This window comes from Streptomyces sp. NPDC039736, assembly GCF_055596485.1.
The window spans coordinates 285968-343638 of sequence record NZ_JBVIUQ010000002.1 but is presented as its reverse complement, the minus strand read 5'-3'; the positions used below and the strand labels follow the sequence as shown (position 1 = coordinate 343638).

Here is a 57671-nt window from a genome sequence, read left to right as displayed (position 1 = left end):
CACGCAGGGTGACCCCCATGAAGATCACCCGCGCCGCTGGCGCCGCAGTCCTGGCCGCCGTCATCGCCCTGACCGTCTCCGCGTGCGGCGACGACAAGAAGTCCGCGTCGGACGCCGTCTCCAACGCCACCCAGAAGGCCGGGGAGGCCGCCGCCTCCGCCACCCAGAAGGCGGGCGAGGCCGCCACCTCCGCCACCGAGAAGGCCGGGGAGGCCGCCGACAAGGCCAAGGAGTCGTACGCGTCGGCCTCCGCGTCGGCCGACGAGAAGTTCAAGGAGGTCAAGGACGGCACCGACGCCAAGGGCGACGTGAAGGTGGGTGCGGTCAAGGCGGAGGGCGACCGCAGCACGGCCGAGGTGACGGTCGCCAACAAGGAGTCCAAGGAGCAGACCTACCTGGTCCAGGTGAACTTCCGCGACGCGGGCGGAAACCTGCTGGACGCGGTCGTCGTGAACGTCAAGGACGTGGCGGCGGGCAAGGACGGCACGGCCGTCGCCAAGAGCAACCGGTCCCTGGAGGGCGACGTCAAGGCCGAGGTGGGCAAGGCCGTGCGCCACTGAGCCGCTTCGGGGGCGGCGGGAGCACGAGTCGCGCTCCCGCCGCCCCGCCGCCAGGCTTGGTCTCAGCAGCCCCGACCCGACGGAGGAGCGAGCCCGTGAACACCCCCGCAGATTCCGGCGTCCCCGAGATCCTCGGCAGCATCGACCGCCTGGTCGCCGAGGAACAGGAGCTGCGCCGGCGTGCCACCGCCCGGGACGGGCGCCCCGGCGGCCTCTCCGACGCCGACCGCACCCGGCTCGCCGCCCTCGAAGTGCAGCTCGACCAGTGCTGGGACCTGCTGCGCCGCCGCCGCGCCCGCGCCGAGTTCGGCCAGGACCCCGGCGCGGAACAGCCCCGCCCCGCCAGCGAGGTCGAGGGCTACCTCGGCTGAACCGCCCGCCCCGGGCCCCTTTCCCGCCCCCGGTGACCAGCGCCGGACGCCCGGCCCGCGCCGCCGGGCCGGTTCACGAACCGGTCACGGTGCACGCACCTGGTTCTCACTCGTTCACCCGTTCGTGGCACCATTTGCTGCGTTCCGGGCGCTGACGGCCCCCGCCCGTACGGCCCGGCCCCGGACGCGGCCCGCACGCTCACTCCCACGCCGGCCGAGACCGCGGAGTACGGCAGCGAAGGGACCGGGTGCGCAGTGCGACAACGACCAGAGGCAGCCGCGGCGGACCGTGCCCGCACCGGAACACGCGGAACACGCAGGCGGGCCGGGACGCGTGGGCGCGCCCGCGCCGCCGTCCTCGCCCTCGCCGCCGCCCTCGCGCTCACCTCCTGCGGCGGGCCCGAGACCCCGCAGGACTCCCGTACCAGGAACCTCGCCCGGCCCGACGTGCCCGCGCCCGAGGCCCGGTGGAGCGACTGCCCGGTCACCGGCCAGCCCACCCGCGAGTGCACCACCCTCAAGGTCCCGGTCGACGCGGCCGAGCCCGGCGGCGACAAGATCGACCTCGCCGTCTCGCGCATCCCGGCCACCGACCGCAAGCGCCGCATCGGCGTGCTCGTCATGGACTCCGGCGGTCTCGGCCTCCAGGGGCTCTACACCGCGGCCAACACCCTCCCGCCGCAACTGCGCGCCCTGTTCGACGTCGTCGGCTTCGACCGGCGCGGCACCGGCCGCAGCACCCCCGTCGACTGCGGCCCCGCGCCCGGGCCGATCGCCTCACTGGGCGCCGCCGAGAAGCTCCCCACGGGCGCGGACACGGCCGCGGTCGCCGAGGCCGCGAAGAAGTACATCGCCGACTGCCGGGCCACGTACGGCGAGTTGCTCTCCCACCTCGGCACCGCCGACGTCACCGCCGACCTGGAGTCCATCCGCCTCGCCCTGCGCGAGGACAAGCTGAACCTCCTCCTCCACTCATACGGTTCCCTGCTCGGCCAGGACTACCTGGCCGCCCACCCCACCCGGGTGCGCGCCGCCGTGCTGGACTCGGCGTACGACCCGGCCCGCAGCGGCACCGAGCACGCCGTCGACGCGGCGAACAGCCCGGCGGCGGTCGGCAGCACCCAGAACCTCGCCAGGAGCACCCCGTACGCCGCCCGGCTGCGCGCCTACACGGCGGGCTTCCGCTCCTGGTGCAGCGCGGCCGGTCCCGCGGAGTGCGCGCTCTCGCCCGACCCGCAGAAGTACCTCGACCAGGTCGCCCGCAAGGCCCCCAACCTCCAGCAGGCCGCGTACGCCGTGATGGCCGACCCGGCGGACTGGCCGGGCTTCAGCCGCGCCGTGGACCTGGCGCTGGACGGCACCGAGGACCCCGAGCACCCGGCCTACTCGGAGCTGCGGGCGTACGCCGAGCAGGGCTTCCCGCAGGACGTCGCGGCGGCCGACCGGCCCGCCCCCGCCTCCTACGCCCTCACCCTGGCCAACCACTGCACCGACTTCGCCTGGCCCCGCGACACCGCGGCCCTGCTGGAGGGGCTGACGCGGACCGCGCGGGCCAAGGGCACCCCCAAGGACGCCCCGGCGCTCGGCGCCGCCTACGCACCGTGCGCCCAGTGGCCGCAGAGCCCCGGCGGCACGCTCGGCCCGCTGACCCTCAAGAAGCTCCCGCCCGCCAAGCTGAAGGCCGCCCCGCGCCCGCTGCTCGTCAACACCAACGGCGACCCCCGCACCCCGATGCAGGGCGCCTGGAAGGTCGGCACCCGCTACCCGGCGGCCCTGCTGCGCGTCGGCGGTGCGATCCACAACATGAGCCTCAAGGGCAACCCCTGTGTCACCGCGCACCTCCTGAACACGCTGGTCTCGGGGCTGCCCCCGAAGAACGCGAAGTGCCCGGCGGTGTGAACCGCCCCCGCCGGGCACGTCACTCGCGAGAGGGTCACACGCCGATGTCGCGGCCGTCCTTGCGCCAGACCGAGACGACCGCCGGGCGGACCATCCTGCCCGGGCCGTCGGGCCAGGCCGACAGGGGCTTCTCGACGGTCGCGCCGTCGAGCTCGCCCGGGTGCTGCACCGCGACCAGGACGCGGCTGTCCTGGATGAGCGGGCCGCAGGTCTCCGCGCCCCTGGGGACGGTGAGGAACTGCTTCAGTTCGCCGCGCCGCTCGCCGGCCGTCGCGACGCCGAACAGGCCGTCGTGGGAGCCGAGCTGGTTGCCGTCGGTGGAGATCCACAGGTTGCCGTGGGCGTCGAAGGCGACGTTGTCCGGGCAGGAGATCGGCGAGACCTTGTCCTTCGGGAAGCCCGCGAAGTAGGTCGCCGGGTCCTTCGGGTCGCCCGCGACCAGGAACAGCCGCCAGGCGAAGGTGGTGGCCGTCGGGTCGTTGCGGCGCTCGGCGAGTTCGAGGATCTGGCCGTGCTTGTTGAGGTTGCGCGGGTTGGCCTCGTCCGCGCCCGGCTTGCCGGGCTTGCCGCGGTCGGTGTTGTTGGTGAGCGCGACGTAGACGCGGCCCGTGCGCGGGGACGGCTCGACGTCCTCGGGGCGGTCCATCTTGGTCGCGCCGACCTTGTCGCCGGCGAGGCGCGTGAAGACGTACACCTCTTCGGCCGTCATGCCCGGGACGTGCGACTTCTTGCCCGTGGCGAGCGGGATCCAGGTGCCGGAACCGTCGAACTCGCCGTCGTTCGGCAGCTTGCCGGTGCCGTCGATCTCGGCGGCCGGGCTGTCGCCGGTGAGCTTGGCGACGTACAGCGTGCCCTCGTCGAGGAGGGTGAGGTTGTGCTCGCGGGCGGCCCGCGAGTTGCCCCTGCGCATCCGCTTGGACGACACGAACTTGTAGAGGTAGTCGAAGCGCTCGTCGTCGCCCATGTAGACGACCGGGCGGCCGTCGTCGGTCAGGCGCGGCTGCGCGGCCTCGTGCTTGAAACGGCCGAGCGCGGTGCGCTTGCGCGGCGTGGAGTCCGGGTCGTACGGGTCCAGCTCGACGACCCAGCCGTGCCGGTGGGACTCCTGGGGCTCCTGCGCGACGTCGAAGCGCTTGTCGAACCGCTCCCACTTGCGCTCGGAGGCGCCCTTCTGGATGCCGTACCGCTTGTCGGTGGGGCTCTTCGCGTGGTCGGCGTTGGCGAAGTAGCCGTTGAAGTTCTCCTCGCCGTGGAGCGTGGTGCCCCACGGGGTGGTGCCGCCCGCGCAGTTGGCGAAGGTGCCGAAGACCTTGGTGCCGGTCGGGTCGGCGGACGTACGGAGGAGCTTGGAGCCGGCGGCCGGGCCGGTGAGGCGCATCGGGGTGGTGACGGTGATCCGGCGGTTGAGGTGGTGGCGGGGGACGGCGGTGAGGCCCGCGTTCCGGCGGTTCTCCTCCACCACGACGACGCCGAGCCCGTGCGCGGCCCAGGCGATCTCGACCTGCTCGCGGGTGGGGTTCTCCGGGTCGTACCCGCGGAACATCAGGTTCTCGTCGGTGTACTCGTGGTTGGCGACCAGGATCTGGCGCTCGCGGGAGCCGAACTCGCCGCGCAACGGGAGCAGCGACAGGAAGTCGTTGTTGTACCCGAACTGGCCGGCCTGGGCCTTCGCCGTCTGGTTCTCCGGGTCGAAGGCGGGGGCGCCGCGGAGGATCGGGTCGCCCCACTTGATGACGATGTTCTGCTCGTAGCCGTCCGGGATGGTGACCTTGTCGTCCTTGTTGGGGGCGACGGGCGTGAAACGGAGGCCCTTGGCGCCCTGGGCCTTGCCGCGTCCGTTGCCGTGGCCGTTCCCGTGACCGTTGCCGTGGCTCGCCGCCTGGGCGGCCACCGCCTCCGGGGCGCCGCCGACCGCGAGGGCGCCGCCCGCCGTCGCGGCGACGGTGACGACCGCCGCGGCGCGCATCATCGACCGGCGGGACAGGGCGCCCGCGATGATGTCGCCGACGTACTCGTTGTCGCTCGTGTTCGGGACTTCCTGGAAACAGGCGTCACCGCAGCGGTAGCGGCACGTCAGGGCGGAACGTCCGCCCGCGTGCGGCGACGGGTTGAGCAGCGGCAGCAGGTTGCGCACGGGTCGGGTCCCCTCCGAGGTCATGATGGCGTACGTCTCCGGGGGTCTGGGCACGCCCGGGTCACGGCGGTGACATTAGGTGGGTTGGGGGGTGCGGGCGGTGCCCCCACGATGAACACCAGGTGAAGTCCCCCCAACCGGTCCCCTCCACCCCCGCCCCCTTCGACACCGCAGCCTCCCTGCCGCCCCCGCCCCTTCGGCGTTGCAGTCGCCCTCCCCCCGTCCCCTTCGGCGTCGCAGCCTCCGTCCATCCCCGCTCCCTTGGGCGACGGGGCCGCCCTTCCCGCTTCCCACCGCCATCGGGATGAACGCCGAACCCGCCTCCGTCGGCGAGTAGCCGAGCACGAACTGCACGTACTGGGTGACCACCGGCAGCATCCCGCCGTTGCCGACCTGCACCAGGGTCAGCGAAAGACTGCCGCCGGCGAAGTCGCGGTCCCGGAAGAGCCGCAGCGGGACCATCGGCTCGTCGACCTTCAGCTCCCAGGCGACGAAGCCCGCCAGCCCCAGCACCGCCGCCACCAGCGCGACCACGGTCGAGGTGTGCGAAAGCCCGCCCTTGGGCTGCTCGTTGATCGTCCAGACCAGCGCCACCATGCCGGCCACCGACAGCACCGCCCCGACCGGGTCCGGCTTCTTCCACGCCTCCTTCGACTCCGGCATCAGGAACAACGCGGCGAGAATCGCGACGACCGCCACCGGCACGTTGATCAGGAAGACCGCGCCCCACGAGAAGTGCGTGACCAGCAAGCCACCCAGCACCGGGCCGCCGATCAGGCCCAGCATCGAGACCGAGCCCCACACCGCCATCGCCTTGCGCAGCTCGTCTCAGCCGGGAGCAGATCGTCGCGGAGGCGGTACGGCTGCTGGACGCCGACGGCATCGAGTCCTTGAGCATGCGGAAGCTCGGCACCCGTCTGGGCGCCGGCGCGACATCCCTCTACCGGCATGTCGCCAACAAGGACGAGCTCATCGAGCTGGTCGTGGACGAGATCTACGGGGAACTCGAAGTCCCGGCGGTGACCGGGGAGCTGGGCTGGCGCGAGGCCGCGGTCCGCAGCGCGTACAGCGTGCGGGCGATGGCGATCCGCCTCCCGTGGATGGCTTCGGTACTGGGCCAGGTGGGCCTTGTCCACCTGGGGCCGAACGTGCTGCGCATGACGGAACGACTGGCCGACATCATCGCGTCGGCGGGGTTCACCGCCGAGGAGGCCGATCTCGCCCTGAGCGCGGTCTTCTCGTACGTCATCGGGTACGCGACCAGCGAGGCCGCGCAGTTGTCGTTGATCGCACGCAGTGGAATGACGGAACAGGAGTGGATGGCGAGCCTGACCGGTGTGGCCGCTGCCGCCACGGAGGAACTGCCGCGACTGCGGGAGGGACACGACAACTACCGGGGGAGGACGGCCGAGCAGATCCGGGGGGAGAAGTTCGACTACGGGCTCCAACGCGTCCTGGACGGACTGGAGTTCCGGCTCGGCACTCTCTCGACCAGCGGCGCGGAGTAGTCCGGTCCGGGCGGGCGGGGACCGTGCCGCCCCTCACACCGCGGCGAGGTGCGCCCGGGCGGCGCTGTCGGCCGCACCGCGCGTGGCGGCCTTCGCCGCGGCCTCGCCCGGGAGAGCGTCGGTCAGCGCGCCCAGGCCGTCGAGCACGTCCAGGGCCGGCACCGTGCGGACCGACGGGGAGCCGCCGTGCGCCTCCGCGCTGATCCGCTGCTTCATCGTGGGCGGCACGGAGCGCGTCGGCACCTCCGTCTGCAACCGGGACGCCGTCGGCGCCACGGCTGTCCACCCGGCCCGCCCGGCGGGGGAGTCGGCGCGCTCCGCGGCGGCGGGGGCCGGCTGCGGGGCGTCGGAGGAACGGTCGGCGGGGGCGGCGGAGGCGGACGCCGGGGCGGCGATGCCCAGCATCGCGAGGAACGCGACAATCGCGCTGATCAGTGCGGTCCACATCGTCTTCATGGCACGGCTCCTTGAAGCTGCTTCGGGTGGGTGGCGGGCGTACGGCAGGGCGGGTACGAGTTCCGGGATGTCCGGTTTTCGTACTTTCCTCATGATGTGGAGGACGCACGAGAACGCAGGGACCGCCACTCCGATTCGCAGTTCTTCGGACAAACACCACCCGTGCGGAGCAATCGGTGCCCGGCATTCCTCGCCCCGGCCGTTGCTCCACCCGTGCGGAAGCGGCCGCTAACCTTACGTGTCACCCCTGGTCAGGGATCGGTCCCGCCAGTACGGACATACAACGCACTCAACTCACGCGAAAGGCCTCGCCCATGGGCATTCGGAGCTTGCTGCGCAAGGTGTTTGGCGGTCGGACGGAACAGGTCGAGGAGCCCTCGGCGACGACTCCCTCCGTCCCGGCCCAGACCGAGCGCACGGAGCCGGCCGATGCCGGGGCGAACACCCCGTCCGGCGGCCGGAGTTCGACCCCCGCCCCCGAGCCGGACCCGGCCGATGCGCCCTCGGGCCCCTCCTCCTCCCTGGCCGCGGAGCTGGTCGCCGAAGCCTTCGACAACCCCAAGCGGACCACCCCCGCGAAGCCGGCCACCGAGCCCGTACGGGAGGAGCCTCCGACCCCGGAGGCCGGGCCCGTACCGGAGGAGTCCCCGGCCCCGGAGGCCGCGCCCGTACCGGAGGAGAAGTCCGTACGGGAGGAGAAGCCCGTACCGGAGCAGGACCAGGAGCCGGTGGCCGCCTCCGCGCCGGAACCAGTGACGCGGCCCGAGCCGGAGGAGGACCCCTCCCCGGCCGTCCCGGCCCAGTCCGCCCCGAAGGACACCCCGGCCCCCGCCGCCGAGGTCCGCCTCCCCACCCAGACCGCCCGCACCACCGCCCCCGAAGCGACCTCGGCCCAGCCCGAACCTGCCGCCGAGCCCGAGCCCGCCGCTCAGCCCGAACCTGCCGCCCAGGCCGAACCGGAACCCACCACCGAGCCGGAGCCCGAGCCCGCCGCCGAGCCCGAGCCCGCCGCCCAGGCCGAACCGGAACCCACCACCGAACCGGAGCCCGAGCCCGCCGCCCAGGCCGAACCGGAGCCCGCCGCCGAACCGGAGCCCAAGCCCGAACCCGCGCCCGAGCCCGACGCGCCCCGCGAGGCCCTCACCCCCGCCCAGCTCAAGAAGCTGAAGGTCCCCCACCGCGCCGCCGGCACCGCGCTCCGCAAGGCCGAGGTGCCGGAGGCCGCCCGCGCCAAGGTGTACCTCGTCCTCGACCGTTCCGGCTCCATGCGCCCGTACTACAAGGACGGCAGCGCCCAGAAGCTCGGCGAGCAGGCCCTCGCCCTGGCGGTCCACCTCGACCCCGGGGCGGCCCCCGCCGTCCCCGTCGTCTTCTTCTCCACCGACGTCGACGGCACCGGCGAACTCACCCCCGCCGACATCGAGGGCAAGGTCGACTCCCTCCACGCCGAGCTCGGCCACATGGGCCGCACCAGCTACCACCGCGCGATCGAAGCGGTCGTCGACCACTACGAGAAGCACTCCGCCGCCCACGACGGCCCCGCCCTGGTGATCTTCCAGACGGACGGCGCCCCCGAGGCGAGGGGCGCCGCCACCGCCGCCCTCGCCGAAGCCGCCCGGCTGCCCCTCTTCTGGCAGTTCGTGGCCTTCGGCGACACCGATGCCAAGGGCTTCGACTACCTCCGCAAGCTGGACGCCGAGAACGCCGCGTTCTTCCACGCGGGCCCGGCCCCCGCCGACCTCACCGACGCCGCCCTCTTCAAGGGCCTGCTCGCGGGCTCCGCGGAGTGGCTGAGGGGCTGACCGGCACACCCCGGCGCCCTCACCGGAATACACAGGTGAGGGCGCCTCTCCGTACCACTTAAGATTTCCGCATGGCGGCCACTGGAATCGAGAAGCAGGAGTCGGCGGCGTACTACGTCACGACCCCCATTTACTACGTCAACGACGCTCCTCACCTGGGCCACGCCTACACGACCGTCGCAGGTGACGTGCTCACGCGCTGGCACCGTCAGCGCGGCGAGAAGGTGTGGTACCTCACCGGCACGGACGAGCACGGTCAGAAGATCATGCGCACGGCCGAGGCGAACGGCGTCTCCCCCCAGGAGTGGTGCGACAAGCTCGTCACCGAAGCCTGGAAGCCCCTCTGGGAGCACCTGAACATCGCCAACGACGACTTCATCCGCACCACGGAGAAGCGTCACACGGACCGTGTGCAGGAGTTCGTGCAGGACCTCTTCGACAAGGACGAGATCTACAAGGGCGGCTACGAGGGCCCGTACTGCGTGGGCTGCGAGGAGTACAAGCTCCCCGGCGACCTCATCGAGGCGGAGGACGGGACGAAGCTCTGTCCCATCCACAAGAAGCCGGTGGAGATCCTCAAGGAGGAGAACTACTTCTTCAAGCTGAGCGAGTACGGCCCGAAGCTGCTGGAGTTCTACGAGGCCAACCCGGGCTTCATCCAGCCGGAGTCCGCCCGCAACGAGGTCGTGAACTTCGTCAGGCAGGGCCTCCAGGACCTCTCCATCTCCCGCTCGACCTTCGACTGGGGCGTCCCCGTGCCGTGGGACGACAAGCACGTCATCTACGTCTGGGTCGACGCGCTGCTGAACTACGCGACGGCGGCGGGCTACGGCTCCGACCAGGAGCGGTTCGACGCGACCTTCCCCGCGGACATCCACCTCGTCGGCAAGGACATCCTGCGCTTCCACGCGGTGATCTGGCCCGCGATGCTGATGGCGCAGGGCCTCCCGCTGCCCGGCAAGGTCGTCGCGAACGGCTGGCTGATGGTCGGCGGCGAGAAGATGTCGAAGTCCAACCTGACCGGCATCAAGCCGCAGGACCTCACCTCGCACTTCGGCGTGGACGCCTACCGCTGGTACTTCCTGCGCGCGATCTCCTTCGGCAGCGACGGGTCCTTCTCCTGGGAGGACTTCACCGCCCGCTACACCTCCGAGCTGGCCAACGACTACGGCAACCTCGCCTCCCGCGTGGCCGCCATGGTCGGCAAGTACTTCGAGGGCACGCTGCCCGCGGCGACCGCTTCCGGCGACGCCGAGGAGGCCGTGCGGGAGGGGCTGGCGAAGGCCGTCGCCGAGGCGGACCGGCTGATCGGCGAGGAGCAGGACTTCCAGGGCGGCATCCTGGCGATCTTCGACTTCGTGAAGCAGGTCAACGGCTACATCACGGAGCAGGAGCCGTGGAAGGTCGCCAAGGACACGTCGGACGAGGGCCGGGCGCGCCTCGCGACCATCCTCTACACCTCCGCCGAGTCCCTGCGCGCGATGGCCGTCCTGCTGAACGCCGTCATGCCGGAGACCTCCCAGAAGCTGTGGGACTCCCTCGGCGCGGAGGCCGCCGGGCTGGGCGCGCTCGCCGACCAGCGGGTCCAGGACGCGGGCGCCTGGGGCCTGCTGCCGGCCGGTGCGACGGTGAAGAAGGGCGCGGTGCTGTTCCCGCGCCTGGAGGAGAAGCCCGCCGCGTGATTCCCTGACGTACGAGAGGGCCCGGGGTCGTGCCGATCCCGGGCCCTTCGTCGTACGTACGGACATGTCGGGTGGCGCCAATCGGCCCTCGGCCCAAGGAACTTGGCGCGTCTGGCAGACTTCCTCGGGCCGAGCGAACCGGCGCTTCGGGCGAACACCGTGGGGGAAGCACGCATGTGGGGTCGGGGGACCGTGCTCGGCGGCCGGTACACGCTGGCCGAGCGCGTCGGCGGCGGCGCGATGGGCGAGGTCTGGCGGGCCGAGGACGGTGTGCTGGAGCGTTTCGTCGCGGTGAAGATCCTGCTGCCGAAGCTGCTGGAGGACCCCCAGTTCGCGGCCCGTTTCCGGCGCGAGGCGAAGCTGCTGGCCTCGCTCGCGCACCCCGGGATCGTCGACGTCCACGACTACGGCGAGCAGGAAGCCGCAGGTGAGGACGGTGACCGGATCGCGTACATCGTCATGGAGCTCATCGACGGACGGCCGCTGGACGAGGTCCGCGAGGACGACGGGCCGATGCCCGCCGGCCGCGCGCTCGGGCTGGTCGCGCAGGCCCTGGACGCGCTGCACACCGCGCACCGGGGCGGCATCGTGCACCGCGACCTGAAGCCGTCGAACCTGATGCTGAGCGGCGACGGCCGCATCACCGTCACCGACTTCGGCATCGCGCACAGCAAGGCCGCCTCCCGGCTGACCGCCTCGCACTCGGTGCTGGGCACGGCCCTGTACATCGCGCCGGAACAGGCGGAGGGGCTCGCGGTCCTCCCGGCGTCCGACCTGTACTCGCTGGGCGTCGTCACGTACGAACTGCTCACCGGGGAGGTGCCGTTCAACGGCGACACGGTCCTGGAGGTCGTCCTCAAGCACATCCGGGAGCCCGCACCCGCGCTGCCGGACTCCTTCCCTCCCGCCGTGCGGGACTTCGTCGCGCGGGCGCTCGCGAAGGCGCCGGAGGAGCGGTACGCGGACGCGGCGGTGATGGCGGCGGCGGCGCGGGCCGCCGGGGCGGGGGAGGGGGGTGCGGGCGCCGGGTTGTCCGGGGCTGCTGTGCCTCCTGCTGTGGTCCCTGTGCCTCCTGTCGTGCTCCCTGCGACTCCTGCCGTGGCTCCTGCGGCTCCTGAGGCCCCGGTGCCTTCTGCGGTCCGGCCCGGCCCTCCCCGGATTCCGGTTCCGGTCCCGGCGGCCGATCCCGTGCTCGTGTCCGGCCCGACCGGCGTCGTCCCCGTTCCGCGGCCGTGGTGGCAGCGGCTGCCGAAGCCGGTGCTCGTCGTCGTGCCCGTGGTGGTGTCGACGGCCACCGTGCTCACCGTCGCCCTGACCCCGCACGTCCGTGACGCGCCCCGGGACGCCGCCCGCCCGTCCACCTCCGTGTCCGCGGGCGGGACGCCCGTGGCGCAGATCCCGGCCGCGCCCCGGGGAACCCCGTCCGCCACCGGCAGACCCGCTGCCGGCAAGCCCGCCAAGGGCGACGACAAGGCCAGGGGCGGGGCCGCGACCGACGGGTCCGACGGCGACAAGGGCAAGCCGGGCACCGGGGGCGACGGCAAGGACACGGACCCCGGCAAGGGGAGCGGCGGCGGCCCGGACAGCGGCAAGGGCTCCGGTGCGGGTTCCGGAAGCGGCGGCGGTGCCAAGCCCCCGCCCGCGGGCCCCGGCAAGCCCGACAACTGCGGCGGCGACGGCTGGGGCGCGATCACCAACGTCGGCAGCGGGCGCAGGATGGGCCTTGCCGGAACGGACCCGTCCGGCAGCGGCGGCAAGGTCGTCTCCGGTGGGAACTCCCAGTTCGGCTGGGTGCTCGGCGGCAACCAGTTCACCGAGTTCCACGCCTGCACCCTGGCGGGCGGCGCGCTCGGGCTCAAGCAGGCCCCCGCGTACGACGAGAAGACGGGCACCGTGCTCGCGCAGGGCAGCGGCTACTCCGGGTACGTCACCGCGTGGAAGACCACCCCGGCGGCCGGCGGCGCGGTCCAGATCAACTACTACGTCGGCGACGGCTGCGTCACCGACGTCGGCGCGGGCCGCCAACTGGCCGTCGACCCGTGCACCCCGGGCAACAAGCACCAGTTGTGGCGGCTGCCCGGCTAGCGCTCACTTCGCCAGATCCGCCTTCGGCCCCATCACCACCACCGGCTTCTTCGCCGGGTCCAGCGCGCGCAGCAGCTCCCGCATCACCTCGCGCTTGAGGGCGACGCAGCCCTGCGTGGGAGTCGTGTGCTCGACATGCAGCCAGATGCCGCCGCCCCGGCCGTCGCCCAACGGGCGGCCCCAGTCGAGGGGGCTGCGGCCCGCGTGGCGGTTGTAGTTGATCGCGACGACGTAGTCGAAGGAGCCGCGCAGGGACTGGCCGGAGTCGTCGGTGCGGTCGATCGTGTAACCGCGCCCCTGGTCGTACGGGAGCTTCGTGCCGGGGTCCTTCAGCAGCCCGCCGGCGTCGGTCAGCCCGTACACGCCGATCGGGGACCGCAGGTCGCCCCGGACGTGGTGCCCGGTCCAGCCGCGTCTCGCGTTCTGCGCCGGCCAGACCGGCCCGGCCTTCCAGCCGTCGTCCGTCTTCTCGTACAGGACCGCCTCGGCGTCGGAGGAGTTCCGGTCCCGGCCGGTGACGACGAGCGCCTGCCGGGTCTCCGGGCCGACCTCGCCGCGTGTACGGGGGCCCAGGCCCGGCAGCTCGGGCGTGGGCGCGGCGTCGGTGCGCGCGCTCTGCGGGGCCGGGGCCGACTTCCCGCCGGCACTGGAGTCGTGCAGGGGGGCCGCCTTGCGACCGGACTGCGGGCGTGCGTCCTGCCCGCAGGCGGTGAGCACCGGGAACAGCACCAGGGCGGTCGCCGCGCACACTCCGGTCCGTACGCGTGTCTTCACGTCGTCGTGCCCTTCTTCAGTCGCCTGATTCCGGTGCCGGACGGGGCCTGAGGGATGCGGGTGACGTCCGGGTCGTACTCCGGGGTGCCCGTTCTTCCGCGAATGATCCCCCGGTGGGCCCTGCGCGCGTGCGGGACGGGGCGGGGTCAGCCGGTCCGGCCGGTCCCGTTCTCCTCGGAAGGGTCCCGCGGGAGCGCTCCGGGCCTCTGTTCGGCAACACTCACGCCGGTCTCCTCCGGGATCGGTGGCACCTTTCCACGGTACGGGGCCCGCGCCGCGTACCGGCTCGCTCCTCCTCCGCCTGCGCCCCGCCGGGACCCCGGCGTACGCCGAAGGCCCGGAATCCGAGGATTCCGGGCCTTCGTACGAACGGGTGAGCCGTCGGCCCGCCGCTTGACCTACTTCTCGACCGGCTTCCGGAGCTGGATGTTCAGCTCGCGCAGGCGGGCCTCCTCCAGGACGGTCGGGGCGCCCATCATGAGGTCCTGGGCGTTGCCGTTCAGCGGGAAGGCGATGGTCTCGCGGATGTTCGGCTCGTCGGCCAGCAGCATCACGATGCGGTCGACGCCCGGGGCGATGCCGCCGTGCGGCGGGGCGCCCAGGCGGAAGGCGCGCAGCATGCCCGCGAACTCGCGCTCGACGGTCTCGGCCTCGTAACCCGCGATCTCGAAGGCCTTGAGCATCAGCTCGGGCTCGTGGTTGCGGATCGCGCCGGACGACAGCTCGATGCCGTTGCAGACGATGTCGTACTGGAAGGCCAGGATGTCCAGCGGGTCCTTCTCCTCCAGGTCCTTCATGCCGCCCTGGGGCATCGAGAAGGGGTTGTGCGAGAAGTCGATCCTGCCGGTCTCCTCGTCCTTCTCGTACATCGGGAAGTCGACGATCCAGCAGAACCGGAAGACGTTCTCCTCGAAGTGGCCCGCGCGCTTGGCGGCCTCGACGCGCACCGCCGACATGATCTTGGAGACCTCGTCGAACTCGCCCGCGCCGAAGAAGACCGCGTGGCCGGGGACGAGGGAGAGGCGGTCGGTGAGCGCCTTGACGTCGTCCTCGGTGAGGAACTTCGCGATCGGACCGGCCAACTGGCCGTCCTCGCCGACGCGGACCCAGGCCAGGCCCTTCGCGCCCTGCTCGACCGCGTAGTCGCCCAGGCCGTCGAAGAACTTGCGGGACTGACCGGCCGTGTCCGGCACCGGCAGGGCGCGGACGTGCTTGCCGGCGAAGGCCTTGAAGCCGGACTCCGCGAAGACGTCCGTGACGTCCACGAGCTCCAGCTTGGCGCGCAGGTCCGGCTTGTCGTTGCCGTACTTCAGCATCGACTCGCGGAAGGGGATGCGCGGGAAGGGCGAGGTGACCTCGCGGCCGCCGCCGAACTCGGTGAAGAGCTCGGTCATCAGCTTCTCGATGGGCTGGAAGACGTCTTCCTGCTCCACGAAGCTCATCTCGACGTCGAGCTGGTAGAACTCGCCCGGCGAACGGTCGGCGCGGGCGTCCTCGTCGCGGAAGCACGGCGCGATCTGGAAGTACCGGTCGAAGCCCGAGATCATCAGCAGTTGCTTGAACTGCTGCGGGGCCTGGGGGAGGGCGTAGAACTTGCCCGGGTTCAGGCGGGACGGAACGACGAAGTCACGGGCGCCCTCGGGGGAGGTCGCGGTGAGGATCGGGGTGGCCATCTCGTTGAAGCCCAGCGCGACCATCTTGGAGCGGATGGCGGCGATGACCGACGAGCGCAGCATGATGTTGCGGTGCATGCGCTCGCGGCGCAGGTCGAGGAAGCGGTACTCCAGGCGGCGCTCCTCGTTCACCCCGTCCTCGGCGTTGATCGTGAAGGGCAGCGGGGCGGCGGCGCCGAGCACCTCGACCTCGCCGACCTCGATCTCGATCTCGCCGGTGGGCAGCTCCGGGTTCACGTTGTCCGCGCCACGGGCGGAGACCTTGCCGTCGATGCGGACGACGGTCTCCTTGGTCAGCTTCGCGAGGGCCTCGTTGGCGGCGGTGCCGGGACGGGCGACGAGCTGGACCAGACCGTAGTGGTCGCGCAGATCGATGAAGAGGATGCCGCCCAGGTCGCGACGATTGTGCAGCCAGCCGCTCAGCCGGACGTCGGCGCCGACGTCGGAGGCGCGGAGCTCGCCGCACGTGTGGGACCTGTACCGATGCTGCATCGTTCATCCAATTCTTCGCGAGATTCTTCGCGAGACAGGCGGGAATCAACTCGCCTCAAGGTTACCGGCCCCTCCCACCGCCGTCTCACGAGAAAACAGGGGCGGATGTTTCACGTGAAACAGGGGCCGGTGCACGCGGGGAACGTGGCGGTGTTTCACGTGGAACATGAGCCGGGGCCCGCGGGGACGGGCCGGTGTTTCACGTGAAACACGGGCCGGGCGGCCGGGTTCCGTACGACCTGGAAGGATGGCCCCATGCGCACCGAGGACGTGCTGGCCGCGATCGACACGGGCCTGTGGCGATGGAACAACGCGTCGGGAACTGTCACCTTCGACGCGGAAGCGGCACGTCTGATGGGTCTGCCCGCCGAGGAGGTGCAGCTCACCGAGGCCGCCGCCCGCGCCCGTTTCCACCCCGTGGACTGGAACGAGATACAGGGAATCGTCCAGCTCGCCGTCGCCGAGGGCACGGTCGCGGAGGCCCGGCTGCGGGTGATGTCCGAGGACGGCCGTCAGGTGCTGCGCACGGTGCGGAGCCGTTCCAAGCCCTTCGGCGAAGGCGCGTCCTACCAGCTCATCGGCACCATCCAGGAAGTCGCCGAGTCCGCGCCGGGCACCGCCGCCCGCACCCCGGTGACCGGCGACTGGCGGCGCTCCCGGGAGGCGTTCCTGCTGGACGCGGGCCGGGCGCTGGCCGAGGCGCGGTCCACGGCCGAGGTGCTGCGGGTCGCGGCCTCCCTGTCCATGCCGGGGTTCTCGCCGGACGGGCTCGCGGTGTTCGGCGTCGCGGGCGACCGGCTGACGACGATCGGGCACCACGGGCACAAGCCGGGCGACGAGGACCCGTTCCGGGACATGCCGCTGGAGACGGACTACCCGGCCGCCGAGGTCGTACGGACGGGGCGGGCCATCTACCTCCCCACCCCGGAGGACTACCGGACCCGCTTCCCGCTGACCTGGCCGCTCGCGGAGGGCTTCGGGCGGCGGTCCTGGGCTTTCGTGCCGCTGGTGGTGGCGGGCCGGACGATGGGCGCGTGGATGGCCGGGTTCGCGCACCCGGTGGCGTTCACGCCGGACGAGCGGTCGGTGCTGACGACGGTCGCGCGGATGCTGGCGCAGGCGCTGGCGCGGGCCGGGGTGGAGGAGTCGGAGCGGGAGCTGTCCGAGGGGCTCCAGCGCTCGATGATGCCGACGATCGGGCCGGAGATCCCGGGCATGAAGGTGGCGGCGCGCTATGTGCCCACCGGCGGCGGACTCCAGGTCGGCGGCGACTGGTACGACATGATCCCGCTGCCCAGCGGCCGGTTCGCGCTGGTCATCGGCGACGTCCAGGGGCACGACGTGCGGGCGGCCGGGCTGATGGGCCAACTGCGGATCGCCCTGCGCGCGTACGCCTCCGAGGGCCACCGCCCCGACGCGGTTCTCTCGCGGGCCTCCCGGTTCCTGCACGGCATCACCGACACCTACGCCCCCGACGACCACGCCTCGCCGCGCTTCGCGACCTGTCTCTACCTGGAGGTCGACCCGGTGGACGGCACGGTGGAACTGGCCCGGGCCGGCCATCCGGAGCCCGCGGTGCGGATGCCGGACGGGACCGTCCTCGTCCGGACGACGGCGGGCGGTCTGCCGCTGGGCATCGACGCCGACACCGACTACCCGACCACCCGGCTCGCCCTGGAACCCGGCGAGACGCTGATGGTCTGCACCGACGGCCTGATCGAGACGGGCGGCCACGACCTCGACTCCGGCTGGTCCCGCATCCGGACGATCCTGGAGAACCACCGGGAGCTGGACCTGGAGCGCCTCGCCGACGACCTCGTGCAGGCCGTGCACGGGCCCCCTTCGCACCACACCACCGGCCCCCTCTCGGACCGCCGCGAGGACGACATCGCCGTCCTGCTGCTGAGCCGGGACGCGTCCCGTGCCGACCGGACCTCGAAGGTGCGGTCCACGGCGGTGACCGTCGCGCAGGCCGAGCCCGAACGCATCGCGGGCACCCGCCACCAGTTGCGCGAGCTGCTGCACGACTGGGCCGATGCGGACCAGGTGGACTCGGCGGTCCTGATGGTCTCCGAGATGGTCACCAACGTGCTGGTGCACACCGACGGGGACGCCCTGCTGACCGCGCGGGTCACCGGCCCGGCCGGCTCGCGGACGCTGCACGTCGAGGTGACGGACGTCAGCGACGAACTGCCGCACAAGCGGCGGCCCGGCGAGATGGCGTCCTCGGGGCGCGGGCTGCTGCTGATGGAGATGCTGGCGCACAAGTGGGGCGTGGACCCCCGGGGCCAGGGCAAGTCGATCTGGTTCGAGCTCTACGAGGACGCGCCGCCGGTCTCGTACGAGGGCCTCTGAGGGAGCCACGGGGAACTCCTGGGAAACCTCCCGGGAAACCCCGGGAAACCCCGGGAAACAGGAAAGCGGGCCCGGCGCGGTTCTTCCCGCCGCCGAGGCCCGCTCCTGCCGCCGCGCTCTACTGCATGCCGTGCACCGCGGGGACCTTCCCCAGCAAACCCTTCTGGAAGTCCTCGAAGGCCTGCCTCAGCTCGGCCTGGCTGTTCATCACGAACGGCCCGTAGTGCGCCATCGGCTCACGGATCGGCCGCCCGCCGAGCAGCACGACCTCCAGGTCCGGCTCGTGCGCGTCCTGCTTCTCGTCCGCCCGGACGGTCAGCGACCCGCCTTCGCCGAAGACCGCCGTCTGCCCCTTGTGCACGGGCCGCCGGTCGGCGCCGACGCTGCCGCGGCCGGCCATGACGTACGCCAGGCCGTTGAAGTCCTCGCGCCAGGGCAGGGAGACCTCCGCACCCGGCCGGACCGTCGCGTGGATCATGACGATCGGGGTGTGCGTGACGCCCGGACCCTCGTGCCCGTCGATCCCGCCCGCGATGACGCGCAGCAGCGCACCGCCGTCGGGGGAGGTCAGGAGCTGCACCTCACCGCCGCGGATGTCCTGGTAGCGGGGCTTCATCATCTTGTCGGACGCGGGGAGGTTCACCCACAGCTGCAGGCCGTGGAAGAGGCCGCCGGACATCACCAGCGACTCCGGCGGGGCCTCGATGTGCAGCAGTCCCGCACCCGCGGTCATCCACTGGGTGTCGCCGTCCTTGATGGTGCCGCCGCCCCCGTGGCTGTCCTGGTGGTCCATCACGCCGTCGATCATGTACGTGACCGTCTCGAAGCCCCGGTGCGGGTGCCAGGGGGTGCCCTTGGGCTCGCCCGGCGCGTACTCCACCTCGCCCATCTGGTCCATCATGATGAACGGGTCGAGGTAGTCGTACTTGATCCCGGCGAACGCGCGGCGCACCGGGAAGCCTTCCCCCTCGAAACCGCTGACCGCGTCCACGACACCGAGAACGGGTCGCGCGACGGCGTCCGCGGCCGCGACCACCTTGGGCAGGGTGAGCGGGTTTTCGACAGTTACTGCGGGCATCGTGGGCCTCCTAGCGGGATGTTCCGGTTTCAAGTTAGTTGAATGGTGAACATCCCGCAAGGCGTGCGTGTTCCCGGCGCGGGGCGCGTCCGCCCCCCGCGCGTCCGTGGGGGTCCCTCAGCCGTACATCCGGCGCATCGCGAAGTCGACCATCTGCTCCACGGCCTTCGCGTCGAACACCATCCGGTGCTCGCCCTCCATGTCGAGCACGAAGCCGTACCCGGTCGGCAGCAGGTCGATGACCTCGGCGCCCGTGATCACGAAGTACTTGGACTCCTTGCCCGCGTACCTGCGCAGCTCCTTGAGCGTGGTGAACATGGGGATCACCGGGTGCTGCGTGTTGTGCAGCGCCAGGAAGCCGGGCCCGTCACCGCGCGGGCAGTAGACCTTGGACGAGGCGAAGATCTGCTGGAAGTCCTCGGCGGACAGCGTGCCGGTCGTGAAGGCCCGCACCCCGTCGGCCAGCGAGGGCGGCGACGGCTCGGGGTACAGCGGCTGCTCCCCGTATCCGCCCTGCTGCGGCTGCTGCTGTTGCGGCGGAGGCTGCGGCGGGGCGTAACCCTGCTGGGCGCCCCCCGGCGGGGCGTAGCCCTGCTGCGCACCCGGATTCTGCTCGTAGCCATACATGCGGGAAAGAGTAGTGGGCCACATCTGGCCGCACGGGGTTGCGGCTTATTACCGACGGGTAGCATCATCGTAGCTACTAGCTGGTATTTGTACGAGGAACCTGCCTCCCCGAGTTATACGGAGCCGTTGCCATGGGGCACTACAAGTCGAACCTCCGGGACATCGAGTTCAACCTCTTCGAGGTGCTCGGCCGCGACAAGGTCTACGGCAGCGGCCCGTTCGCGGAGATGGACGTCGAGACCGCCAAGAGCATCCTGGACGAACTGCGCCGGCTCGCCGAGAACGAGCTCGCCGCCTCCTTCGAGGACGCCGACCGCACCCCGCCGGTCTTCGACCCGGCCACCAACACCGCGCCCGTCCCGGCGTCCTTCAAGAAGAGCTACCAGGCCTTCATGGACTCCGAGTACTGGCGCCTCGGCCTGCCCGAGGAGATCGGCGGCACCACCTCCCCGCGCTCCCTGATCTGGGCGTACGCGGAGCTGCTGCTCGGTGCCAACCCGGCGGTCTGGATGTACTCCTCGGGCCCGGCCTTCGCCGGCATCCTCTTCGAGGAGGGCAACGAGGCGCAGAAGAAGGTCGCGCAGATCGCCGTCGACAAGCAGTGGGGCTCCACGATGGTCCTCACCGAGCCGGACGCCGGTTCGGACGTCGGCGCGGGCCGCACGAAGGCGGTCCAGCAGGAGGACGGCTCCTGGCACATCGAGGGCGTGAAGCGCTTCATCACGTCCGGCGAGCACGACATGTCGGAGAACATCCTCCACTACGTCCTCGCCCGCCCCGAGGGCGCGGGCCCCGGCACCAAGGGCCTCTCCCTCTTCCTGGTCCCGAAGTACAACTTCGACTGGGAGACCGGCGAGCTGGGCGAGCGCAACGGCGTCTACGCCACGAACGTCGAGCACAAGATGGGCCTCAAGGCCTCCAACACCTGCGAGATGACCTTCGGCGACCAGCACCCCGCCAAGGGCTGGCTGATCGGCGACAAGCACGACGGCATCCGCCAGATGTTCATGATCATCGAGTTCGCGCGGATGATGGTCGGCACGAAGGCCATCGCGACGCTCTCGACCGGCTACCTGAACGCCCTGGAGTACGCCAAGGAGCGCGTCCAGGGTCCGGACCTGGCCCAGTTCATGGACAAGACGGCCCCCAAGGTCACCATCACGCACCACCCCGACGTGCGCCGCTCGCTGATGACGCAGAAGGCGTACGCGGAGGGCATGCGCGCGCTGGTCCTGCACACCGCGTGCGTGCAGGACACCATCGCGGTCAAGGAGGCGGCCGGCGAGGACGCCTCGGCCGAGATCGCGCTGAACGACCTGCTGCTGCCGATCGTGAAGGGCTACGGCTCGGAGAAGTCCTACGAGCAGCTCGCCCAGTCGCTCCAGACCTTCGGCGGCTCCGGGTACCTCCAGGAGTACCCGATCGAGCAGTACATCCGCGACGCCAAGATCGACACCCTGTACGAGGGCACCACCGCGATCCAGGGCCAGGACTTCTTCTTCCGGAAGATCGTCCGCAACCAGGGCGCGGCGCTGAACCAGCTCGCCGAGGAGATCAAGAAGTTCCTCGCGGTGGGCACCGGCGGCGACGACCTGGCGGGCGCCCGCGAGCAGCTCGCCAAGGCGGCCGTGGACCTGGAGGCCATCGTCGGCGCCATGCTGACGGACCTCGCGGGCACCGAGCAGGACGTGAAGTCCATCTACAAGGTGGGCCTGAACACCACCCGTCTGCTGATGGCCTCCGGCGACGTGGTCGTCGGTTACCTGCTGCTGCGCGGCGCCGCCGTGGCCCAGGAGAAGCTGACGACGGGCTCCGCCAAGTCCGCCAAGGAGACCGCCTTCTACACCGGCAAGATCGCCGCCGCGAAGTTCTTCGCCGCGAACGTCCTGCCGGGCGTGGGCGTCGAGCGCGCCAAGGCCGAGGCGGTCGACAACGACCTGATGGAGCTGGACGAGGCGGCGTTCTAGTCGCCTCGCCGTTCCCGAGCGGGCCGGGGATGTCTCACGTTTCACGTGAAACATCCCCGGCCCGTTGTCGGTGGTGCGTGCGACGCTTGTGTGCATGGCTGGACAGGAACAGCAGGGCAAGGGGTACTCGGTACCGGCGGGGCTCCCCTATGCGCTCAAGGAGCTGCACAGCAGGCTGGGCTCCGCGAACGACCTGGTGAAGGACCTGTACGACGGCGCGCACCCCGCCGAGTACGAACCCGTCGCCGACTCCCTGTACGGGGCGTACCGCACCGCTTCGGAAGTGGCCCCGGCACGCAACGTCACCGGGTGCAAGGAACATCCGGACGGCGCGGTGGACCCGACGGTGCCGGACGGCTGGGGCCGCTGCCTCATCTGCAACCACCGGCGCAGGCTCGTGGAGCGGGGTGCGCCGACCCCGGCGGAGGACGTGCCGCGCCTCCCGGAGCGGGACGGCCGCCAGGCGACGCCCGCCATGCTGCGGGAGCAGTTCGCCCTGGTCAACGAGCGGTCGTTCAACCTCGGGACGGGGTCCCGGCCGGAGGAGTTCGCGGCCCTCGCGGAGGTGTTGCACCGGGCGTTCGTGCTGGCCCGGGAGCTGTCCCGGCCCCGCAACTCCTCCGGTTGCTCCCTGCACCCCGGGGCCCCCGTGGACCCCGACGCCCCTCCCGGTGAGGAGTGCATGTTCTGCGCGGGCCGCCGCCGGCAGGCTTCCCGGGCTCCGGGCACCCCGCAGATGCTGCCCCGGGTACCGAGGGGCGAGCGCCGGATGCCGCTGCGCAGACGCTTCGAGCGGCCGCCGGGGCTCTGAGGCACGACGGGCGAGGGGGAGGGGCCGTACGGTGGCGCGCCGGGATGCCGGACCCCCTGGTTACGCTGAGCACATGAGCACCGCAGCCCGCACCACACCCCGCTTCGACCGGGGCCACACCGACGACCTGATGTCCTTCCTGACGGCAGGCCCGTCCCCGTACCACGCCGTGGCCGCCGCCGCCGAGCGGCTGGAGAAGGCGGGCTTCCGCCAGGTCGCCGAGACCGAAGCCTGGGACGGCACGACCGGCGGCAAGTACGTCCTGCGGGGCGGTGCGATCATCGCCTGGTTCGTCCCGGAGGGCGCCTCGCCCCACACCCCCTTCCGGATCGTCGGCGCGCACACCGACTCCCCGAACCTCCGCGTGAAGCCGCTGCCCGACACGGGCAACGAGGGCTGGCGGCAGGTCGCCGTCGAGATCTACGGCGGCACCCTGCTCAACACCTGGCTCGACCGCGACCTCGGCCTCGCCGGCCGTCTCACCCTGCGCGACGGCTCGCACCGCCTCGTCAACATCGACCGCCCCCTGCTGCGCGTGCCGCAGCTCGCCGTGCACCTCGACCGCCAGGTCAACGAGGGCATGAAGCTCGACAAGCAGCGGCACATGCAGCCGATCTGGGGCCTGGGCGAGGTGCACGAGGGCGACCTCATCGCGTACGTCGCCGAGGAGGCCGGTCTCGACCCCGAGGACATCGCGGGCTGGGACCTGATGCCGCACGCCGTGGAGGCCCCCGCCTACCTGGGCCGCGACGAGGAACTGCTCGCCGGCCCGCGTATGGACAACCTGATCTCGGTGCACGCGGGCGTCGCGGCGCTGGCCGCCGTCGCCACCGGGGACGAGAAGCTCTCCCACATCCCCGTACTCGCGGCCTTCGACCACGAGGAGAACGGCTCGCAGTCCGACACCGGCGCGGACGGCCCGCTGCTCGGCAACGTGCTGGAGCGCTCGGTGTTCGCGCGCGGCGGCTCCCCCGAGGACAGGGCGCGCGCCCTCGCGGGCTCGATCTGCCTGTCCTCCGACACCGGTCACGCCGTGCACCCCAACTACGCGGAGCGGCACGACCCGACGCACCACCCGCGTGCCAACGGCGGCCCCATCCTCAAGGTGAACGTGAACCAGCGGTACGCCACCGACGGGGCGGGGCGCGCGGTGTTCGCGGCGGCCTGCGAGAAGGCCGGGGTGCGGTGGCAGACCTTCGTGTCGAACAACTCGATGCCGTGCGGCACGACGATCGGCCCGATCACCGCCGCCCGGCACGGCATCCAGACCGTGGACATCGGCGTCGCGATCCTGTCCATGCACAGCGCCCGTGAGCTGTGCGGGGCAAAGGACCCGTACCTGCTCGCCAACGCGCTGACCGCGTTCCTGGAGGGCTGACCGAAGGGGCTGCTTCCAGCCCCTCGGAAGGCCGAACTCCGCCTCCACGCATGGCCTTTGCGGGCCCGGGTACGCGCCTCGTACAACGAGGCCCGAAGCTGTCCGGGCCCCGAACGGTCACAACCAATCGCGAACCATCGCGTTCGCGCACTCGGAGGCGAACAGACATGGGCCTGGGCGGCTGCATCGTCCTCGTCGCGGTGGGGGCCATCCTGACCTTCGCCACGGACTGGGAGCTCGAAAGCGTCAACCTCGACCTCGTCGGGGTCATCATGATGCTGGTCGGCATCATCGGAATCGTGGTCTTCACCAGCGTCCTCAAGCGGCGTCGCGGCATGATCGTCCCGCCCGTGCAGGGTGTCGTCGAGGACCGCGACCGTCGGTACGAGTAACCCCCACCCCGGCCACACCCCCGCGCACCTGCGAGAACGGCTGAAACCTCGGCTCGGTCGGCACACGACGCCCCGGTAGGCTGACGCTTTGGTCCGTCACAGGTTCGCGGGGAGGCGCCAGTGGAATTCCGGTTGCTCGGAGCGGTGTCCGTCGCGACCGAGGCCGGTGAACTCCCCCTCGGCCCCGCCAAGCGGCGCAGCGTGCTGGCGGCACTGCTGCTGCGGCCCAACACGGCGGTGCCGGTCGACCAGCTCATCGACGCCATCTGGGACGAGGCCCCGCCCGCCCACGCGCGCACGGTCGTCCAGGGCCACGTCTCCCGGCTCCGGGCCCTGCTGAACGACGGCGAGGCGGCGGCGTACGGCGTCGAGCTCACCACACAGGGCCGGGCCTACGTCCTCGAGATGTCGGAGTCCCTGCTGGACGCCTACCGGTTCGAGGAGCTGGTGCTGCTGGCCCGCACCCAGCGGCAGGCCGCCGACGCGGTGCTGATGTTCCGCGAGGCGCTCTCCCTGTGGCGCGGCCCCGCCCTCACCGGGACGGTGTCCTCCGAGCCGCTGCTGGCCGCCGCGCACGCCCTGGAGGAGACCCGCCTGGTCACGGTCGAGGACCTGGCCGAGGCCTACAGCGAACTGGGCGAGCACGGCCGCGCCGCCGCCGTCCTGCGCGCCGAGGCCGTCGCCCACCCCATGCGGGAGTCCCTCTCGGCGGCGCTGATGCTCGCCCTGTACCGGGCGGGCCGCCAGTCCGACGCCCTCGACTGGTACCACCGCACCCGCCACCTGCTCGCCGACGAACTCGGCGTCGACCCCGGCCGCGCCCTCCAGACCGCCTACGGCGCCATCCTCCAGGGCGACCCCTTCGACCCCCCGGCCCCCGAGACCTGGGCCCCCGCCCCCTCGGCCCTCCACCTCAGCGCCCCCCTCGCCCCCTCCACCTCTGCCCATCCCGCCTCCGCCCACCTGGGCGCCTCCGGCACCCCGCACCGCAACCCGGCCGACCCCGCGCGCCCCGGCCCCGCCGGCTCGGCACACCCCGGCGGCTCTGCTCCCGCGCACCCCGGCTCAGTACACCCCGGCACCTCCGCCCCCGCGCACCCCGGCTCGGCACACCCCGGCACCCCCGCGCACCGCGAGCCCACCGCCCCGGCGCACGCCGCCACCACCACGGACCCCGGCCCCGTGCACCCCGGCGCCTCCGCCGCCCCGCACCGCGAGCCCGTCGGCTCTCCCGCACCCGCGCTTCCCAGCCCGTGGGCGCGGGTTCCGCCAGGGGCGGAACCGGCGGGCACGGGCGGACCGGTCCCGCCGCCGGCCGACGCCCCCGCCCCCCGGCCCGCCCCGGCACCGGACGCCGTCCTCGACGAGCCCGGCCCCGCCCCCGTACCGCCGCAGAAGACCCCGCCCGCCCTGCCGGGCGCGCACGTCCCGGCCGACCCCACCGCCCCCGACCTCCTCCCCCGCCACCCCCGCGGCTTCCTCGCCCGCACCTCCCCCCTCACCGCCCTCACCCGCATCGCCGCCACCCCCGACTCCCCGATCGCCCTCATCACCGGCCCCGCCGGCGTCGGCAAGACCGCCCTCGCCCTCCACTGGGCCCACCACCACCGCGACGCCTTCCCCGGCGGCCTCCTCTTCGCCGACCTGCACGGCTTCGACGCCCTGCCCGCCCCCGAACCCGCCGACGTGATCCGCGAGTTCCTCCTCGCCCTGGGCGTCGCCCGCCACGCCCTCCCCGAGACCCCGGCCACCGCCGCCGCCCTCTACCGCCGGCTCACCGCCGGCCGCAGGCTCCTCGTCGTCCTCGACAACGCCCGCAGCTCCGCCCAGGTCCGCCCCCTGCTCCCCGCGGGCGACACCTGTGTCACCCTCGTGACCAGCAGAAACCGCCTCGGCGGCCTCATCGCGGACGACCTGGCACGTCCCGTCCCGCTGGACGTCCTCGACGCGGCGGACTCCGTCGCCCTCCTCGCCACCGTCCTCGGCGAAGAACGCGTCGCCGCCGAACCCGACGCCGCCCGCGCCCTCGCCGCCCGCTGCGACGGCCTGCCGCTCGCCCTGCGCATCACGGCCGCCCGCCTCGCCACCCTCCCCGACCGCACCCTGGCCCGGCACGCCGACGAACTCGCCGACGAGCGCGGCCGCCTGGCCCTCCTCGCGGTCGAGGACCGGGGCGTCGAGGCGGAACTGCGCCTCAGCCTGAGCCAGTTGGACGCCTCCACCCAGCGCGTCTTCCGCGGCCTCGGCGCCCACACCGGCCCCACCGTCGACTCCTACGCCGCCGCCGCGCTCGCCGATGTGCCCGTCCCCGAGGCCGCCGCCGCCCTGGAGCGGCTCTGCGGCGCCCACCTCGTCCAGGAGCACGGCCGCCCCGGCGGCGGCCGGTACGCGCTGCACGACCTGGTGCGCCTCTTCGCCCGCACCACCGCCGACGACCCGGCCGCCCTGCCCCGGCTCCTCGACTACTACGTGTGCGCCGAACTCGCCGCGAACGCCGTCGCCGAACCGGGCAGCCGCCCCTGCTGCTCGCTCCCCGACGACGTACGGAAGCCGTCCCGGACCCCCCGGTTCGCGCAGCGCTCCGAGGTCATCGAGTGGTACGCCGCCGAGCGCGAGGCCCTCGCCGGGGCGCTGGCGGCGGCCCGCACGGCCGGACTCGACGACCGGGTGTGGCGGCTGGCGATCCTCCAGTGGCCGTACATCCTGTGGCGGGCCCGGGACGGCTGGACGCCCCTGCTCCGCACGGCGCTGGAGGCCGCCGTCGCCGTCGACGACCCGCGGGGCGAGTCCCGGGTACGGGCCCTGCTGGGGTGGGTGCTGGTGGAGGAGGAACGCACCGAGGAGGCGCACCCGCACCTGGAGTCGGCTCCGGTGCTGGCCGCCCGGGCGGGCGACCCGGTGGACGAGGCGATCGGCCGGATCAACCTCTCGCTCGCCCAGCGCAGGCGCGGCGACCTCGACGCCGCCCGCTCCGGCTGCGTACGCGCGCTGGAACTGGCGCGGCAGGCCGAGGACGTGCCGACGGAGCTGCTGGCGGGGCTGTCGCTGGCCGAGCTCTGCCTCCAGGCCGGCGACCCGGCGGCCGCCCTGCGGTACGCCGACGCGGGCCTGGCGCTGGGGCCGCACGGCGGCATCGGACAAGCCAGGAAGCTGCTGCTGAGCACCGTGCGGGGCGAGGCGCTGACTCTGCTCGGGCAGACGGCGGAGGGGCTCGCCGTACTGCGGGACGCGGCGGTCGCGGCCGAACGGGACGGCTACCACGAGGGCGCCTGCCGAGCGCTGGCCGTGCTGCTCAAACACCCCGGCGCCGAGGCGTACGAGGACCGCCACGCGCGTGCGGCAGCCGCGCTGGCCGCGGAAACGGGCCGCGGCCACCCGTAGAACGCAGGTGCGGCAAGCCGGAACGGGCTACGTTTTCGCAGGTCAGCGGCGGCATGCGCGCGATCCGCGAAGTGCGACAGCGGAACGTTAGCCGGGCGATAACGGCTGCCGTCAGGCTCGTCCCCGAGGGGGGACGCGGCACGAGGTCGTGCCGGACGGCCCGGCCGGACGCGCGGGCCGCCGGGGCTCCGCCCCCTGTTCACCAGCCCGGGGGGACCTGCACGATGCGCCGACGCGACGACCGCCGTACCCGGGACCGGGCGCGCCTGGGGGCGGTGGTGGCGCTGGTCCTGGGGGCCGTCGGCTGCACCGATGTTTCACGTGAAACAGCGCCGCACCGGGTGCTGAAAGCGGCGTCCGGGCCCGCCGGACCGGCGGCCGTCGAGGGACTGGACGACTGCACGACGGACGAGGTGGCCTTCCGGGTGGAGGTGCCGCCGTCGCGCCGCGGCGACCGGGCGGTGTTCCGGGTCGCAAAGGTCGTCGTCACCGGCACCGGGCCCCGGCCGTGCCTGCTGGACCGCGCACCGTACGTGCACGTCAGGATCGCCCCGAGCGATGCGACGATCGCCGTGAACCGCCCGGAACCACGGGCCCCGCGCGTCGTGCTGAAACCCGGCGGGGAGGCCGCGGCGCCGCTGTACTACACCGTGCTCAGGCCGAAGGGCCGCCGCCACCGCGACGAGTGCGGCCCCGCCGCCGACGGCACCGCGACGGTCGCCCTGGCCGACGGGCCCGTGTCGCGCTCCGCGCCGATCGTCGGGCCGGGCGGGAAGGGCCGGGCACGGCTGGTGCTGTGCCCCGGCCAGGCGGAGGTGGGAGGGTTCAGGGCCTTCGACAGGAACAGCCCAGGCCCTCCCCGTTGACCGCGCCGGGCCGCCCGCGCACCGGAGGGCACGCCCGGCACTCCTCGCGCCTCAGCCGTCCAGCCCCGCCAGGACGAGCGCCAGCCGCGTCTCCCCGCCGTCGACGACCCGCACCGGAACGCCCCAGTCCTGCTGGTGGACGTGACAGGCCGGGTACTCGTTCGCCGGGTCGTCGTCGCAGGAGGCGGCCATCGCGGAGACGTGCAGCACGCCCTCGGTGACCTCCGGGTTCAGCCGGATCTCACGTGCGAGGTCGGTGCCCGTGCCCTCGCCTTCGGCGATCAGCTCGGGCGGAGTGGCCGAGACCAGCAGCCGGGTCGAGGGACCGTACCGGGTGTCCAGCTTCTGGCCGCCGGGCGCCTGGAAGACCACGTCCAGCCGGAGCGTGCCCGGCGCGACGTCCGTCGCCGCCCGCTGCGTACGGTGCGCGACGGCCTCCACCCGTACCGCCTCGTCGGGGAGCCGCAGCCGGGTCAGCCGGTGGCGGGCGGACTCCACGACGACGATGTCGTCCCCGACGAGCACGGCGTCGCTGGGCTCGCGCAGGTCCGTGGCGAGGGTGGTGACCTGTCCCGTCGCGGGCTCGTAGCGGCGCAGGGCGTGGTTGTAGGTGTCACTGAGCGCGACCGAGCCGTCGGGCAGCGCGGTGACGCCCAGCGGGTGCTGGAGCAGCGCCTGTCCGGCGTCGCCGTCCCGGTGCCCGAAGTCGAAGAGGCCCGTGCCGACGGCCGTGTGGACGACGTCCTGCGTGTCCACCCAGCGCAGCGCGGAGGTCTCGGAGTCGGCGACCCAGAGCCGCTCCTCGGTGGCGGCGAGGCCGGACGGCTGGGCGAACCAGGCCTCGGCGGCCGGGCCGTCGACCAGGCCCTCGTTGGTCGTTCCGGCGGCGACGCGGACGGTGCCCGCTTCGGGGTCGTACGCCCACAGCTGGTGGACGCCCGCCATGGCGATCCACACCTCGCCGCGCCACCAGGCGACGTCCCACGGGGAGGAGAGCGACACGTCGAGCGCGGGCCCGCTCGTCGGCTCGCCCTGCCACCACTGCTTGCCGGTGCCCGCGACGACGCCGACCTCGCCGGTCTCGGCGTCGTACACCTTGAGCCGGTGGTTGACCGTGTCGGCGACGATCACCCGGCCGTCGGGGAGGAGGGCGAGGCCCTGCGGCTCGTTGAAGTCCCCGTCGATGCGGCGCAGCACGCTCTCGCCGTCGGGAGCCAGCTCCACGAGCTGGTCGCGGGTGGTGTCCGAGACGAGGAGGTTGCCGCTGCCGGGCAGGACCAGGGCCTTGCCGGGGAAGCGCAGGTCGGTGGCGACGGGCTCCGGCTCGACGTACGGTCCGTCGCCCCGGCGCAGCGTGCCCTTGGCCTCGTGCTCGGCCTCCAGCTCGGTGACCAGGCGCTCGATGGCGTGCGCGTGGCCCTCGCCGGCGTGCTGGGCGACGACGTATCCCTCGGGGTCGATCACGACGAGGGTCGGCCAGGCGCGGACCGCGTACTGCTTCCAGGTGGCCAGCTCGGGGTCGTCGAGGACGGGGTGGTGGACCTGGTAGCGCTCGGTGGCGTCGACGACGGCCTGGTGCTCGGCCTCGTGGACGAACTTCGGCGAGTGCACGCCGATGATCACCGTGGTGTCGCTGTGCCGCTGCTCCAGCTCGCGCAGCTCGTCCAGGACGTGCAGGCAGTTGATGCAGCAGAAGGTCCAGAAGTCGAGGATGACGATGCGTCCGCGCAGGTCGGCGAGGGTCAGGTCCTTGCCGCCCGTGTTGAGCCAGCCGCCCTTGCCGACGAGCTCGGGGGCGCGTACGCGGGCACGGGCACGGTGGGGGGCGGAGTTCGCGGCGGCATCAGCGGCAGTCATGGGACAAGGGTGCCACCGCCGCACGGAAGCACGGTCACGGCACCGTGCAGGCACTTCCGCGGGAGCATCCACGGAGCCATGACCGGCCTTGCTGTGGCACCAGGGTGAAGCCATCATGGCGTCATGGATCTCTCCCCGTACGTCGACACCCTCCGCCGTGAGCTCGCGGTGGCCGCCGAGGCCGGCGGCGAGGACGCCCGTGTCCTCGCCGAACGGCTCACCGCACCGCTGGAGTCGGCCGCCCGCCTCGCCCTGCTGAACGTGCTGTCCGACGCCATGGGCGAAGTGACCCGCGAACTGGCTCCCGGCTCGGTGGACGTACGGCTGCGGGGGCTCGACCCGTCCTTCGTGGTGACCCCGGCGCCGGGCGCGCCGTCCGAGCCGAGCGCTCCGTCCGCGCCCCCGGCTCCCGTCCTGCCCCCGGAGGCCGACGACGGCGGCACCGCCCGGATCAACCTGCGGCTGCCCACGCACCTCAAGACCCGGGCCGAGGACGCGGCGTCCCGCGAGGGCCTGTCCCTCAATGCCTGGCTGGTACGGGCCGTGGGCGCGGCCGTCGATCCCGGCACCGGAGGCGGCCGGAGCCCGCAGGACCCGGGGGCGGGCCGCGGACGGCAGAGCTTCACGGGGTGGGTCCGCTAGGAGCCCTTCGGCGCTGCCCGGGAAGCCCCCGTCAGCGCCCTCGCCCGAAGACCACCACCGCCATCAGGGACGGGACTGCCATGCCGAAAGCCAGCGCCACCGACCAGCCGCACCCCCACCGCTTCGACACCGCCGCTCCCGTCGCCGCCACGGTGCACGTCGAGGTGGGCACGGTACGGGTCACCGCCACCGACCGGAACGACACCGTCGTGACGGTTCGGCCCAGTGACAGCGCCAACACCGGTGACGTGAAGGCCGCCGCGCAGACCCGGGTGGAGTGTGCGGGCGGCTTCCTGCGGGTCCGTGCCCCCAGGACCCGCAGCCTGTTCGGCAGATCGCCCTCGATCACCGTGGATGTCGAGCTGCCCACGGGCTCCAGTCTGGACGGCAGGAGCGCGGTCGGTGACTTCGACTGCCGGGGACACCTCGGCGAGGTGCGGATCAAGGCCTCGGTCGGCGACCTCCGTGTCGCACACGCGGACTCCGTCGACCTCTCCACCCACGGCGCCGTCACCGCCGACCGCGTCGAGGGCGATGCCGCCTTCACCACGGGTTCCGGCGAGATCCGGGCCGGCCGGGTCGGCGGCGCTTGCGACGTCAAGAACTCCAACGGCAACACCCGCGTCGACGACGTGGCCGGCGCCCTGACCCTGCGCATCGCGAACGGCCAGGTGGTGGTCGGCCGCGCCCACTCCTCCGTCACCTCGCGCTCCGCCAACGGGAGCGTCCGCATCGACGAGGTCGTCCGCGACAAAACCACCGTCGAGACGTCGGCGGGCAACATCGAGATCGGCATCCGCGAGGGCTCCGCGGCCTGGCTGGACGTCAAGTCGACCATGGGCAGGGTCTACACGGACCTGACGGACTCGGCGGGCCCCGGCGATGCCGAGGAGGCCGTCGAGGTACGGGCGTACACGACGATGGGCAGCATCACCGTCCGCCGCTCGCCGGTGTGACCCCCGCACCGCACCGCACCGCGCCGCACCGCTCCGCCCCACATCCGCTTCACGCCGAGGAGTCCCCTTGCCCGTCATCCCTGACCTGACCACCCAGCGCCTCGTCCTCCGCGCCTGGACCCCCGAGGAGATCGACGCGGTGATCGCCGGGAAGCGTCTCCCGCACTGGGCCGAGGACTTCCCCGCCGAGGGCGACAAGGCCCTCGCGGGGCTCTTCGAGAAGCACCCCGGCTGGTACGGCGCGTACGGGCACCGCCAGATGATCGAGCGCGAAAGCGGCCGGGTCGTCGGGGCGATAGGCCTGTTCTCACAGCAGCCCGACGGCACGGTCGAGTTCGGTTACGGGGTCGCGCCGTCCCACCAGGGGCTGGGGTACGCCACCGAGGCCGCCCGCGCGATGATCGTGCACGCGCTGACCATGCCGGGCACCGAGGTGGTCTTCGCGAAGGTCTCGCTGGACAACACCGCCTCCCTCCGCGTCCTGGAGAAGGCGGGCCTCGTCCCCTGGACCGGCCTGGAGCTGGAACCCGGCCTCACCGCCTTTCGCACCCCCTGACGTTTCACGTGAAACACCGCCCGTCGTGTTTCACGTGAAACATGGCGGGCGGGCCCGAACCCTCGCCGAAAAAAGCCAAGTTGGAGTCCGCTCCGCGTCCTAGGCTGCCCCCATGCCCGAACTCCAGCTCCTGCGCGCCGATCACGCTCCCGCCCTCCTCGCCTTCGAGCGCGAGAACCGGGCGTTCTTCGCCGCAGCCATTCCTGACCGGGGCGATGCCTACTTCGCCGAGTTCGAGGCCCGCCACCAGGCCCTCCTCGACGAACAGGCCACCGGCACGATCGCCTTCCACGTACTCGTGGACGAGACCACCGGCGAGATCCTCGGCCGGTTCAACCTGGTCGACCTCCACGACGGGACCGCCGACGTGGGTTACCGCCTCGCCGAGAAGGCCACCGGCCGCGGGCTGGCCACCGCCGCCGTCCTCGACCTCTGCTCACTCGCCGCCACCCGCTACGGCCTGCACACCCTCAATGCGGCGACCACGCTGGACAACACCGCCTCCCACCAGGTCCTGACACGCACCGGCTTCACTCCGACGGGTACGACGACCCTCCTGGGCGAGCCGGCCCGGGCGTACACCCGGCAAGTCCACGCGCCGAAGGCGTGAGGGTGTCACCGGGGCGGGTATCCGTCATGGCATGAAATTCCTCGTACGCGACAAGCTCTTCTCCATCGGTGACGACTACTGGATTGAGGACGAGAACGGGCGGCACGCCTTCCTCGTCGACGGCAAGGCGCTCCGGCTGCGCGACACCCTGGAGATCAAGGACCCGAGCGGCCGCGTGCTGATCACGCTCAGGGAGAAGATGCTCAGCCTGCGGGACGCCATGACGCTGGAGCGGGACGGGGAGCCCCTGGCGACCGTGCGCAAGAAGCGGCTGTCGCTGATCCGCAACCACTACCGGGTCACGCTGAACGAGGGCACCGAACTGGACGTCAGCGGGCGGGTGCTCGACCGCGAGTTCGCCGTGGAGTACGACGGGGAGCTGCTGGCGCACATCTCGCGGAAGTGGTTCCGGGTGCGCGACACGTACGCGGTCAATGTCGTGCGTGAGGACGCGGACGCGCCGCTGCTCATCGCCGTCGCCGTGTGTGTGATCCGGATGGCGGAGAAGGAGCGGGAAGGGGACTGAGCGGGGACGCCTCAAGGGCACCCGAACAGCAAAGGGGCTGCCGGGCCCCAGCCCCCCGCGGCGCACCTCGGTCCCCGGCGCCCGGCGGCACACCGGCTGCCTCAGCGACGGGGTGCGGCGAGCCCCAGGAGCCGGTCCTTCAGCGCCGGGAACTGCTCCCTGGTGGCCTCGGGGCGCCCCGGTTCCAGCTCGACCACGAGCACCTCTTCCCCGGGCCCCGCCTCGGCCAACACCTCGCCCCACGGGTCGACCACGATGCTGTGCCCGGCCTGCTCGACACCGCCGTGCGTCCCGGCGGTGCCGCAGGCCAGGACGTACGCCTGGTTCTCCACGGCGCGGGCCCTGGCCAGCAGCGTCCAGTGCCCGCGCCGCTTGGCGGGCCATCCGGCGGGGATCACGAAGGCGGTGGCCCCCGCGTCGAGGAGTCCCCGGAACAGCTCGGGGAAGCGCAGGTCGTAACAGGTGGCGAGCCCCAGGCACAGTCCGGGCGTGCGTACGGAGACCAGCTCGCCGCCCGCCGCCATCAGCGCCGCCTCGCCCTCGTCGAAGCCGAAGCGGTGGATCTTCCGGTAGACGGCGGCGAGTTCGCCCTCGGGGGAGAAGACCAGGGAGGTGTTGAAGAGAGGGCCTTCGGGATCGCGCTCGACGAACGACCCGGCGTGCAGCCAGACTCCGGCGTCCCGCGCGGCCTTCGCCATCACCTCGTACGTCGGGCCCTCCAGCGGTTCCGCCTCCTCGGCGAAGCCCTCGTACGCCCACGCACCGGTCGGCCAGAGCTCGGGAAGCACCACCAGGTCGCTGTCCTGCTGCGCCCGCACCAGTGAAGCGACCCGCTCCCGACGGGAATTGACCGATTCATCGTCGTTTACATCGATCTGGAGCAGAGAGGCGCGCACACTACCACCGTCCTGGCATTCGAGCCGTCAACACGGGCCTACGATCGTCACACGAAAGCACTGCCGGGGTGCCTCCGGGCAGCGTAACTTAGCGTCCAAGTCCGCCACCCAGACCGCACCTGCCCGCACGCACGCACGGCAACCCAGCCGCACCGTCCGCGCCGCCGCCACTGAACCGCCCGAGGGGTCCCGTGACCGTCCACCATCCCGCCCTGCAAACCTACGCCGACGCCTGGACGCACTCCATAGAGGCGATATCCGAGCTGGTGAAGCCGCTCGTCGAGGGCGAGTGGAACCGCCGCACGCCCTGCCCCGGCTGGTCGGTGCGCGACCTCGTCTCCCACGTCATCGGCGCGGAGTGCGAGATGCTGGGCGACCCCCGCCCGATCCACTCGCTGCCCAGCGACCTCTTCCACATCACCTCCGACATCGCCCGCTATCTGGAGGTGCAGGTCGACGTCCGCCGCCACCACACCGCGCCGGAGATGACCTCGGAGCTGGAGTACACGATCATCCGCCGCAACCGGCAGTTGCGGAACGAGACCCGCTCGCCCGACACCCTGGTCCGCTCGCCGCTCTCCGGCCGCGAGATCCCCCTGGAAACGGCGCTGCGCATGCGGGCGTTCGACGTATGGGTGCACGAGCAGGACCTGCGCACCACCTTCCGGCAGCCCGGCAACCTGGACTCCCCCGGCGCCTACGTCGCCCGGGACTTCCTGCTGAACGCCCTGCCCAAGGTCGTCGCCAAGGACGCGGGCGCACCGCCCAACTCGGCGGTCGTCTTCGACGTGCACGGACCGGTCGAGTTCCTGCGCACGGTCCGCGTCGACGCCCAGGGCCTCGGCACCATCGACGGCACCCCCTCGCTGGGCCCGCTCGTGACGATCGCCCTGGACTGGGAGACGTACTACCGGCTGGCCTGCGGTCGCGTGCGGCACGCGACGGTGGCCGACCTCGTGAAGATCGAGGGCGACGAGGACCTGGCCCACGAGATCCTGCGGAACTTCGCGGTCACCCCGTAGCGGTGTTTCACGTGGAACACCGGCCGTCCGGCGTCACATGCGGGTCGTTTCCCGTGGAACACCGCCCGGAGCAGGGCCGTCACACCGGTACGTGCACGGCTTCGACCCTGCTCGCCACCAGGTGCTCCCGCTCCCGCCGTGCGGTCCGCGTGCGCAGCCGCAGGATCTGGGTCAGCCCCACCGCCTCCAGCACGAACACCGAGGCGAACGCGATCCGGTAGTTGTCGCCGGTCGCGTCCAGGAGCACGCCCACCGCGAACAGGGTGGTCATGGAGGCGATGAAGCCGCCCATGTTCACGATGCCCGAGGCCGTGCCCTGCCGCTCCGGCGGATTCGCGGGCCGCGCGAAGTCGAAGCCGATCATCGAGGCGGGCCCGCACGCCCCGAGCACCACGCACAGGGTCACCAGCAGCCACCCCGGCACGTGCTCCCCGGGATAGGCGATCGTGGCGCCCCACAGGAGGGCGGTCGCCGCCACCGTGCCGAGCGCCAGCGGAACCCGCGCCGCGTGGTGCCGGCCGATGACCTGGCCGTACACGAGCCCGATGGCCATGTTGGAGAGGACCACCAGCGTCAGCAGCTCTCCGGCCGCCGCCCGCGACATGCCCTGTGCCTCCACCAGGAACGGCATCCCCCACAGCAGCAGGAAGACCATCGCCGGGAACTGGGTGGTGAAGTGCACCCACATCCCGAGCCGGGTGCCGGGCTCCCGCCAGGCGGCCGCGATCTGCTCACGCACGAACGAGGGTCCGGCCTTCGCGGGACGCGGCGGCTCGTGGCCCTCGGGGTGGTCCTTGAGGAACAGCAGCGTCAGCACGAGGACGGCCACCCCGGCCGCCGCGCTGCCGACGAAGGTCGCCGTCCAGCCGTACCCGTGCAGGGACCGCGCGATCACCAGCGTCGAGACGAGGTTGCCCGCCATCCCGAACAGGGCGGCGACCTGCGCGATCATCGGCCCGCGCCGGGCCGGGAACCAGCGGGTGCCCAGCCGCAGCACGCTGATGAAGGTCATCGCGTCGCCGCAGCCGAGCAGCGCGCGGGAGAGCAGCGCCATGCCGTACGTCGGCGAGAGCGCGAAGCCCAGTTGGCCGAGCGTGAACAGTGCCGCGCCGATGAGCAGCACCTTCCTGGTGCCGAGCCGGTCGACCAGGAGGCCGACGGGTATCTGCATACCCGCGTACACGAGCAGTTGGAGTATCGAGAAGGTGGACAGCGCGGAGGCGTTGACCTGGAAGCGGTCGGCGGCGTCCAGGCCGGCGACGCCCAGGCTGGTGCGGAAGATGACGGCGACGAAGTAGACGGCGACGCCGATCGACCACACGGCCATCGCCTTGCGGCCGCCGGGCGGGTCGCCGTGCACGACGCGGGCTGCGGGCTTCATCGGTCGTCCCCCCTGACCAGGGTCTTCACCCGGCTGACATGGCGGCGTACGCAGGCGGCCGCGGCTTCCGGGTCGCCGGCCCGGAGGGCGTCCAGCATCTCGGCGTGCTCGGCGATGTTGAGCGCGATGCGGTCCGGGTGGGCCTCCATCACGGCGACGCCCATCCGCAGTTGCCGGTCGCGCATCTGGTCGTAGAGGCGGGAGAGGATCTTGTTCCCGGCGTTGCGGACGATCTCGGCGTGGAAGCAGCGGTCGGTGACGGCGACCTCCGCCAGGTCGCCCGCGACCGCCCGCTGCTGCTGCTCGGCGAGCAGCTCTTCGAGGCGGGTGATCAGCCGGGGCGGGGCGGGGATCGCCTTGCGCACCGCGAACTCCTCGACCAGCAGCCGGGTCTCCACCACGTCCGCGATCTCCTGCGCGGAGACCGCGAGGACCAGGGCGCCCTTCTTCGGGTAGAGCTTGATGAGCCCCTCGACCTCAAGACGCAGCAGCGCCTCGCGCACCGGAGTGCGGGAGACGCCCACGGCCTCGGCGAGATGGCCCTCGGTGAGGAGCGTCCCGCCTTCGTAGCTGCGGTCGAGCACCCCCCTCTTGATGTGATCGTAGACACGTTCGGCGGCGGGGGGTGCGGCAGGCATGCGCACAGCTTAGATACAACAGGTGTGCAAGAGAAAGGCCCGTCCGCGATGCGGACGGGCCCCTCTGCGAGCTGCGGTTACGCCCAGGTGATCAGGCGCTTCGGGTGCTCCAGGACCGCCGCCGTGTCGGCCAGGACCTTGGACCCGAGCTCTCCGTCGACCACCCGGTGGTCGAAGGACAGGGCCAGCGTGGTGACCTGGCGGGCCTTGACCTTGCCCTTGTGGACCCAGGGCTGGAGCTTGATGGCGCCGACCGCGAGGATCGCGGACTCGCCCGGGTTCAGGATCGGGGTGCCGGTGTCGACGCCGAAGACGCCGACGTTGGTGATGGTCACCGTGCCGCCCTGCATGGCTGCCGGGGAGGTCTTGCCCTCGCGGGCGACCGACACCAGGTCGGCCAGGGCGGACGCCAGTTCGGGCAGGGTCTTGGCCTGGGCGTCCTTGATGTTCGGGACGATCAGACCGCGCGGGGTGGCCGCGGCGATGCCCAGGTTCACGTACTCCTTCTGCACGATCACCTGGTTCTCCTCGTCCCAGGTGGCGTTGACCTCCGGGTTGCGCCTGATGGCGACGAGGAGGGCCTTGGCGATGAGCAGGAGCGGGTTGATCCGCAGCCCCGCCATGCCGTACTTGTCGGGGTCCGCCTTGAGTTCCGCGACCAGCTTCATCGTGCGCGTCACGTCGAGGGTGATGAACTCGGTGACGTGCGGTGCGGTGAAGGCGCTCTTCACCATGGCGGCCGCGGTGGCCTTGCGGACGCCCTTGATGGGGGTGACCGTTTCGCGGGAGGCGGGCGCGGACGCGCCGGTTCCGGCGAGGTCCACCGGGGCGGCCGGGGCGGCCGGTGCCTCGGTGACCGTTTCACGTGAAACATCCGGCGCGGCGGCCGGGGCGGCCGCCGCATGGACGTCCTCCCGCGTGATGACGCCGTTCGCACCGGTCGGCGTGACCGTCGCGAGGTCGATGCCCAGGTCCTTGGCCAGCTTGCGGACCGGCGGCTTGGCGAGGGGGCGCGTGCGCTCCTCGACGGCCTGGACCGAGGTGGAGGTGCCGTTCAACTCGGCCTGCACGGAGGCCGAGTAGGCCGCCTTCTCGGGCGCGGACGTGTCCGTCTTGCGGGCCCGGCGCTTGGTCGAGGACTCGGCGACGCCGTACCCGACCAGGACCGGCTGACGGCCCTTGGGCGCCTCGTCCTCCGCCGGCTCCGCCACGGGCGCGGGAGCGGCGACCGGCTCCGCCGGAGCGGCAGTGCCCGGCGCCACGTCGACCACGATGATCGACGTGCCGACGTCGACCGTCACGCCCTCCTCGAAGCGGAGCTCGTGCACCACGCCGTCGTACGGGATGGGCAGCTCGACGGCCGCCTTCGCCGTCTCGACCTCGCACACGACCTGCCCGTCGGTGACGGTGTCACCGGGCTGGACGTACCACTTGAGGATCTCGGCCTCCGTGAGGCCCTCGCCCACATCGGGCAGCTTGAACTCGCGGTAGCGGGCAGCGTTCTGCGTCTGTGTCATGTCAGTCGGCCCCTTCAGTACGCGAGCGAGCGGTCGACGGCGTCGAGCACCCGGTCCAGACCCGGCAGGTACTCCTCCTCCAGGCGCGCCGGCGGATACGGGGCGTGGTATCCGCCGACCCTCAGCACCGGTGCCTCCAGGTGGTAGAAGCAGCGCTCGGTGATGCGGGCGGCGATCTCCGCGCCCGCGCCGTAGAACACCGGTGCCTCGTGCACGACGACCAGGCGGCGGGTCTTCTCGACCGAGGCCTGGATGGCGTCGAAGTCGATCGGGGACATCGAGCGCAGGTCCACGACCTCCACCGACTTGCCCTCCTCGGCGGCGGCGGCCGCCGCCTCGACGCAGACCTTCACCATCGGCCCGTACGCGACCAGCGTGAGGTCCGTGCCCTCGCGGGCGACCTCGGCCCGGTGCAGTGGCGCGGGGACGGCCTCCGTGTCGACCTCGCCCTTGTCCCAGTAACGGCGCTTCGGCTCGAAGAAGATCACCGGGTCGTCGCCCTGGACGGCCTGCTGCATCATCCAGTACGCGTCGGACGCGTTGGAGGGGGAGACCACCTTCAGGCCCGCGACGTGCGCGAACAGGGCCTCGGGCGACTCGCTGTGGTGCTCGACCGCGCCGATGCCGCCGCCGTAGGGGATGCGCACGACGACCGGCAGCTTGATCTTGCCGAGCGAGCGGGCGTGCATCTTCGCGAGCTGCGTGACGATCTGGTCGTACGCCGGGAAGACGAAACCGTCGAACTGGATCTCCACGACGGGCCGGTAGCCGCGCAGGGCGAGGCCGATCGCGGTGCCGACGATGCCCGACTCGGCGAGCGGGGTGTCGATGATCCGGCCCTCGCCGAAGTCCTTGAACAGACCGTCGGTGACCCGGAAGACGCCGCCGAGCTTGCCGACGTCCTCGCCCATGACGAGGACCTTGGGGTCGTTCTCCAGCGCGGTGCGGAGCGACTCGTTGATCGCCTTGGCGATCGGAAGCTTCTTGACTGCCATGGCTTACTTGCCCTCCTCGGCGAACGACGCCTGGTAGGCGGCGAACTGGGCGCGCTCCTCGTCGACGAGCGCGTGCCCGTCCGCGTAGACGTTCTCGAAGATCGCCATGGTGTCGGGGTCGGGCATGGCGCGCACGGCCTCGCGGACCCGCTTGCCGAGGGTCTCGCTCTCGGCCTCCAGCTCCTCGAAGAAGGCGGCGTCGGCGAGGCCCTCCTTCTCCAGGTACGTGCGCACGCGCAGGATCGGGTCCTTCGCCTCCCATGCCTCGCGCTCCTCGTCGGCCCGGTACTTCGTCGGGTCGTCGGAGGTGGTGTGCGCGCCCATGCGGTAGGTGAACGCCTCGACCAGCGTGGGTCCTTCGCCGCGGCGGGCCCGCTCCAGGGCGGACTTCGTGACGGCGAGACAGGCCAGGACGTCGTTGCCGTCGACGCGGACGCCGGGGAAGCCGAAGCCCTGGGCACGCTGGTAGAGCGGCACCCGCATCTGCTTCTCGGTGGGCTCGGAGATCGCCCACTGGTTGTTCTGGCAGAAGAAGACCACCGGGGCGTTGTAGACCGCGGAGAAGGTGAACGACTCGGCCACGTCGCCCTGCGAGGACGCGCCGTCGCCGAAGTACGCGATCACGGCGGAGTCCGCGCCGTCCTTGGCCACGCCCATGGCGTAGCCGGTGGCGTGCAGGGTCTGCGAGCCGATGACGATCGTGTACAGGTGGAAGTTGTTGCTGTTGGGGTCCCAGCCGCCGTGGTTCACGCCGCGGAACATGCCCAGCAGGTTCGTCGGGTCCACCCCTCGGCACCAGGCGACACCGTGCTCGCGGTAGGTCGGGAAGACGTAGTCGTCGTCCCGCAGCGCGCGGCCCGAGCCGATCTGCGCGGCCTCCTGGCCGAGCAGCGAGGCCCACAGGCCCAGCTCGCCTTGGCGCTGGAGCGAAGTCGCCTCGGCGTCGAAGCGGCGGGTGAGGACCATGTCCCGGTACAGCCCGCGCAGCTCGTCGGCCGACAGGTCGATCTCGTAGTCCGGGTGCGTGACCCGCTCGCCCTCGGGCGTCAGCAGCTGGACGAGCTGCGGCTCGCCGGCGGCCGGTGCGGGGGTCGTCTTCTTGGCGCTGGCGCGCTTGGTGCCTGCTCCGCTGCTGCGTCGCGGTTTACGCGCGGCAGTGCTCTCCACGGTCACGTGCGTGCTCCTCCGTCGGTCCGGCCCCCGGGGTCTGCCGGGAAACCAGTGCGGCTCGCCCTGAATCCGTACCCGCGCACGGGGTGGGTGCGGCTCGGCCGGGACAGGGCGTGACAGGTGCCCCGGCGAGCGCCCTGTCAAAAGAACGTTACCCAGTGCTTCGCATAACTGCGAAACCCCATTTGACCTGCGATTTTGCTTGGATTTCCAAGTAAATCGAGGAATGCGGGAACAATCACTGGTCAGAGCCTTGCGGGCCGCCGGAACAGGGGAACGTTATCCCGGTCACCTCGGGCACGGGAAGACTTCGTATGTGAGGATGGCGGCGTGCGCGAATCAGGCAAAATTACTGTTTTCCTTCTTGATGACCACGAAGTCGTCAGGCGGGGCGTCCATGAATTGCTCTCCGTCGAGGACGACATCGAGGTCGTCGGCGAAGCGGGCACAGCGGCAGACGCCCTGGTCAGGATCCCTGCGACCCGTCCCGATGTCGCCGTGCTGGACGTCCGGCTGCCGGACGGGAGCGGAGTGGAGGTCTGCCGCGAAGTTCGTTCGCAGAACGAGGACATCAAATGTCTGATGCTCACCTCGTTCGCCGACGACGAGGCCCTTTTCGACGCGATCATGGCCGGTGCGTCCGGCTATGTCCTCAAGGCCATCCGCGGCAGTGAACTCCTGTCGGCCGTTCGGGACGTGGCCGCCGGAAAGTCCCTCCTCGACCCGGTGGCGACCGCCCGCGTCCTGGAGCGGCTGCGGGCCGGCAACAACGCCAAGGGCGACCAGCGCCTGGCCAACCTCACCGAGCAGGAGCGCAAGATCCTCGACCTGATCGGCGAGGGCCTCACCAACCGCGTGATCGGCGAGCGCCTCCACCTCGCCGAGAAGACGATCAAGAACTACGTCTCCAGTCTGCTCTCCAAGCTGGGCATGGAGCGCCGTTCGCAGGCCGCCGCCTATGTCGCCCGCATGCAGGCCGAAGAGCGCCGCTGACCTGGCGGAAAGCACCACCGGAGACCCCGCTGATCAGGCGCTTTGTGACTTTTCTCGGGACCTAGGTCTCTTTTGGCCGGCCTGCTGCATCGCGCACAGTGAAGCCATGCCCACTTCCGAGCGCTTCCGCGCGATGCAGCTGCTGACCTCCGTTCCGTACGGCCGGGTCGCCACCAGCATGCGTGCGCTGCCGTTCCTCGCCGTCGCCCGGCATGTGGTGACCGACGGCGCGGTCCTGCTGCGGATGCACGCCGGTTACGGCTACCACCAGGCGTGCAACGGCAGCGTCGTGGCGTACGAGACCGACAACTTCAACTCCGGCGAGCAATCGCTGTGGTCCGTGCAGACCACCGGCGAGGCCCGTGTGATCGAGCCGACCGAGGCCGAGCGGGAGCTGTTCGGACCCGGGCCGCAGGAGGTCGAGGGCGAGCCCTTCGACCCCGTCCACATGCGGATCGACCCGCAGTTCTTCCTGGTCCACACCCTGCGCGACGTCCGCGAGCGAAGCCTCCAGCACACAGGGTGAGACCACCTGACCGCCCGTGATCTACCATCTGCCGGGTGCCGCGCTCATCTGTATCCGCAGAACCTGCCGAGTCTGCCGACATCGCCGGACCGGTCGCCGTTTCACGTGAAACATCGGCGCCCGTTCCGCCCCTCGGCGGCCTGCTGCGCCGGTACGCGTTCCTGGGCGAGCCGGTGTCCTGCGAGCCCGTCGCCCAAGGTCTGCTGAACCACGGTTTCCGGCTGACCACCACCCGCGGCGTCTACTTCCTCAAGCACCACCTGGACGGCGACCGCGCCGCCATCGCCCGCCAGCACGGTGCCACCCAGCGCCTGGCCGCCCTCGGCGTCCCCGTCGCTCCGCCCCTCCCGACCACCGAAGGCGACACCGTCGCGGTGGTCGAGGGGCGCTGCTACGCCCTGCACCCCTGGGTCGACGGCAGCCACCGCGACGGCGCCCAGCTCACCGAGGCCGAGTCGCTGCGCCTGGGCGCCCTCCTGGGCGTCGTGCACACCTGCCTGGCCCAGGTCATGGAGTCCGCGGCGGGCCGGGACGGCGAGGAACTGAGCGCCGACCCCCGCGACAGCTTCGAGACCATCGAGGAACTGCTCCTGCTGGCCCGCACGAGTCGCCCCCGGGACGCCTTCGACGGTCTGGCCGAACACCGCCTCCTGGAGCGCCGCACGCTCCTGGAGCGGCACGCCCACCGCCGCCCGCCCGCCGGTGCCGAGCCCACCGCCGGCTGGGTGCACGGCGACTTCCACCCGCTGAACCTGCTCTACCGGGGCGCGGAGCCCGCGGCCATCGTCGACTGGGACCGGCTCGCGGTGCAGCCCCGCGCCGAGGAGGCGGTCCGTGCGGCCGCCATCTTCTTCGTACGGCCCGACGGGGAGCTGGAGCTGACGAAGGCCCGCGCGTACGCACGGGCCTACCGGCGCACCACGGGGGCCGGGGAGGCGGAGCTGGCGGCGGCCGTGCACCGGGTGTGGTGGGAGCGGCTGAACGACTTCTGGATACTGCGCTGGCGCTACCAGTTGCACGACCGAAGGGCCGACCCGCAGTTTCCTGCGGCGTCGGCCCTGGCGGTCTGGTGGACCGAGGAGTACGAAGCCGTGCTGGACGCCTTCGCGGGGTGAGAGCGGGTCCGGTTACGTGGTCTTGCCGGCCGGGTCCGTGCCCTGGACCGCGCCCGCGCCGCCCGGTGCGCCGCCGGGGGTGCCGCCCGGCGTACCGCCGCCGGGAGTGCCGCCGGGGGTGCCGTTGTCGTCTCCGCCCGGCGTACCGCCGTTGGGAGTGCCGCCGTTGGGAGTGCCGCCGTCGTCACCGCCCGGCGTACCGCCGCCCGGCGTACCGCCGTTGGGAGTGCCGCCGTTGGGGGTGCCGCCGTCGTCACCGCCCGGAGTGCCGCCGGGGGTGCCGCCCGCGTCATTGCCCCCGTTGCCGGCCGGGGGCTTCGTCGGGTCCTTCGTCGGCTCCTTCGTCGGATCCTTGGTCTTCGTCTTGGAGGGCTTGTTGACCGGCGGCGGCGGGTTGCCCCCGGTGGTCGAGGTCGAGGAGCTGTTGCTCTGGCTGTTGCCGCCGGAGGAGTCCTCATCCGTGGGCGACTCGTCGTCGGACGGGGTCTGTCCGGGGGTGCTCTTGACGGTCGGGGTGTGGGTCGGCTTCCCACTGGGGTCATCGTTTGTGAACACGCCGTTCGCGGCCGCCACACCGCCCGCGATCGCCAGGAGCGCGATCACCGCGATGATCCAGATCTTGGCGCGGCTGGGACGGTCGTCGTAGTCGGCGTCGTACGCCCCGTCGTGCGGGTTCTGCGGCGGCAGCATCGCGCCGCCCGGCCGGAACTGCGAGGTGTCTCCGTGCGCCGGGTGTCCCATGGCGGCCGTCGCCGCGACGCCGTGCGCCGGGGTGTAGCCCGACTCGTGCATCTCGACGGGGCCGGTGTTCCAGGTGCCCGTGTGGCTGCCCTGCTGCTGGAGCATCTGGAGGCCGTACTGGACGAGACCGCGCATCTCCTCGGCGCTCTGGAACCGGTCGTCCGGGTCCTTCGCGAGGGCGCGCATGGCCAGGCCGTCGAGTTCCGGCGGCGCCACGTCCGACATCTCGGACGGCGGCACCGGCAGGTCCTGGACGTGCTGGTAGACCACCGACAGCGGCGTCTCGCCCATGAAGGGGGGCCGCAGGGCGAGGAGCTCGTACAGCAGGCAGCCGGTGGCGTACAGGTCGCTGCGGTGGTCGACGGCCTTGCCGAGCGCCTGCTCCGGGGAGAGGTACTGCGGGGTGCCCATGACCATGCCGGTCTGCGTCATCGTCGACTGCACCCCGTGCAGGGCGCGCGCGATGCCGAAGTCCATCACCTTGACCGCGCCGCCGTGCGTGATGATCACGTTCGCGGGCTTGATGTCGCGGTGCACGATGCCGTGCTGGTGGCTGTACGCGAGGGCCTCCAGCACGCCGGAGACGATGATCAGCGCCTGCTCGGGGCCCGGGGCCTCGGCGTTGAGCAGCAGGTCGCGGATGGTGTTGCCCTCGACGAGCTCCATCACGATGTACGGGACGAGGTTGCCGTTGATGCGGTCCTCGCCGGAGTCGTACACGGCCACCACGGCGTGGTGGTTGAGGCCGGCGACCGACTGCGCCTCACGCGTGAAGCGCGCCTTGGCGACGGGGTCCTCCGCCAGGTCGGAGCGCAGCAGCTTCACCGCGACCGTGCGGCCCAGCCGTACGTCCTCCGCGGCGAAGACCTCGGCCATGCCGCCGCGGCCGAGACGATGGGTCAGCCGGTAGCGACCATCGCCGACAAGTCCGCCCATACCGAACGATTCCGGCAGGTCAGACACTCCACCGCCGGTGTCCTCGGGTTCGGGTGCCATCAGTCCTCGCCGTCATCATCTGTCCGCGCCCGCGGGGCCGTACGGTCCGAAAACCGACGGTTCGTAAGCCCGCGTCGCGGTGGTTCACAGGGTTCTCCGCCACGTCACGCTACAGCCTCATGCGTGGCCCCTCTGCTATCAGATGGACCTGCCATCAAAACCGTTGCGCCTGTACCCGTGCAAATTACCCACCCTTCGGGGTCGCGCGGATAACGCTTCCGAGACTCTTCTTCTCCCGTACGGTCACGGAACGGGCACCTCGCTTGACGTGTCAGTGCCCTCGGGCAGACTTGGCCCGTAATGAGGGATGATCGCGGATTCTCTCCGCATTGTCTCCGCACCAGCGAGCGCCGGTCCGACGCGGGTCCACCGCGGCCGAGGGGGAAGCACAGTCATGAGCCAGGACGGCACGCAGGGCCGGTACGCGGGTGGCTCCGTGGCAGGTGGCCGGTACCAGCTTCGGGACCTGCTCGGCGAGGGGGGCATGGCCTCCGTCTACCTGGCTTACGACGCCGCCCTGGACCGCCAGGTGGCGATCAAGACATTGCATACGGAACTGGGCCGCGAAGCCGCCTTCCGCGAGCGGTTCCGGCGCGAGGCCCAGGCTGTGGCCAAGCTCTCGCACACCAACATCGTCTCGGTCTTCGACACCGGCGAGGACGAGCTGGGCGGCTCCAGGATGCCGTACATCGTCATGGAGTACGTCGAGGGACAGCCGCTCGGCTCGGCCCTCGACCGCGACATCCAGCAGTACGGCGCGATGCCCGCCGACAAGGCCCTGAAGATCACGGCCGACGTCCTCGCGGCGCTGGAGACCAGCCACGAGATGGGTCTGGTCCACCGCGACATCAAGCCCGGCAACGTCATGATCACCAAGCGTGGCGTCGTGAAGGTGATGGACTTCGGCATCGCCCGCGCCATGCAGTCCGGCGTCACGTCCATGACCCAGACCGGAATGGTCGTCGGCACCCCGCAGTACCTCTCGCCCGAGCAGGCGCTGGGACGCGGCGTGGACGCCCGCTCCGACCTGTACTCGGTCGGCATCATGCTGTTCCAGCTGCTCACCGGCCGGATCCCGTTCGACGCCGACTCGGCGCTGGCGATCGCCTACGCGCACGTCCAGGAGGAGCCGGGCGCCCCGTCCGCCATCAACCGGACGCTGCCGCCGGCCGTCGACGCGCTCGTCGCCCGGGCCCTGAGGAAGAACCCGAACGAGCGCTTCCCGAGCGCCGCCGCCATGGCCGACGAGTGCCACCGCGTGCTCGCGTCCCTGCAGCCGGGCGCGGCTCCCTCGATCGTCCCGGGCAGCGGTCCCGCGCAGGGCGCGGGCTCGGGCGTCGGCTCCGCGGTGTTCCCGCCGGTCGGGCAGACGGGGCAGGCGGCTCCGCAGAGCGGGGTGCAGACGCCGTACCAGCCGCCGACGCCGGGCCCCTACGGTCCCGCGACGCCGGTGCCGGTGCAGACCCCGGCTCCGCAGGCCGGGTACGGATATCCGCAGCAGCCCGGCGGGTACGCGACGCCCGCGCCGTACACGCAGAACCCGACGTCGCCCTCGATGCCGGGGGGAGCGCCGGGGAGCGCGCCGGGCAAGAAGAAGAACATCCCGATGACGATCGGCGCAGTGGTGGTCGTACTGGCCGTGATCGGCGGCGTGGTCTTCGCGCTGCTGCCGAAGGACGACCCCGAGGACAAGCCGACCGAGAAGACGTCACAGGCGGGCTTCAAGGGACCGGACCGATCGAAGACGATCAAGGTCACCGAGTGCAGCGAGGCGAAGGAGGACAACCTCGACCCCGCCAAGGTCGTCATGCCCAACTTCGTCTACAAGAACGTCCGCTCGGCCAAGGAGTGCGCGCAAGCCGCGGGCTGGACGATCCGGGAGAAGCCGATCGACGAGAACCAGTGGGGCGAGGAGACGGTCATCGACCAGTTCCCGCTCGCGGGCTCCGCGATCGACCCCAAGGCCACCAACATCGAGCTCACCGTCTCCACCGGCAACCCCGCCCAGTAGCGGCCGCGGCCTGGCGGGCGACGGTCCGCGCCTCCTCACTGCCGCCGCAGACGCACCCCCAGGAACCCCAGCCCCAGGCCCACCAGCACGATCCCCACCCCCAGGGGCACCGCCCGGTACCGCTCCGTCGCTCCGGCCCTGGCCTGTGCATACGCCTGTGACTCCGCTGCCGGGGGCCGCGTCCCCGGTGGCCTTGACGGCCTGCGCGGGGCCGTCTCCCGCTCCCCGGCCGGCACCCGTACCGCCACCGGCCGCACCACCTCCGGTTCCGCCCTGCGCCCGGGCCTGACCCGTCCCTCCGCAGCCTTCCTCCCGGCGAGCCGCGCCTCAGGGGCCGTCACGGCCATCGACGCCGGGGGCGAGGGGGACCCGGACGGCTCCGCGGACACGGACGGCTCCGCGAACGCGGATGCCGAGACGACGGCCGGCTCCGCAGGCGCAGAGGCAGACGCCGAGGACACGGGTGCGGGCGCGACGGACTCGCGCGAGGACGCGGGCGCGGATGCAGACGCGGACGCGGACGGCGGGGCCTCCTGCGCCCGTCCCGTCTCCGCGCCCCCCAGCAGCAATCCCGCCGCCACCCACGCCACGACCTGCCCACGGACCCCTGGAGCCATCGGGTGACCGCCTCCCGTCCGGTACCGCCGAACCGTCCGACCCAGCGTCACACAACGCAATCAAACGGGCACACGGAGCGGGCCATTCGGAGCGCACCCCCGACGGAGGCCGCTTGCCACGGCGGGCATACTCGGTATACATACTCAGTATGTCCATCCGCCACGGGCTCCTCGCCCTCCTCGAACAGGGCCCCCGCTACGGCTCCCAGCTACGCACCGAATTCGAGTCCCGCACCGGCGCCACCTGGCCCCTGAACGTCGGACAGGTCTACACGACGCTCAGCCGCCTGGAGCGCGACGGCATGGTCGCGCCCGACGGCGACGACGACGCGGGACACCCGCTGTACGCGATCACCGACGCCGGACGCGAGGAACTGCGCCAGTGGTTCGAGCGCCCCGTCGACCGCACCAGCCCGCCCCGCGACGAACTGGCCATCAAGCTGGCGATGGCCGTCGGCACACCCGGTGTCGACATCCAGGCCGTCATCCAGGCGCAGCGGCACGCCACCCTGAAGGCGATGCAGGACTACACCCGGCTCAAGGCGCAGGCCCTGGTCGCCGTCGAGTCCGGCAGCGGGGACCTCCAGGACGACCCCGGGGGCCGCGACGACGTGGCCTGGCTGCTCGTACTGGAGCAGCTGATCTTCCAGACCGAGGCCGAGGCCCGCTGGCTCGACCACTCCGAGTCCCGGCTCGTCCGGCTCTCCGCCACGGCCAAGCGGGGAGCCACCCCGCCACCGGCCGAACCCGCACCGCGCCCGGCCAGGAGCGGGGCCGCCCGCGCGTCCCGGCGCTGATCCACCACCGCGCCGGACATCACCGCGCCGGACCACCGCTGCTCGCGTACGAGCGCCCGCGACCATCACTTCCGTACGACCGCCGAACGGCGCCCCGTGCCGCGCGGCCCTGCCAGGGGGGACCCCTCACTCATGCCCGACCAGTCCCAGCAGCCCGTGCTGCAACTGGAGCAGCTGACCCGTGTACACGGCAGCGGCGCCACCGAGGTGCACGCCCTGCGCGGCGTCAACCTCTCCGTCTTCCCCGGCGAACTCGTCGCCGTGATGGGCCCCTCCGGGTCCGGCAAGTCCACCCTGCTCACCATCGCGGGCGGCCTCGACACCCCCAGCTCGGGCAAGGTCGTCGTCGAAGGCACCGACATCACGCAGGTCAGCCGCAAGGAGCTGGCCGCGCTGCGCCGGCGCAGCATCGGTTACGTCTTCCAGGACTACAACCTCATCCCGGCCCTGACCGCCGCCGAGAACGTCTCGCTGCCCCGCGAGCTCGACGGCATATCCGCCCGCAAGGCCCGCGTCTCCGCGCTCGCCGCGCTGGAGGAGATGGGCCTGTCGCACCTCGCCGACCGCTTCCCGGACGAGATGTCCGGCGGCCAGCAGCAGCGCGTGGCCATCGCCCGCGCCCTCGTCGGCGACCGCCGCCTGGTCCTCGCCGACGAGCCGACCGGCGCCCTCGACTCCGAGACCGGTGAGTCCGTCCTCGCCCTGCTGCGCACCCGCTGCGACGCGGGCGCCGCCGGCGTCCTGGTCACCCATGAGCCGCGGTTCGCCGCCTGGGCGGACCGGGTGGTCTTCCTGCGCGACGGCTCGGTCGTCGACGAGACGGTACGGACGGACGCCGATTCCCTCCTCGCCGCCACCACCACGGGCGGTCAGGCGGGCACCAAGTGAAGGGCTGGTACCACTCCTGGCTCGCGGCGATCCGCATCGCCCGCCGTGACGCCTGGCGCTCCAAGGGCCGCAGCATCCTCGTCCTCGCGATGATCGCCGTACCGATCCTCGGCGTCAGCGCCATCGACGTGACGCTGCGCAGTGCCGAACTGACCCCCGACCAGAAGCTGACCCGTGAGATGGGTGCGGCCGACGCCCTCCTGACCGACGCGGGCTGGGGCGGCCTGCCGATCCACCAGCCGCCGGACCCCCGCTTCACGGGCACCGAGCCGGTCGGCGGCTTCAAGCAATACGAGAACAAGCCGATGCCCGAGGGCAAGGCGGACGTCACCAAGGCGATCCCTGCGGGCGCGAAGGTGCTCGTCGACACCCGGGCGGTCGCCCGGCTGCGCACCACGCACGGCCTGCTCTCCACCGAGGTCCGCGAGATCAAGGCCGCGGACCCGATGGCCGCCGGTTCCCTCACGCTGACCGGCGGACGCCACCCCGAGAAGGCGGGCGAGGTGATCGCCACCGACGCCTTCCTCAAGGACAGCGGCCTGTCCGTGGGCTCCACACTGACCGCCCGCTCGCTCGACACGAAGTTCACCGTCGTCGGCTCCTACGAGCTGCCCGAGTCCCTGAACCTCACCCAGGTCATCGCCCCGCCGGGCACCCTCATCGCCCCGCTCAACGAGGCGCTGAAGGCGCAGGGCCTGCCGGACGCCGGAGGCAGCACGGCCTACCGCGTCTCCGTCGGCGGCGAAGGTTTCACGTGGAACATGGTCAAGGAGGCCAACGCCAAGGGCGTCCAGGTGGAATCGCGGGCGGTCATCCTCTCCCCGCCGCCGGTCTCCGACGTCCCCTACTTCAAGAACCACAGCAGCGAGGCCCGGGAGTACGGCAGCAACCGTGAGCTGCTGACCATCGCCGCGACGATCGTGGGCATGGCCCTGCTGGAGGTCTGCCTGCTGGCCGGCCCCGCGTTCGCGGTCGGCGCCCGGCGCTCGCGCCGCCAGCTCGGTCTGGTCGGGGCCAACGGCGGCGACCGCCGCCACATCCGGGCCATCGTCCTGTCCGGCGGCCTCGTGATCGGCCTCGTGGCAGCCGTCGTCGGCACGGTCCTGGGCCTGCTGCTCACGCTCGCCCTGCGACCGGTCCTCGAAGGGCTCATGGGCCAGCGGTTCGGCGCGTTCACCGTGCGCCCCCTGGAACTGCTGGGGATCGCCGCCGTCGCCGTCCTCACCGGCCTGCTGGCCGCGATCGTTCCCGCGATCAACGCCTCCCGGCAGACGCCGCTGGCCTCGCTCACCGGGCGGCGCGGCGTGCGCCGCGCCAACCGGGTGCTGCCGATGCTGGGGCTGGCCGCCGTCGCCGCCGGTGTCGCGGTCGCTCTGTACGGGGCGACCAGCAGCGACAACGTTCTCCTGGTCGCGGGCGGCAGCGGCATCGCCGAGCTGGGCGTCGTCGCCCTCACGCCGGTGCTGGTCGGCCTCTTCGGACGGCTCGGCCGCTGGCTGCCGCTGTCGCCCCGGCTCGCCCTGCGCGACGCGATCCGCAACCGGGGCCGTACGGCTCCCGCCGTCGCGGCGGTGCTGGCGGCGGTCGCGGGCTCGGTCGCCGTGGCCACGTACGCCGAGAGCCACGATGCCAAGCAGCGCGCGGAGTACCGGGCGATGCTCCCGTACGGCAGCGGCATGGCGGTCACCGACGAGGCGGGCGGGCGCGACGTGCCCGCCGTCCGCCAGGCGGTCCAGGCCAACATCCCGCTCGACGCCCTCGCGGACGTCCAGCGCATCGTGGTCGGCAGCAAGAACTGCACCGCGTACAGCGACGACGCGAAGTGCGGCAACTACGACGTCTTCATCCCGAAGGCCAACCGCTGCCCGCTGCACGACCCCGCCAAGAACATCGACGACTTCAGCATCGCCGAGCGGCGCGCGTTCTCCAAGGACGAGCGCTGCCGGGTCACCGAGGGCGGCGGCGCACCCCAGCAGGGCGGCGTCCTCGTCGGTGACGAGAAGGTGCTCACCGCGCTCGCCGTCACCGACCCTGCCCTCGTGAACGCCCTCCGGCAGGGCAAGGCCGTCTCCTTCGCCCCGACGACCTTCGTGGACGGCAAGACCGGCATCAAGCTGGTCACCGACCGCAAGAAGGCCGACGAGGCGATGGCCGCGCAGAAGGAGCCCCCGGGCGAGGTCCGCCAGCTCCCCTCGGTCCTGGCGCCGAAGTCCGTGAACGGCTACGGGCTCCAGCTCCTGGTCCCGCCCTCGCTCGCGAAGTCCGCGGGGTTCACCACCGTCCCCTACGGCGTGCTCTTCTCGACGTCCGCGCTGCCCAGCTCCGAGCAGACGCAGGCCCTGAACGGGGCGATCGACAAGATCGGTCTGGACGAGGGCGTGACCATCGAGGCCGGTTACGTCAGCGAGAACGGCATCGTGCTGCTGGCCCTGACGGTGTTCGCCGGTCTGATCACCATCGGCGCGGCCGGCATCGCCACCGGGCTCGCGCAGGCCGACGCCGAGGCCGACCTGAAGACCCTCGCCGCGGTCGGCGCACCGCCCCGCGTGCGGCGCGCGCTCAGCGGCTTCCAGTGCGGGACGGTCTCCTTCATGGGGGTGGTCCTGGGATCGGCCGCAGGCCTGCTGCCCGCCATCGCGCTGGTGCTCTCCGACCGCCGCAAGGACGCGTCCCTGGCCCAGGAGAGCCTGAACATGGGCTGGGGCAGCGGCATGGCGCGGGTGGACATGCCGATCGTCATCCCGTGGGAGACCCTCGGCGGGCTCATCGTCGTGGTCCCGATCGGCGCGGCCCTGCTCGCCGCGCTGGTCACCCGCTCCCGGGGTGCGCTCGCCCGACGCGAGGCGGGCTGACCGGGAATCCGCTCCAAGCTGTGCCCCCGTACGAAGGTGGATCACCTTTGTGCGGGGGCACAACCACTCTTGACGCACGTGTACGAGAGAATGACGGCATGGAGATGCCGAGGAGTGAACGGTCGCAGGAGAGCCCTCAGGTCCTGGTCGTCGGGCAGGACGGGATGGCGCTCGGCGGCGGTGACGACGAGTCGCGCGAGGTGCCTGTGACGGACATGGTCGAACAGCCCGCGAAGGTCATGCGGATCGGCAGCATGATCAAGCAGCTCTTGGAGGAAGTCCGTGCGGCTCCTCTGGACGAGGCGAGCCGGGTACGGCTCAAGGACATTCACGCCAGCTCCGTGAAGGAGCTGGAGGACGGGCTCGCCCCCGAGCTGGTCGAGGAGCTGGAGCGGCTCTCGCTGCCGTTCACCGAGGAAGCCATTCCCTCCGAGGCGGAACTGCGCATCGCGCAGGCCCAGTTGGTGGGCTGGCTCGAAGGGCTCTTCCACGGCATCCAGACCGCGCTGTTCGCCCAGCAGATGGCGGCGCGTGCCCAGCTGGAGCAGATGCGCCGGGCGCTCCCGCCCGGTGCCTCGCACGAGGACGACGACGAGGGCGGCCACGGCCCCGGGGCCCGCACGGGCGGCCCGTACCTCTAGGACACCATCGGAAAAAGGGGCCGTGTTTCACGTGAAACACGGCCCCTTCGTCGTGCCGGTGCCCGCTCTGAGGCCGCGTTCAGTTCACGGTGAGCAGGATCTTGCCGATATGGCTGCCCTCGTCGAGTGCCGTGTGCGCCTCGGGGGCCCGGTCCATCGAGAAGGTCCGGTCGACCACCGGCCGCACCCGGCCCGCCGCGATCAGCGGCCACACGTGCTCGCGCACCGCCGCCACGATCGCCGCCTTCTCGCCCAGCGGACGCGCGCGCAACGAGGTCGCGGTGATCGCGGCCCGCTTGCGCAGCAGGGCGTTGAGGTTGATCTCGCCCTTCACCCCGCCCTGGAGGCCGATGATCGCGAGGCGTCCGTTGGTGGCGAGCGCCTTCACGTTCTGGTCCAGGTACTTGGCGCCGATGATGTCGAGGACGACGTCCGCGCCCTTGCCGTCGGTGGCCTTGCGCAGTTCCTGCACGAAGTCCTGCTCGCGGTAGTCGATCAGGACGTCCGCGCCCAGCTCCGCGCACCGCGCCAGCTTCTCCGGGCCGCCCGCCGTGACGGCGACCTGCGCGCCGATCGCCTTGGCGAGCTGGATCGCCATGGTGCCGATGCCGCTGGCACCGCCGTGCACGAGGAGCGTCTCGCCGGGACGCAGGTGGGCGATCATGAAGACGTTCGACCAGACCGTCGCGGCAACCTCGGGCAGCGCGGCGGCCGTCACCAGGTCCACGCCGTCGGGCACGGGCAGCAGTTGCCCCGCCGGGACGGCGACCTTCTGCGCATAGCCGCCGCCGGAGAGCAGCGCGCACACCTCGTCGCCGACCGCCCAGCCGTGCACGCCCGCGCCGAGGGCGATGATGCGGCCGGAGCACTCCAGACCGGGGTAGCGGGAGGCGCCGGGCGGCGGGTCGTAGAAGCCCTGCCGCTGGAGCAGGTCGGCCCGGTTCACGGCGCTCGCGGCGACCTCGACGAGGACCTCGCCCTCGTTCGGGACGGGATCGGGGACCTCCGCCCAGACGAGCGCGTCGGGGCCACCGGGTTCAGGGATCGTGATCGCATGCATGGCCTCGAAACTACCCCCGGTGCCTGTGATCAGTCCGAAGAGCCCCGAGTGGACCCCCGGGCCGCGGCGGGTCCGTACCCTGTGGGGCCTTCTCCCGCCGGCAGCCGGGGCTCAGTCCGCCGCGTTGAACCGCATGTCCGCGCCCTCCGAGCCCGGCACCGCGCGCACGATCGTGATGACGCGGTCGGTGAGCTGGAGCGGACTGGCCTTCGGGTCGTCGTAGCCGAGCAGCCGGTGTCCGCGCAGGACGCTCACCACGAGGTCCTCGGTCTCCCGGACGTTCTTGCCGACCTCGCTCTTTATGACCGGCCGTTCGATCAGGTCCAGGCCCGAGCCCTGCTGGATCAGGTCCTCCATCACCGTGCCGGCGCTCGGGCTGAGCACCGACAGGCCCAGCAGGCGGCCCGCCGCGCTCGCGCTGGTGATGACCGCGTCCGCGCCGGACTGCCGCAGCAGCGGCGCGTTCTCCTCCTCGCGGACCGCGGCGACGATCTTCGCGCCCCGGTTCAGCTGACGGGCAGTGAGGGTGACCAGCACCGCCGTGTCGTCGCGCTGGGTGGCGATGATGATCTGCCGGGCCCGCTGGAGCTCCGCCCGCAGCAGCACGTCGCTGCGGGTCGCGTCGCCGACGACTCCCGTCAGCCCTTCCGCGTTGCAGGTCTCGATGACCTTGGCGCTCGGGTCGACGACGACGATCTGGTCCTTCTTCAGGCCCGTGGCGATGAGGGTCTGCATCGCGGACCGGCCCTTCGTCCCGTACCCGATGACGACAGTGTGGTCTCGCAACTGGGACCTCCAGCGATTCAGCCGGAACTCCTCCCGCGTCCGCTCGGTGAGGACTTCGAGAGTGGTACCGACCAGGATGATCAGGAACAGAACCCGCAGCGGCGTCACGAGCAGCACATTGGTGAGCCGCGCGCCGTCGCTGTACGGAACGATGTCGCCGTACCCCGTGGTGGAGAGGGTGACGGTCGAGTAGTAGACGGCGTCGAGGAGGTCCACGCCGCCGTCGGAGTTGTCGTGGTAGCCCTTGCGGTCGATCCACACGATGAAGACCGTCACGGCGAGCACCATCAGCGCCATCAGCAGCCGCTTGGCGACCTGCCGCAACGGGCGCTCGACGATGCGCCTGGGCAGCTTGACCGGGGCGGTCGTCAGATGCTCGTCGGCATCGCGCGCCATCGCGTCATGGCCTGGCAGTTTCACGTGAAACATCCTTCCGGTCGGCCTGGCTGGGGTGCGCCCGGATGTTTCACGTGAAACACCCCTCGGCCCACGGCAGGTCGAGGATTTCCAGTTCGTCGCCGGCGCATGCGCCGCCGGGCGGAATCACTGCCAGCCCGTCGGCCGCCGCGACCCCCCGCAGCATCGCCGGTCCGTTGTAGTGCAGGGGTACGGCATGGTCCGCGCCGGATGCGTCCGTGCGGTGGGTGACGGGCACCAGCCGGGTGGAGGCCGGGTGGCCGGGCACGTCGTCGCGCACCGGAGCACGGTACGGCTCGGGGGCGGGCCGGTGGGCGAGCGCCCGCAGCAGCGGCTCGGCCAGCGTCAGCAGTCCGGACACGGCGGCGAGCGGGTTGCCGGGAAGCCCCACCAGGTGGGTGTCGGGGGCGAGCCGGGCCAGCAGCATGGGGTGGCCGGGGCGCACGTCGACGCCGTCGACGAGGAGTTCGGCGTCGACGGAGGCGAGGAACGGGTGCACGTGGTCGAGGGGCCCGGCGGCGGTGCCCCCGGTGGTGACGACGACATCCGCTTCGGAGCCGAGGACCGCCTTGCGCAGCGCCGCGGGGTCGTCGCCCAGGCAGCGGGTGTCGAGCACGTCCGCTCCGAGGGCACGCAGCCAGGGGGCGAGCATCGGGCCGAGCGCGTCGCGGACCATGCCGTCGCGGGGCAGCCCGGAGGTCAGCAACTCGTCGCCGAGGACGAGCACTTCGACGGTGGGCCGGGGCACGGTCAGCAGGGTGTCGTATCCGGCGGCGGCCGCCAGGCCGAGGACCGCCGGGGTCACCACGGAGCCCGCGGGCAGCAGGCGGTCGCCGGTGCGGCACTCCTGGCCGCGCGGGCGGATGTCCTGACCGGGAATCACCTCGCGCTGCGCGTGCAGGCGTTGCTTGGCCGCGTCGGCGTGGGCGTGCTCGCGGCGGACGACCGCGGTGGCCTCGACGGGGATGCGGGCCCCGGTGGCGATCCGTACGGACTCGCCGTCGCCCAGCGGATCGGGGGCGTCGCGTCCGGCGAGGATGCCGGGGCCTTCGCGGAAGGACCAGGGCCCGGGGCCGGCCACGGCCCAGCCGTCCATGGCGGAGGTGTCGAAGGACGGCAGGTCGGTGAGGGCGTCGAGGGGTTCGGCAAGGATCTGCCCGAGCGCCTGCTCCAGGGGCACGCGGCGGGGGCGGGCCGGTGCGGTGCGCCCGGCGAGCGCGGCGGCGGCGCGGGCCTCGGGCCAGGTGGTGGCGGGATGAGCCTCAGCGGCGGGCGCGGGCGCCTGGTCCGTGGATGCCTCCGGGGCCGTGTCGGGGGGCGGCGCGCCGGGGGGATCGGCGGCGGGGGCGGGCACGGCGGGCGGTGTGCGGCTGACGAGCGCGAGGGCCTGTTCGATGCCGTCGATCTCGTGGTCGGTGTCGCTCACGCGGGGCCCGCCTGTCCGGAACGGGGCCCGCCGGAGCCAGCCGGTCCGGAACCCGCCTGCCCCGAGCCCGCCGGACCGGAACCGGGCTCGCCGGAACCCGCCTGTCCGGGGCTCGCCTGCCCCGAACCCGTCTGCCCCGAGCCCGCCGCGCCGGAACCGGGCCCGCCGGAGTCCGGGGCGGTTTCGGTCTCGGCGGCCCAACGGGCCGCGAGCGCGGTCGCCTTGGCGGCGGCCGCGGCGACGGCTTCGGGCCCTGCGGCCCCGGCGCGGCCCGCGGCGTAACCGACCAGGAACGTCGTCAGGGGAGCGGCGGGTCGGGCGACGCCGTGCGCGGCGTCGCGCGCGAGGTCGAGGAGGAGGGGGGTGTCGACGGTGAGGTCGAGACCGAGTTCGTCCTTGACTGCGGTGATCCATTCATCCAGCACGTGCCCATGCTCCCTGATGCGGGCACGGGCCGCTGCGATGTTTTCCCAGGTGTCGCAGTCGAAGGAGGCGAAGGGATCGGCGGCGGTGACACGCGTGAGGGCGAGCTCGGCGGTGAGCCGCCGCAGCGGGAGGCCGGAGAGGGAGCCGTGCTCGGCGGTCAGCAGGGCGAGCCGGCGGTGCAGCGGTTCGGTCCGGTACACGGCGACCAGGGGCTGGTCGCGGCCGGTGCCGTCGACGAGGAGCGCCCCGTCGGTGCGCGGGTCGTCCGCCACGGACCGTACGAGCGTGTCGGCCGTGGCCCGGTCCACGAACGGCAGGTCCA

The 57671-nt window shown here is 72.2% G+C and carries 48 protein-coding genes (2 of these 48 running past the window's edge); 29 read left to right on the top strand and 19 right to left on the bottom strand.

The genetic code is table 11. From position 1 onward, the window contains the following. From ACZ56L_RS06470 to ACZ56L_RS06455, 4 genes are all read left to right on the top strand, one after another. Window positions 1–12: the final stretch of a hypothetical protein gene (locus ACZ56L_RS06470; RefSeq protein WP_401754989.1), read on the top strand. 894 nt of this gene lie to the left of the window's left edge; the window shows 12 of its 906 coding nt (coding positions 895–906); its start codon lies beyond the left edge, outside the window; it ends in the stop codon at window positions 10–12. Between the two features lie 5 nt (window positions 13–17). Continuing rightward, window positions 18–560: a hypothetical protein gene (locus ACZ56L_RS06465; protein ID WP_345221112.1), complete on the top strand. Its 543-nt coding sequence runs from the start codon at window positions 18–20 to the stop codon at window positions 558–560. A gap of 95 nt (window positions 561–655) precedes the next feature. After that, window positions 656–931, top strand: coding sequence for a DUF2630 family protein (locus ACZ56L_RS06460; protein WP_345221111.1), 276 nt, complete (start codon window positions 656–658; stop codon window positions 929–931). Between the two features lie 255 nt (window positions 932–1186). Further along, window positions 1187–2830: an alpha/beta fold hydrolase gene (locus ACZ56L_RS06455; RefSeq protein ID WP_471062197.1), complete on the top strand. Its 1644-nt coding sequence runs from the start codon at window positions 1187–1189 to the stop codon at window positions 2828–2830. A gap of 34 nt (window positions 2831–2864) precedes the next feature. Here ACZ56L_RS06455 and ACZ56L_RS06450 read toward each other — a convergent pair whose 3' ends face one another. Further along, entirely contained in the window at window positions 2865–4964 is a 2100-nt protein-coding gene (locus tag ACZ56L_RS06450; RefSeq protein WP_468688515.1) for a PhoX family protein, read from the bottom strand. 75 nt (window positions 4965–5039) lie between these two features. Continuing rightward, complete coding sequence (locus ACZ56L_RS06445; protein ID WP_471062194.1) at window positions 5040–5768, bottom strand: MFS transporter; 729 nt, start codon at window positions 5766–5768, stop codon at window positions 5040–5042. A gap of 38 nt (window positions 5769–5806) precedes the next feature. Between ACZ56L_RS06445 and ACZ56L_RS06440 the strand changes: the two genes are divergently transcribed. After that, a complete protein-coding gene (locus ACZ56L_RS06440; RefSeq protein WP_471062811.1) occupies window positions 5807–6472 on the top strand; it encodes a TetR/AcrR family transcriptional regulator C-terminal domain-containing protein in 666 nt (221 codons plus the stop codon). 33 nt (window positions 6473–6505) lie between these two features. On the opposite strand, the gene ACZ56L_RS06435 is transcribed toward ACZ56L_RS06440, so the two are convergent. Then, entirely contained in the window at window positions 6506–6928 is a 423-nt protein-coding gene (locus ACZ56L_RS06435; protein WP_345221105.1) for a DUF6344 domain-containing protein, read from the bottom strand. A gap of 314 nt (window positions 6929–7242) precedes the next feature. Between ACZ56L_RS06435 and ACZ56L_RS06430 the strand changes: the two genes are divergently transcribed. The 3 genes from ACZ56L_RS06430 (at window position 7243) to ACZ56L_RS06420 (ending at window position 12497) form a co-directional block, all read left to right on the top strand. Next, on the top strand, window positions 7243–8730 hold the full coding sequence (locus tag ACZ56L_RS06430) for a VWA domain-containing protein (RefSeq protein ID WP_471062189.1): 1488 nt from the start codon (window positions 7243–7245) through the stop codon (window positions 8728–8730). Between the two features lie 71 nt (window positions 8731–8801). Next, window positions 8802–10412, top strand: a complete 1611-nt coding sequence (gene metG / locus ACZ56L_RS06425) for a methionine--tRNA ligase (RefSeq protein WP_471062186.1) — start codon at window positions 8802–8804, stop codon at window positions 10410–10412. A gap of 174 nt (window positions 10413–10586) precedes the next feature. Next, a complete protein-coding gene (locus ACZ56L_RS06420) occupies window positions 10587–12497 on the top strand; it encodes a serine/threonine-protein kinase (protein WP_471062184.1) in 1911 nt (636 codons plus the stop codon). 3 nt (window positions 12498–12500) lie between these two features. Here ACZ56L_RS06420 and ACZ56L_RS06415 read toward each other — a convergent pair whose 3' ends face one another. Beyond that, on the bottom strand, window positions 12501–13271 hold the full coding sequence (locus ACZ56L_RS06415) for a L,D-transpeptidase family protein (protein ID WP_345221095.1): 771 nt from the start codon (window positions 13269–13271) through the stop codon (window positions 12501–12503). 398 nt (window positions 13272–13669) lie between these two features. Then, window positions 13670–15436 (bottom strand): aspartate--tRNA ligase, encoded by a 1767-nt coding sequence (aspS, locus tag ACZ56L_RS06410; RefSeq protein WP_401755009.1) that lies wholly within the window; start codon window positions 15434–15436, stop codon window positions 13670–13672. Window positions 15437–15691: 255 nt separating this feature from the next. On the opposite strand from aspS, the gene ACZ56L_RS06405 reads away from it, so the two are divergent. Then, the gene (locus ACZ56L_RS06405) at window positions 15692–17791 is read left to right on the top strand and encodes a SpoIIE family protein phosphatase (RefSeq protein WP_401755012.1); all 2100 of its coding nucleotides are present in this window, start codon (window positions 15692–15694) and stop codon (window positions 17789–17791) included. 118 nt (window positions 17792–17909) lie between these two features. Here ACZ56L_RS06405 and ACZ56L_RS06400 read toward each other — a convergent pair whose 3' ends face one another. Together ACZ56L_RS06400 and ACZ56L_RS06395 are read right to left on the bottom strand one after the other, a co-directional pair. Then, window positions 17910–18869 (bottom strand): pirin family protein, encoded by a 960-nt coding sequence (locus ACZ56L_RS06400; protein ID WP_471062178.1) that lies wholly within the window; start codon window positions 18867–18869, stop codon window positions 17910–17912. A gap of 117 nt (window positions 18870–18986) precedes the next feature. Further along, window positions 18987–19496, bottom strand: a complete 510-nt coding sequence (locus ACZ56L_RS06395; protein ID WP_345221085.1) for an SseB family protein — start codon at window positions 19494–19496, stop codon at window positions 18987–18989. A 131-nt stretch (window positions 19497–19627) separates the two neighbouring features. On the opposite strand from ACZ56L_RS06395, the gene ACZ56L_RS06390 reads away from it, so the two are divergent. The 6 genes from ACZ56L_RS06390 to ACZ56L_RS06365 all read left to right on the top strand — a co-directional run bounded on the left by ACZ56L_RS06390 (window position 19628) and on the right by ACZ56L_RS06365 (window position 28291). Beyond that, window positions 19628–21463 (top strand): acyl-CoA dehydrogenase, encoded by a 1836-nt coding sequence (locus tag ACZ56L_RS06390; RefSeq protein ID WP_345221083.1) that lies wholly within the window; start codon window positions 19628–19630, stop codon window positions 21461–21463. A 94-nt stretch (window positions 21464–21557) separates the two neighbouring features. Further along, complete coding sequence (locus ACZ56L_RS06385) at window positions 21558–22274, top strand: hypothetical protein (RefSeq protein ID WP_401755017.1); 717 nt, start codon at window positions 21558–21560, stop codon at window positions 22272–22274. A 73-nt stretch (window positions 22275–22347) separates the two neighbouring features. Next, a complete protein-coding gene (locus ACZ56L_RS06380) occupies window positions 22348–23652 on the top strand; it encodes a M18 family aminopeptidase (RefSeq protein ID WP_471062172.1) in 1305 nt (434 codons plus the stop codon). A 167-nt stretch (window positions 23653–23819) separates the two neighbouring features. Further along, complete coding sequence (locus ACZ56L_RS06375) at window positions 23820–24044, top strand: DUF6458 family protein (protein ID WP_345221075.1); 225 nt, start codon at window positions 23820–23822, stop codon at window positions 24042–24044. Window positions 24045–24164: 120 nt separating this feature from the next. Continuing rightward, window positions 24165–27425, top strand: a complete 3261-nt coding sequence (locus ACZ56L_RS06370) for an AfsR/SARP family transcriptional regulator (protein ID WP_471062169.1) — start codon at window positions 24165–24167, stop codon at window positions 27423–27425. A gap of 224 nt (window positions 27426–27649) precedes the next feature. Continuing rightward, window positions 27650–28291, top strand: coding sequence for a DUF4232 domain-containing protein (locus ACZ56L_RS06365; protein WP_471062166.1), 642 nt, complete (start codon window positions 27650–27652; stop codon window positions 28289–28291). Window positions 28292–28342: 51 nt separating this feature from the next. Here the strand turns inward: ACZ56L_RS06365 and ACZ56L_RS06360 are convergent, their stop codons facing one another. Next, window positions 28343–30148 carry an NHL domain-containing thioredoxin family protein gene (locus tag ACZ56L_RS06360; RefSeq protein WP_345221068.1) on the bottom strand — a complete coding sequence of 602 codons (1806 nt, stop codon included), beginning with the start codon at window positions 30146–30148 and terminating at the stop codon, window positions 28343–28345. Between the two features lie 123 nt (window positions 30149–30271). Here ACZ56L_RS06360 and ACZ56L_RS06355 point away from each other — a divergent pair, with 123 nt between their 5' ends. From ACZ56L_RS06355 to ACZ56L_RS06335, 5 genes are all read left to right on the top strand, one after another. Beyond that, on the top strand, window positions 30272–30790 hold the full coding sequence (locus ACZ56L_RS06355; protein WP_345221066.1) for a hypothetical protein: 519 nt from the start codon (window positions 30272–30274) through the stop codon (window positions 30788–30790). Between the two features lie 80 nt (window positions 30791–30870). Next, window positions 30871–31746 carry a DUF4097 family beta strand repeat-containing protein gene (locus ACZ56L_RS06350; protein WP_401755030.1) on the top strand — a complete coding sequence of 292 codons (876 nt, stop codon included), beginning with the start codon at window positions 30871–30873 and terminating at the stop codon, window positions 31744–31746. 67 nt (window positions 31747–31813) lie between these two features. Further along, the gene (locus ACZ56L_RS06345) at window positions 31814–32302 is read left to right on the top strand and encodes a GNAT family N-acetyltransferase (protein WP_471062161.1); all 489 of its coding nucleotides are present in this window, start codon (window positions 31814–31816) and stop codon (window positions 32300–32302) included. A gap of 112 nt (window positions 32303–32414) precedes the next feature. After that, on the top strand, window positions 32415–32912 hold the full coding sequence (locus tag ACZ56L_RS06340; protein ID WP_345221060.1) for a GNAT family N-acetyltransferase: 498 nt from the start codon (window positions 32415–32417) through the stop codon (window positions 32910–32912). Window positions 32913–32943: 31 nt separating this feature from the next. After that, window positions 32944–33438, top strand: a complete 495-nt coding sequence (locus ACZ56L_RS06335) for an LURP-one-related/scramblase family protein (RefSeq protein ID WP_345221058.1) — start codon at window positions 32944–32946, stop codon at window positions 33436–33438. Between the two features lie 101 nt (window positions 33439–33539). Here the strand turns inward: ACZ56L_RS06335 and ACZ56L_RS06330 are convergent, their stop codons facing one another. Beyond that, the gene (locus ACZ56L_RS06330; protein ID WP_345221055.1) at window positions 33540–34334 is read right to left on the bottom strand and encodes a carbon-nitrogen family hydrolase; all 795 of its coding nucleotides are present in this window, start codon (window positions 34332–34334) and stop codon (window positions 33540–33542) included. Window positions 34335–34525: 191 nt separating this feature from the next. On the opposite strand from ACZ56L_RS06330, the gene ACZ56L_RS06325 reads away from it, so the two are divergent. After that, entirely contained in the window at window positions 34526–35356 is an 831-nt protein-coding gene (locus ACZ56L_RS06325) for a maleylpyruvate isomerase family mycothiol-dependent enzyme (protein WP_401755041.1), read from the top strand. 79 nt (window positions 35357–35435) lie between these two features. Here the strand turns inward: ACZ56L_RS06325 and ACZ56L_RS06320 are convergent, their stop codons facing one another. The 5 genes from ACZ56L_RS06320 to pdhA form a co-directional block, all read right to left on the bottom strand. Further along, window positions 35436–36737, bottom strand: coding sequence for an MFS transporter (locus ACZ56L_RS06320; protein ID WP_471062155.1), 1302 nt, complete (start codon window positions 36735–36737; stop codon window positions 35436–35438). Continuing rightward, on the bottom strand, window positions 36734–37375 hold the full coding sequence (locus ACZ56L_RS06315) for a GntR family transcriptional regulator (protein WP_471062152.1): 642 nt from the start codon (window positions 37373–37375) through the stop codon (window positions 36734–36736). The genes ACZ56L_RS06320 and ACZ56L_RS06315 overlap by 4 nt, the downstream gene beginning before the upstream one ends. Before the next feature lie 77 nt (window positions 37376–37452). Next, a complete protein-coding gene (locus tag ACZ56L_RS06310) occupies window positions 37453–38892 on the bottom strand; it encodes a dihydrolipoamide acetyltransferase family protein (RefSeq protein WP_345221047.1) in 1440 nt (479 codons plus the stop codon). Between the two features lie 14 nt (window positions 38893–38906). After that, window positions 38907–39887, bottom strand: a complete 981-nt coding sequence (locus tag ACZ56L_RS06305; RefSeq protein WP_345221045.1) for an alpha-ketoacid dehydrogenase subunit beta — start codon at window positions 39885–39887, stop codon at window positions 38907–38909. 3 nt (window positions 39888–39890) lie between these two features. Next, window positions 39891–41060 (bottom strand): pyruvate dehydrogenase (acetyl-transferring) E1 component subunit alpha, encoded by a 1170-nt coding sequence (gene pdhA, locus ACZ56L_RS06300; protein ID WP_345221043.1) that lies wholly within the window; start codon window positions 41058–41060, stop codon window positions 39891–39893. Window positions 41061–41387: 327 nt separating this feature from the next. On the opposite strand from pdhA, the gene ACZ56L_RS06295 reads away from it, so the two are divergent. The 3 genes from ACZ56L_RS06295 (at window position 41388) to ACZ56L_RS06285 (ending at window position 43691) form a co-directional block, all read left to right on the top strand. After that, complete coding sequence (locus ACZ56L_RS06295; protein ID WP_345221041.1) at window positions 41388–42050, top strand: response regulator transcription factor; 663 nt, start codon at window positions 41388–41390, stop codon at window positions 42048–42050. Between the two features lie 106 nt (window positions 42051–42156). After that, window positions 42157–42576 (top strand): pyridoxamine 5'-phosphate oxidase family protein, encoded by a 420-nt coding sequence (locus ACZ56L_RS06290; protein WP_468688273.1) that lies wholly within the window; start codon window positions 42157–42159, stop codon window positions 42574–42576. Between the two features lie 35 nt (window positions 42577–42611). Beyond that, window positions 42612–43691: a phosphotransferase gene (locus tag ACZ56L_RS06285; RefSeq protein WP_468688275.1), complete on the top strand. Its 1080-nt coding sequence runs from the start codon at window positions 42612–42614 to the stop codon at window positions 43689–43691. Window positions 43692–43703: 12 nt separating this feature from the next. Here ACZ56L_RS06285 and ACZ56L_RS06280 read toward each other — a convergent pair whose 3' ends face one another. Next, complete coding sequence (locus ACZ56L_RS06280; protein WP_471062145.1) at window positions 43704–45428, bottom strand: protein kinase domain-containing protein; 1725 nt, start codon at window positions 45426–45428, stop codon at window positions 43704–43706. Window positions 45429–45822: 394 nt separating this feature from the next. On the opposite strand from ACZ56L_RS06280, the gene ACZ56L_RS06275 reads away from it, so the two are divergent. The 5 genes from ACZ56L_RS06275 to ACZ56L_RS06255 all read left to right on the top strand — a co-directional run bounded on the left by ACZ56L_RS06275 (window position 45823) and on the right by ACZ56L_RS06255 (window position 53234). Beyond that, entirely contained in the window at window positions 45823–47439 is a 1617-nt protein-coding gene (locus tag ACZ56L_RS06275; protein ID WP_471062142.1) for a protein kinase domain-containing protein, read from the top strand. 766 nt (window positions 47440–48205) lie between these two features. After that, window positions 48206–48853: a PadR family transcriptional regulator gene (locus ACZ56L_RS06270; protein WP_345221034.1), complete on the top strand. Its 648-nt coding sequence runs from the start codon at window positions 48206–48208 to the stop codon at window positions 48851–48853. Window positions 48854–48985: 132 nt separating this feature from the next. Then, entirely contained in the window at window positions 48986–49741 is a 756-nt protein-coding gene (locus ACZ56L_RS06265) for an ABC transporter ATP-binding protein (RefSeq protein WP_345221032.1), read from the top strand. Then, window positions 49738–52593 carry an FtsX-like permease family protein gene (locus ACZ56L_RS06260; protein WP_468688283.1) on the top strand — a complete coding sequence of 952 codons (2856 nt, stop codon included), beginning with the start codon at window positions 49738–49740 and terminating at the stop codon, window positions 52591–52593. The genes ACZ56L_RS06265 and ACZ56L_RS06260 overlap by 4 nt, the downstream gene beginning before the upstream one ends. A 98-nt stretch (window positions 52594–52691) precedes the next feature. Further along, window positions 52692–53234, top strand: coding sequence for a bacterial proteasome activator family protein (locus ACZ56L_RS06255; RefSeq protein WP_345221028.1), 543 nt, complete (start codon window positions 52692–52694; stop codon window positions 53232–53234). Window positions 53235–53313: 79 nt separating this feature from the next. Here ACZ56L_RS06255 and ACZ56L_RS06250 read toward each other — a convergent pair whose 3' ends face one another. The 4 genes from ACZ56L_RS06250 to ACZ56L_RS06235 all read right to left on the bottom strand — a co-directional run. After that, window positions 53314–54294, bottom strand: coding sequence for an NAD(P)H-quinone oxidoreductase (locus ACZ56L_RS06250; RefSeq protein ID WP_471062135.1), 981 nt, complete (start codon window positions 54292–54294; stop codon window positions 53314–53316). Window positions 54295–54405: 111 nt separating this feature from the next. Then, the gene (locus ACZ56L_RS06245; RefSeq protein WP_345221024.1) at window positions 54406–55509 is read right to left on the bottom strand and encodes a potassium channel family protein; all 1104 of its coding nucleotides are present in this window, start codon (window positions 55507–55509) and stop codon (window positions 54406–54408) included. A 37-nt stretch (window positions 55510–55546) separates the two neighbouring features. Further along, entirely contained in the window at window positions 55547–56923 is a 1377-nt protein-coding gene (locus tag ACZ56L_RS06240) for a molybdopterin molybdotransferase MoeA (RefSeq protein ID WP_471062131.1), read from the bottom strand. After that, window positions 56920–57671, bottom strand: partial view of a DUF6457 domain-containing protein gene (locus ACZ56L_RS06235; RefSeq protein WP_471062128.1) — the 3' portion only. The gene runs 280 nt beyond the window's last position; the window shows 752 of its 1032 coding nt (coding positions 281–1032); its start codon lies off the right edge, out of view; the stop codon is at window positions 56920–56922. The genes ACZ56L_RS06240 and ACZ56L_RS06235 overlap by 4 nt, the downstream gene beginning before the upstream one ends.

Bases quoted from the DNA above. Each gene is read 5' to 3' on its own strand.
- ACZ56L_RS06465 (WP_345221112.1), top strand. From the start codon at position 18: ATGAAGATCACCCGCGCCGCTGGCGCCGCAGTCCTGGCCGCCGTCATC.
- ACZ56L_RS06435 (WP_345221105.1), bottom strand. From the start codon at position 6,928: ATGAAGACGATGTGGACCGCACTGATCAGCGCGATTGTCGCGTTCCTC.
- ACZ56L_RS06430 (WP_471062189.1), top strand. From the start codon at position 7,243: ATGGGCATTCGGAGCTTGCTGCGCAAGGTGTTTGGCGGTCGGACGGAA.
- metG (WP_471062186.1), top strand. From the start codon at position 8,802: ATGGCGGCCACTGGAATCGAGAAGCAGGAGTCGGCGGCGTACTACGTC.
- ACZ56L_RS06420 (WP_471062184.1), top strand. From the start codon at position 10,587: ATGTGGGGTCGGGGGACCGTGCTCGGCGGCCGGTACACGCTGGCCGAG.
- aspS (WP_401755009.1), bottom strand. From the start codon at position 15,436: ATGCAGCATCGGTACAGGTCCCACACGTGCGGCGAGCTCCGCGCCTCC.
- ACZ56L_RS06405 (WP_401755012.1), top strand. From the start codon at position 15,692: ATGCGCACCGAGGACGTGCTGGCCGCGATCGACACGGGCCTGTGGCGA.
- ACZ56L_RS06400 (WP_471062178.1), bottom strand. From the start codon at position 18,869: ATGCCCGCAGTAACTGTCGAAAACCCGCTCACCCTGCCCAAGGTGGTC.
- ACZ56L_RS06395 (WP_345221085.1), bottom strand. From the start codon at position 19,496: ATGTATGGCTACGAGCAGAATCCGGGTGCGCAGCAGGGCTACGCCCCG.
- ACZ56L_RS06390 (WP_345221083.1), top strand. From the start codon at position 19,628: ATGGGGCACTACAAGTCGAACCTCCGGGACATCGAGTTCAACCTCTTC.
- ACZ56L_RS06385 (WP_401755017.1), top strand. From the start codon at position 21,558: ATGGCTGGACAGGAACAGCAGGGCAAGGGGTACTCGGTACCGGCGGGG.
- ACZ56L_RS06380 (WP_471062172.1), top strand. From the start codon at position 22,348: ATGAGCACCGCAGCCCGCACCACACCCCGCTTCGACCGGGGCCACACC.
- ACZ56L_RS06375 (WP_345221075.1), top strand. From the start codon at position 23,820: ATGGGCCTGGGCGGCTGCATCGTCCTCGTCGCGGTGGGGGCCATCCTG.
- ACZ56L_RS06365 (WP_471062166.1), top strand. From the start codon at position 27,650: ATGCGCCGACGCGACGACCGCCGTACCCGGGACCGGGCGCGCCTGGGG.
- ACZ56L_RS06360 (WP_345221068.1), bottom strand. From the start codon at position 30,148: ATGACTGCCGCTGATGCCGCCGCGAACTCCGCCCCCCACCGTGCCCGT.
- ACZ56L_RS06355 (WP_345221066.1), top strand. From the start codon at position 30,272: ATGGATCTCTCCCCGTACGTCGACACCCTCCGCCGTGAGCTCGCGGTG.
- ACZ56L_RS06350 (WP_401755030.1), top strand. From the start codon at position 30,871: ATGCCGAAAGCCAGCGCCACCGACCAGCCGCACCCCCACCGCTTCGAC.
- ACZ56L_RS06340 (WP_345221060.1), top strand. From the start codon at position 32,415: ATGCCCGAACTCCAGCTCCTGCGCGCCGATCACGCTCCCGCCCTCCTC.
- ACZ56L_RS06335 (WP_345221058.1), top strand. From the start codon at position 32,944: ATGAAATTCCTCGTACGCGACAAGCTCTTCTCCATCGGTGACGACTAC.
- ACZ56L_RS06320 (WP_471062155.1), bottom strand. From the start codon at position 36,737: ATGAAGCCCGCAGCCCGCGTCGTGCACGGCGACCCGCCCGGCGGCCGC.
- ACZ56L_RS06315 (WP_471062152.1), bottom strand. From the start codon at position 37,375: ATGCCTGCCGCACCCCCCGCCGCCGAACGTGTCTACGATCACATCAAG.
- ACZ56L_RS06310 (WP_345221047.1), bottom strand. From the start codon at position 38,892: ATGACACAGACGCAGAACGCTGCCCGCTACCGCGAGTTCAAGCTGCCC.
- ACZ56L_RS06305 (WP_345221045.1), bottom strand. From the start codon at position 39,887: ATGGCAGTCAAGAAGCTTCCGATCGCCAAGGCGATCAACGAGTCGCTC.
- ACZ56L_RS06290 (WP_468688273.1), top strand. From the start codon at position 42,157: ATGCCCACTTCCGAGCGCTTCCGCGCGATGCAGCTGCTGACCTCCGTT.
- ACZ56L_RS06280 (WP_471062145.1), bottom strand. From the start codon at position 45,428: ATGGCACCCGAACCCGAGGACACCGGCGGTGGAGTGTCTGACCTGCCG.
- ACZ56L_RS06275 (WP_471062142.1), top strand. From the start codon at position 45,823: ATGAGCCAGGACGGCACGCAGGGCCGGTACGCGGGTGGCTCCGTGGCA.
- ACZ56L_RS06270 (WP_345221034.1), top strand. From the start codon at position 48,206: ATGTCCATCCGCCACGGGCTCCTCGCCCTCCTCGAACAGGGCCCCCGC.
- ACZ56L_RS06265 (WP_345221032.1), top strand. From the start codon at position 48,986: ATGCCCGACCAGTCCCAGCAGCCCGTGCTGCAACTGGAGCAGCTGACC.
- ACZ56L_RS06255 (WP_345221028.1), top strand. From the start codon at position 52,692: ATGGAGATGCCGAGGAGTGAACGGTCGCAGGAGAGCCCTCAGGTCCTG.
- ACZ56L_RS06250 (WP_471062135.1), bottom strand. From the start codon at position 54,294: ATGCATGCGATCACGATCCCTGAACCCGGTGGCCCCGACGCGCTCGTC.
- ACZ56L_RS06245 (WP_345221024.1), bottom strand. From the start codon at position 55,509: ATGTTTCACGTGAAACTGCCAGGCCATGACGCGATGGCGCGCGATGCC.